This is a genomic window from Centipeda infelix ATCC 43532 (assembly GCF_000234095.1).
In the GTDB taxonomy this organism is placed as follows: Bacteria; Bacillota; Negativicutes; order Selenomonadales; family Selenomonadaceae; genus Centipeda; species Centipeda infelix.
Map to the genome: position 1 here is coordinate 1 of NZ_JH376799.1, position 52,559 is coordinate 52,559.

Below are 52,559 nucleotides of genomic sequence, written 5' to 3' on the forward strand. Positions count from 1 at the left end.
GCTGCCTCCCGTAGAGTCTGGGCCGTGTCTCAGTCCCAATGTGGCCGTTCATCCTCTCAGACCGGCTACTGATCGTCGCCTTGGTGAGCCGTTACCTCACCAACTAGCTAATCAGACGCAGACCCATCGACAGGTGATAGCTTATAAATAGAGGCCATCTTTCACGGAGGAGAGATGCCTCTCCTCCGCTTCATTCGGTATTAGCATTCCTTTCGGAATGTTGTCCCCATCCTGTCGGCAGGTTGTCTACGTGTTACTCACCCGTTTGCCACTAAGCTCATAAAAGCAAGCTTTCATTCGCTCCGTTCGACTTGCATGTGTTAAGCACGCCGCCAGCGTTCGTCCTGAGCCAGGATCAAACTCTCCGCTAAAGTGAAGAGCCTGTTGGCTCAAAAGTTCATTCTTGTAAAAGAATTGTTGTTTCGTTGACCGAAGGTGTTTCCACCTTCACAACGATGTTGCATCTGGCTTGTTAGTTCAATTCTAACATGTTTTGCATTGTGTAGTTTTCAGGGTACATCCTGCACCGCGTAAGGCTTCAAGGTTCGTTCCCGACCCCTGCCGCTCTCATCGGCGCGACTGTCATAATATAACACAGAGCACTTCTCCTCGTCAACCCCCTTTTTTATCTTTTTTGTCACATTTTGTCAAACTTCGCCCTCTCATATGCTGTAAGTAAAATTGAGTTCTGTACGTGCGGAAAGAAGCGGCGCATTTGCATCTTTCTCTGAAAGCACAACAGGCGCAAGAGGCCACGTAACGCCGATCTCAGGGTCGTCCCAACGGATATTGCCGTCACACGCCGGCGCATAGAAATTGTCCGCCTTATACTGCACCTCCACGTTATCGGTTAGCGTAATAAATCCATGGGCAAAACCGCGTGGAATGAAGAGCTGACGCGCATTCTCCGCCGTGAGTTCGACCCCGACCCACTTCGCATACGTCGGAGAGCCGCGGCGAATATCGACGGCAACATCAAAGATCGCACCGTGCGAGACACGCAATAGCTTTGCCTGTGCCATTGGATTCAGTTGATAGTGCAGTCCGCGCAGTGTCCCCTTCTGCGCAGAGAAGGAATGATTGTCCTGCACGAAATCGACGCAGATCCCAGCATCTTCCATTTTCTTTTTGGACCAGCTCTCCATAAACCAGCCTCGTGTATCACCGAACACCTGTGGCTCGAGAATACGAACTCCCGCAAGTGCCGTTTCGATTACATTCATATAACGCTCCTATATGTCCCTGATCAGTCGCTTCAAATAGATGCCATACTCGTTCTTCGCAAGAGGCTCGGCAAGGCGCAGCACCTGCTCCGCGTCAATGTAGCCCATGCGGTAGGCGATTTCCTCGATGCAGGAGATCTTGAGACCCTGCCGTGCCTGTATGGTCTGAACGAAAGTTGCCGCTGAGAGCAACGACTCGTGCGTCCCCGTGTCAAGCCATGCATAGCCGCGCCGCAGCCGTTCCACGTGGAGCTTCCCCGCTGCAAGATACACCTTGTTGACATCCGTGATCTCGAGCTCCCCACGCGCCGAAGGACGAATCTCGCGGGCAATTCCAACAATGTCACTGTCATAGAAGTAAAGTCCCGTAACGGCATAGTTTGACTTCGGCTCTTTGGGCTTTTCCTCAAGCGTAAGTGCATGCCCCGCCGCATCGAAGGAGACAACACCATAGCGCTCGGGGTCGGACACGTAGTACGCAAATACGGTTGCGCCTTCGTCGCGCTGTACGGCACTCTGAAGCACCTGTGCAAAATCCGAACCATAGAAGATGTTATCACCGAGCACGAGCGCACAGCCCTCACCCGCAATGAAGTTCGCGCCAATGATAAACGCCTGTGCAAGACCATCGGGGCTTGGCTGGACAGCGTACGAAATGGACAGCCCAAGCTGGCTGCCGTCGCCGAGCAGTTCGCGATAGAGCGCACTGTCATTCGGCGTGGTAATGATGAGAATGTCTCGAATCCCCGCGAGCATCAGAGCACTCAGCGGATAGTAGATCATCGGCTTGTCGTAGATCGGCATGAGCTGCTTCGACACAACCTTTGTGAGCGGATAGAGACGCGTTCCCGAACCGCCCGCAAGGATAATTCCCTTCGTTATCATCCCGTCACCTCTCTGCAAAATTTTATGTATTTTATTTTATGATGTTTTGCAGGATAAGGCAAGAAAAAACTGCCGCATTTTTACCTGCCCCTCAAAAGTTAGACTTGAGAAATCTAACTTTGGGGGGGCACTACATTTTATGCAGCAGTCTTTTGGTAGAACCCGTTTTTATATCTACTTGAGCATTTCCATGGTATGTGCGACGAGGATGCCGAACGGTGTTCCGATGACGTAGCCCATCAGTGCCATGAGAATGCCGACGGGAACGAGCGAGCCGGAGTACGTCCCCGCAAGCACAGGCGCAGATGCCGTACCGCCGATGTTCGCGAGCGAAGCGACACACGCGGTGAACATGTCAAGCTTGAACAGACGTGCGAGGAAGAACATGAGGGTGAAGTGAACGCCGAGGATGATGAAGCCCGTCAGAATCCAGTACGGGGCATCGCCGAGCTCGAGCAGAGACGCACGCGAGGCGAGCAGAGCAATGACGGAGTAGAGGAGGACGTTCGACATTTCTGCCGACCCCGCCACGCGTCCAAGCGGCGAGACTGCACCGATAAGACCAAGCGCGGTGATAAAGAGGATGGTCCACGTTGCCTTGTCAAAGAACGGTACCACAGCATTGAGCATCTTGCCGACATTCGCGCCAACCGCTGAGACGACAAGTGCTGTACCAAGCAGAAGGATGAGACTCTGGAATGTGATCGCTCCCGTATTCAGCTTTGCATCCTCCTCGAGGCTGCGTGACACGGCATCGAGCTGGGTCGTATCTGCCTTATTCCACTTGTTGAAACGCGGTGCAAGCGTGATGAGCCAGAGCAGGAACATGACCCAGATCGAGTAGTCAATCGAGTCGACTACAAGCGCATAACCCATGTCTGCCTCCGACACACCAAGTGCCGCCTGCACAGCGACCATGTTGCCCGAGCCACCGAGCCACGAGCCACAGAGTGCACCGAGTGCCATCCACGAATCTCCGCCAATAAACGTCTTCATGACGAGAAAGGCGACGACGAATCCGATCATGATGGTGACCGACGCAGAGAAAAAGCCGAGCAGCATCCGGGGGCCAAGCTTCAGCACCTTGCGGATATCGCAGCGGAGCAGCATGGTGAAAACCATGGCATACGTCAGCGAATTTTTCAGTCCTGCATACGCCGGCTTTGTCGCCGCCATATCCCATGTACCGACCGTACAGAGCAGCATGGAGATGAGATAGACAAGCACGACGGCGGGCAGGTAACGGAACAGTGTCCACCCCGTTCCCTTCTCAAGCGTCACCAGTGCACCTGCAAGCAGGATGAGCACGGCAACATAGGTAAATCCGTCCGTAATCATGACAATACACTCCTTCGTTCACAAAATATAATTCCTTGAAGAATTATGATAGTGATTATATAATAAAGCCATAAATGAACACAATGGACTTCTTTCCTAAATCACTCTCATTTATGAAAGAATTCTGTATACAAAAGGAGGACTCCCATGAAAATCACAAAGGTCGAACTCGGTATGCTCTCCGTGCCCCTGCGCGTCCCGTTCAAAACGGCGCGGCGACGCGTGGACAGCGTGGAGGATGTGATCGTCCTCATCCGCACAGATACGGGTGCGACGGGCTACGGCGAAGCACCGCCGACAGGGGTTGTGACGGGTGATACGACAGGCGGCATCATTGACGCGATCCGTACGCATCTCGCGCCGATTCTCGTCGGCCGCGATGTGAACGAGTTCGAGGATCTGATCCAGTCCATGCAGACCGCACTCATCCACAACTCCTCTGCAAAGGCAGCCGTTGACATGGCACTCTACGATCTTTACGGACAGCTGTGGAACATTCCCGTACACAAGCTGCTCGGCGGCGCGAAGGACGGCATTGTCACGGACATTACAATCAGTGTAAATTCCCCCGAGGAAATGGCGCGTGACGCACGCGATGCAATTGCACGCGGCTATGACACCCTCAAAATCAAGGTCGGCGTCGATCCATCACTCGACGTGGCGCGCCTATCTGCCGTGCGTGAGGCAGTGGGGAAGGACATACGCATCCGCATCGACGCAAATCAGGCGTGGAAGCCGCGCGAGGCAGTACGGATTCTCGCGCAGATGGCAGATAAGGGGCTTGATATTGAACTTGTTGAGCAGCCCGTCGCCGCTGCGGACATCGACGGCCTTGCCTACGTCACGCGTGAGAGCGATATCCCCGTGCTGGCAGACGAGGCTGTATTCTCACCTGCCGATGCCCTGCGCATCATGCAGCTGCATGCCGCCGACATGGTGAATATCAAACTTATGAAATGCGGCGGGCTCTATCCCGCGCAGCAGATCATCGCGGCGGCGGAGATCTATGGGATGGAGTGTATGCTCGGCTGTATGCTCGAAGCAAAGATCTCCGTCAACGCCGCTGTGGCGCTTGCCTGCGCGAAGAAGATTGTGACACGCATCGACCTCGACGGTCCCGTACTGTGCAGCGAAGATCCGATCGAGGGCGGCGCGCTCTTCGACGAGAAGAACATTACCGCCTCCACTGCATCGGGGCTTGGCATTCGCGGTGTACAGGGACTTAGGATGCTATGAGGAGGCGTGCATGAGCACATCAATTAACTTCGCCGTCGGTGAACCGTTCCCTCTGCCGATCCTCGCACAGACGGACGGCGGTATGTTTCAGGTCGATCAAAACGGCATGATGTTCCTGCTCCAGCTCTCACGTACAGATGCCATCGCCGTCGAGGCGTTCCGCACAGGTGAGATCGAGCTTGCCGTGACGAAAGTGAACGGCGTTCTCTTCCTCCTCTATCGCATCGACGGCATCTTCAAGGATGGTTGGGGCGACGCACCGCTCTCCCTCTCCCTCGTAAAAGAAGAATTGCTGCCGAACGAACAGAGCCTTGCCGATCCGACCATTCATCTCTATCTGATTGACACAAACCTGAAGATACTCCTCGCGCAGAGAACAGCATCTGTGCCTGAGGAATTTGCAGAGACCATCCGAAAAAATGTGCGCGAACAGATTGCTTCGCCACTCTCAGCGCTTGCATTCCAAAAGAAAGTTGCTGCAATCTGGGCGGAGAAATCCGCCGCCGACCTGCGCACGATAGCAGGAGCATCGCACACACTGCCAATGACAATAGGACACATCATACACTAAGACAGCCGACGTTGACCGCAACAGAGTCAACGTCGGCTGTTTTTATATTGTTCCTTTGAGGCCCTTGACGATGCGCGCGACGAGTGCCGTCCGCGCAAACGGTGTGATGATATAGTAGCCGTCGATGTATGGTGTGATGTCCTTTGCAATCTCAAGGGAGAGCTGCACGGCAAGTTCCTCCGCTTCCTCACGGCTCAGTCCGTGGTAGGCATTGATAATGCGCTCCTCGACGTGGATGCCCGTGATCTCGCTCTCCATAAAACGCGCGTTGCGCTCGCTGACAACGGGCATAATGCCGCCGAGGATGAGGGCCCCCGGTAGGGTGTCGCGTGCCGTCCGCAGATTCTCCTTTGCCCTGCTGCTGAGGACCGGCTGGGTAAAGAAGCCGGTCATACCCGCCTCCAGCTTCTTTTTTGCAAGTCCGAGCTGTGACGGGAAATGCTTTGCATTCACGTTAAGTGCACCGAATACGTGGAACGGTACGACATCGCCGCGCTCGCCGAGACTCTTAATAAATGACATCAGCTTGCGCGAGTTGAACTGGTAGACACTCTTCACCTCGTCGCGTTCCGCCGTGGGGACGGGGTCCCCCGTAATGGCAATCATGTTGTGAATCCCCTCGGCACTCAGGCCGAGGAGCGTGGACTTGATCGCATTGAGGTTGCGGTCGCGGCAGGTCATGTGCGGGATCGGCTCAAGACCGAGACTGCGCTGCACGCGCCCCGCGAGCATCCCTGCATCCATGCGTGCACGCGCGATGGGGTTGTCGGCAATCGTGATTGCGTGAACCCCCGCCTCCATGAGCTCCCGTGCGCCCGCCATAAATTTATCCGCATTTCCGACCTCGGGCGGATCGAGCTCGACGGCAATGGGGGTTCCTCCCGTTTTCAACGCCTCGAAAAACGCGCTGCGCGACGGGCCAAGAGCTGCGTGTTCCGCCTGCTCCACACGATCTTCCGATACGCGTCCGCTGTCTGCGAGAGCACGGGAAAGCGCTCGAATATGCTCCGGCGTCGTACCGCAGCAGCCACCGACAATGGAGATGCCATCATGCACGAGATCGGCGAGCTCCTCACCGAAATAATCCGGCGCACTCTCATAAAAGGTGCGCCCGTCGACGACGATTGGATGCCCCGCATTCGGCATGAGGGAGAACGGCAGCGGACAAGTGCCGAGCAGATGCACAAGCTCCTTCATCGACTGCACGCCGCTAACGCAGTTAAAGCCGACCGCGTCGATGTATCCGCTCTCTGCAACTTGGCGCACGAGCTCCTCGACAAAGAATCCATCCCGCGTATAGCCGCCGGGAAATGCGGAGAATGAGGTCAGGATAAACGCCCCGGGGCATTCCTGCTTGATGTGCGCCGCTGTCTCGACAAGTCCATCCGCAGAGGAATTTGTTTCAAAGAGGAAGTGCCGCGCCCCCGCCGTAAGGAAGGTATCGGAAAGGAAGCGATACTCCTCAATGATATCGGTGGGCGGCAGCCCCGAGACGGGACCGATATCGGCAAAGACATAGGCTCCGAATGGCTCTGCCGCACGCGCGGCAAGCTTCCATCCCGTGCGGATGATGCCCTGCACCAGAGCCTCTTCCCCCTGATACACAATGCGGTTTGCCGCAAAGGTATTGGTCTTGATTGCGTGCGCCCCCGCGTTTAAGTACTCCGTGTGGATGTTCTCTACAACAAGGGGGGTCTCAATGTTCGCGAGTTCCACGCCCTTGCCGCGCGTATGCGTTTTCTGCGCGTAGTATGTGCCCATGCCGCCGTCAAAGACGAGCGGCTCTTTTTTCAAATATTCTCGTATGTCCATGCGCTCCTGCGCCATATGAACAGCCTCCTTGCTGCTTATCCAAGTACCCGCCGCGCGATCTCAACCATGCTGCGTGCATCGCCCGCATAATGATCTGCGCCGATCTCCTTTGCGTAGTCCTCCGTCAGCACTGCCCCGCCGACAATCGTCTCACACGGATGCCCTGCCTCGTGCAGGGCTTCGATGGTCTTTTTCATCGCCGTGACCGTCGTCGTCATCAGTGCCGACAGGCCGATCAGTCCGACCTTCTTTTCGATGGCAACCTCCACAACGCGCTGGATGGGCACATCACGACCAAGGTCGATGATCTGGTAGCCATAGTTCTCAAGGACGACCTTTACGATATTCTTGCCGATGTCGTGGATATCCCCCTCCACCGTCGCAAGAATGATCTTTCCCTTTGAGACTCCCTGTCCCGCCTCGGCAAGACGCACCTTGATGAGTTCAAGTCCCGCCGTCGCCGCATTCGCCGCATTGATAAGCTGCGGGAGGAAGATGATTTCCTGCTCGTAGCGGTCGCCCACGATATCAAGTGCAGGAATGACCTTCTCCTGAATGATGTCCATCGGTGCCATCTCCGTCAGGAGCTTCCGCGTAATGCGCTCAGCATCGTCGGAAAGGCCTCGAATGATGGCATCCATCAGCGGATCGACGGCGTCTGCACTCTCTGCTGCGGAAGTCTGCACCGCCCCCGCCGCCTCATCGCCCGTAATGCCGAGCTCTTTGCGGCGACGCATCTCTGCCTGCTCGGGGGCAAAACGCTCGATGTAGGCAGCGCAGTCCACATCCTCTCCTGACACAGCACGGAAGGACACAACCGCATCCATAACGCCCTTTGTATTCGGATTGATGATCGGGAAATCCAGTCCGACGTGCATCGCCTGTATGAGGAAGTTCTCCGTCATGTGCCCGCGTGCGGGCAGACCGAACGAAATATTGCTGACACCGAGCGCACAGTGCAGTCCGAGACGCTCGTGCACCTCGCGCACGGCACGCAGGGTCTCCATCGCCTGAACCTGCTGTGCCGATACAGTGAGCGTCAGGCAGTCGATGATGATGTCCTCGCGCTCCAGTCCGTACTTCTCCGCCTCCGCCACAATGCGCTCGGCAATATTGACGCGCTGTGCCGCTGTCTCGGGCAGCCCCTTCTCGTCCATCGCAAGTCCGAGTACCGCCGCCCCGTAGTGCTTTGCGAGCGGGAAGATGGCATCCATGCGCTCGCGCTCACCGCTGACCGAGTTGATGATAACACGCCCGTTCGTGACGCGCAGAGCAGCCTCAATCACCTTCGGGTTTGCCGAGTCAATCTGCAGCGGCAGATCGACAACACTCTGCACCGCCTTGACAACGTACGGGATGATCTTCTCCTCGTCCACGCCCTGCGCACCGACGTTGATGTCAAGCACCTGTGCACCCGCCTCCTGCTGAGAGATCGCGAGTTTCTTGATGTAGCCGTAGTCCTCCTCAAGGAGTGCCTGTTGGAGGCGCTTCTTGCCCGTCGGATTGATGCGCTCACCGATGACATTGAGCTTGCCGTACTCCGCGACGCGCCCCGGCGATGCAACGCCCTTGCGTTTTTTTCGTGCGGGGCGATCTGCCGCCCCCTCCGCAACTGCCGCTGTGAGCGCACGGATAAAATCGGGGGTCGTGCCGCAGCAGCCGCCCATGATAAGTGCACCGCGCTGCGCAAACACGGTCATCTCACGGCCGAAATCCTCTGCCGTCATCTCGTACGCACCCGTGCGCGGGTCGGGGAGACCTGCGTTCGGCTTGACGATGATCGGCAGATCCGTCCACTCCATCAGCTCGTCCACAATCGGCACGAGTTCCACGGGACCGAGAGAGCAGTTCACGCCGAGTGCGGCGACACCGAGGGCATCGAGCGTGACCGCGACAGACGGGACAGCCGCACCGAGGAAGGTGCGCCCGTTCTGCTCGAACGTCATCGTCACCCAGATTGGCAGCTTTGTATGTTCCTTCGCTGCGAGCACCGCCGCCTTGACCTCGTAGAGGTCGGTCAGCGTCTCAAAGATGACGAGATCCGCCCCCGCCTCCTCGCCTGCAACCACCATCTCACGAAAGAGTTCGTATGCGGCCTCAAACGAGAGTGTTCCAAGCGGTTCGACCAGCTCTCCGATGGGGCCGATGTCGAGTGCGACACGCACACCGGCAGCCCCTGAATTTTCTGCTGCACGTCGTGCGGTCGCAACGTTTGCGGCGATCACCTCCGCCACCGTCTTGCCCGTCCCCACGAGCTTGTGCCCGTTTGCGCCGAAGGTGTTGCTGTAGATGACACGGCTGCCCGCCGCAATATAGTTTCGATGAACCTCCTCGATCACCTCGGGATGATCCATGCCGAAGAGTTCGGGGCGCTCGCCCGGCGCGAGTCCACGCGCCTGCAGCTCCGTCCCCATCCCCCCGTCCAATATCGTTATTTGATTCATTCTATATCCCCCATCACATACGCAGATAATATGAACCATTCCAACGCGAACACTTAGTTACGCAAGCGATCATGTGCTTGTATGCTTAAATACCGGCGGACTTCTTAAACGCGCTGCGCTTGAACGAAAGAACTCCGCCGGGGCATACCACACATTTTACTCGCTTGCTCCACTAGGATTCGCTTTTGGAAATGCACATATATTGATTGTTTTAGGTCTTAGCCCCTTCGCGGCACCTGCGCCCCGCCTTGCGGAACGGACAGGTGCGGAACATCAGGCAGTGCTCGCAGTCCGGCGGTCGGTGCGGCTGCGGCGTGCGTGCGATCCCCATAATCGCCGTCACCGATTTGCGCGGCACCATGATCGTCGTCGGTGTCAGTGAGACACCGATGCGCCGTGTCATATCGAGCAGGGCAAAGATTTTCGGCTGCTCCGCAATCGGCAGATCACCATAGCCGGGGCTGAAACGATCCGTCAGATAGCGGCCCTCTGCCTCCACGGCGCGGCGCATATCGCTCTCGAAATTGTTGCAGATATTCTCAATCGCCGTACTCGCGCATGCATCCATGATGACGGAATCTGCCGCATTCGTGACCTCATAGCGCATCATCAGGCGCTCCACACCCGGACCGAGGGTCGCACCAAAGAGCACAACCTCCTCACACGGCTCAAGCATCCGAGGGATGTCATTTCCTGCAAACCTCACGCCGAGCACAGCCCCATCTTCCAGAGGAGCGTGACGATACGTCAGACGCGGCGTCGCCGCCGCCAATACCTCATCCGTACAGCGCTTGATCTGCGCTGCGATCTCCTCCGTCAGCTCCTGCCCACGAAAGCCGAGATACTTCAAGATTTCGTTCATATTCAGCGTTGTAAAACGCGGTTCAAACATAGCTTCTCCTACTATAGTACAGTACACAAGATTTAGAGATTATAGCACATTCCTCCTCTCCTCACAAATATACTTTTGTCATGTCATGATATGTGTGCTATAATACTGCCCTATCTCTTTTCTTTTCAAGGGGGAAATCGAATGATAAAAGAAGCGATCAAAAAGGTCGTAGGAAAGGAAGATCTTACCTACGACGAAGCATATACGGTCATGAACGAGATCATGTCGGGTGAAACCTCAGCGGTCGAGAACGCAGCCTACCTCGCCGCTCTCTCCACGAAGAGCAGCGGCATGGAGACGATTGACGAGATCTCGGGCTCTGCGGCAGCAATGCGCGAGCACGCAGAGTGCGTGGAGCACGATATGGAGGTCATCGACATTGTCGGCACAGGCGGCGACCACTCGGGCAGCATCAACGTGTCCACAACCGCCTCGTTTCTCGCAGCGGCGGCGGGGCTCAAAGTCTGCAAGCACGGCAACCGTGCGGCATCCTCGTCCAGCGGTACAGCGGACTGTCTGGAGGCGCTCGGCGTGAACATCGACCAACCGCCCGCAAAAGTACGTACGGAACTTGATGAAATTGGACTTGCATTTCTCTTTGCACAGCGCTATCACCAGTCGATGAAGCACGTCGGGGCAATCCGCCGCGAGCTCGGCATCCGCACAGTGTTCAACATCCTAGGTCCGCTTACCAATCCCGCACGTCCAACCTCCATGCTCCTCGGTGTCTATGGCGAGCACCTCCTGCGCCCACTCGCGCGGGTTCTTCCAAGCCTTGGCGTAAAGCGTGCACTCATCGTCCACGGGATGGACGGCATGGACGAGATCTCCATCGGTGCGCCGACCCGCGTACGCGAGATTGTAGACGGCACAGAGACGGGCTACGAGATCCGCCCCGAGGAATTTGGTATCGCGCCCGCGACCAAGGAAGCGATTCGCGGCGGCAGTCCCGACGAGAATGCCGCCGTCACACGCGGCATCCTCAGCGGCGAGATCACAGACGCACGTGCGGATGTCTGCCTCCTGAACGCGGGGGCCGCCATCTACATCGGTGGTGCTGCTCCCTCCATCGCGGACGGCATTGCAGCGGCACGGCAGACCATCACCGACGGCTCGGCACGCCGAACGCTTGAAGATTTCATCCGAATCTCTCAATAAGTGAAAGGAGTTCGCATCTATGCAAGCACTCGAACAACTCAGCAATTTTGTCTCCCGTTATATGGCATTCTTTGTCATTCTGATCGCGGGCATCTCGCTCTTTCAGCCGTGGACATTCATCTGGACGGTTCCATGGATCACGATCCTGCTCGGCATCGTCATGTTCGGTATGGGCATGACGCTTCGTTTCGAGGACTTTAAGCTTGTTCTGCAGCGCCCGCGCGAAGTTCTTATCGGCACAGTCGCGCAGTTCGGCATCATGCCGCTCCTTGCCTGGGGACTTGCACATGCATTTTCCCTGCCGCCGGAGCTTGCGGCGGGTGTGATCCTCGTCGGCACCTGCCCCGGCGGCACCTCGTCGAACGTCATGACCTACCTTGCACGCGGCGATGTGGCACTCTCCGTCTCCATGACGATGGCATCGACCATCCTCGCCCCCATCATGACCCCGCTCCTCACCCTCTGGTTAGCAGGTCAGTGGATTGACATCCCGGCAGAGAAGATGATGATCTCCATCGCGCAGGTTGTCATCGCGCCGATCTTCCTTGGCATCCTCATAAACCACTTCTTCGAGCGTCCCGTCCAAAAGGCGGTCAAGATCCTCCCACTCATCTCCGTCATTGCCATCGTCCTCATCGTGGGCGGCGTTGTCTCGGCAAACGCAGCCCGTATCATCGAGACAGGCGCACTCATCATGGTTGTCGTCATGTGTCACAACCTGCTCGGCTACACACTCGGCTTTCTCGTTGCAAAGGCACTGCACATGGACATGGCAAAGGTCAAGGCGGTCTCCATCGAGGTGGGTATGCAGAACTCGGGACTTGCGACCTCCCTTGCACTCCTCCACTTCGGCGCGGCAGCAGCAATCCCCGGCGCACTCTTCAGCGTCTGGCACAACATCTCTGGCTCACTTGCCGCAAACTACCTATCCAGTCGTATGAAAAAAACCACCTGATACTATTTTTCATCAAAAAACCTCCAAAATCTTTTAGGACTTTTGGAGGTTTTTTGATTTATATCGAAATTAACCCCAAAAGAAGCGTCCTCGATCCTCCCCCCTTTCTATACGTCCAGTTTACCTCTCTGTTCAAACGAAAAACAGACGCGATCTACGAACTACATTTTACTAGCAGTTCCTTTATTATTTTAGTTGATATTCACTTATTAGAATTTATTTTGTGCTTCATTATAATTCATTAAAGGAGTTTATCCTTTCATATCGAATTCTTTTACGTAAGGATATTTGCAGGAATGGCAGAGAAAGGAGTTTATGCTATGAAGTTACGGTCAAAGATGCTCCTATGGATTGGAGGACCGTTCATCGTAATATTTATTGCGATGGCAGCATTCTCTTACTGGGAAGCAAGCAAAATGATCGAATCGGCGACACAGCGCGAGATGGAAGCACTCGCAAAATATCATGCGGAGGAGATCAACAGTCTTGTACAGGAGCAGTGCGGCATTCTGGAGGGACTGGGACAGGTGTGGTCGACAGAACTGCCGTCCAATGAGAGTTTTATCTCTGCTGCGAGAGATTTTGGTGCTCGCACCGATATTGACGGCATATACATGGGCTTCCCCGACCGTGATTTCCTCTACGGGCACGAAAAGGTTGTGCCGAGAGATGAGTTTGACGCAACCTCACGCCCATGGTACAGAATTGCGAAGGAGAACAACGGTGTACAGATCTCAGAAGTATTCATCAACAAATTTCATCAAAAGAAGGTTTTCGCCCTAAGCCGTGCACTTCATCCGAGCGACGGAACAGAAGCGATTCTTGGAATGGATGTCCCCTTTTCCAGTGTAGAGAAAAAAGTGGCTGCATTCAAAATTCGGGAAACTGGCGCAGCCTTTCTGCTCGATGACAAGGGACGCTTTATCTACCACTCTGCTCTGACGATGGAGAACAACGTGCACGAGCAGGGCGATGAAGCGGCAAAACGTTTTCTCTCGAAGGAGCCGCTCTTCTTTACTTCCAGTTATCAGGACGTCGACTATTTCTACGCCGTTCACCCCGTCGGCAATACAGGCTGGTCACTCGTCCTCTTCGTACCGAAAGCAGAGGTTCTGGCAGACGTGAATGTCCTCAAATGGACAATGATTGCGGGACTCCTCCTCTCCCTCGTCCTCCTCTCCGGCCTGCTCTATGCAATCGCTCGTTCGATCGCAAGTCCACTCGAGAATATGGCGGGAGCAGCGGCCGAGGTCGCAAAAGGAAATCTTGGTATTGTGCCGCCCGAGATGAATCGTGAGGACGAGATCGGACAGCTGCACAACGCCTTCCTTGCGATGGTCAAGGGATTGCGCGATCTCATTCAGAGTGCGGCGCAGACAGCAGAGCAGCTTGCCGCCGCTTCCGAAGAGCTGACCGCCTCTGCCGATCAGTCGGCACAGGGGGCACAGCACGCGGCCGAGGCAATCGTGAAGATCACGGGCAGCACCGTCGAGCAGCGCGAAGTCGTCGATGAGTCCTTCCAAACGGTGGATCGAATCACACAAGCCATCAATGAGATCGCGAATGAAATCACAGATGTCTCTGCAGCGACACAGCGTGCACAGGCAGCTACCGTCGAGGGCCAACAGGGACTTGGCATTGCCGTGAAGGGCATGAATGTCCTCAATCAGAGTGCACAGAATGTCGGTGATGCAGTGACAGCTCTCTATGAGAGTTCCAAGCGCATCTCTGAGATCGTCGAAATGATTACGGAGATCGCAGGACAGACAAATCTCCTCGCCCTCAACGCCGCTATCGAGGCGGCACGCGCGGGCGAACAGGGGCGCGGCTTCGCTGTGGTCGCCGAGGAAGTCCGAAAACTCGCCGAACAGTCCGAAAATGCTGCACAGGAGATCACAGAGCTCATCACAGAGAATGCGAACCGTATTGAGAGCACGTTCAAGGTCATGCAGGAGCAGAAGGAACGGGTCGGTGAGGGCGTCACACAGGTCAATCAGGCGGGCGAACAGTTCGACCGCATTGCAGACGTCGTCAAAGAACTCTCGCATAAGGTTGACACGATTCTGAAGAGCACCGAGGGCATCAAGGCGGGAAGTGAGCAGATGTTCAACTCGGTCGAGTCGGTACAAACAGTATCAAATGCCGTGAGTTCCGAGGCAGAGAACGTCTCCGCCGTCTCCGAACAGCAAGCAGCTTCCATGCAGGAGATTGCAGCTGCGAGCCAGACACTCGCGCAGCTTGCTCAGGATCTGCAAAGACTTGTAGAACGCTTTCAACTCTGAGAATTTCTATAAACAAGCACACAAAAGGGGCTGCCTCATGGGCAGCCCCTTCGTTATGCTTCGATTTCGTGCGTGGAAGCAAATTAGTGATTGAACATATTGCGCAGTGCCTGCTTGTTGACCTCGCGATTGAGCTGTGCAAGATGCTGCGTGAGCTTGATGCTCTTCGGGCAGACACGCTCACAGTTCTGGCTGTTGCCGCAGCTCGTGATGCCGCCCTTTTCCATCAGCGCGTTGAGACGCTTCGGAGCGTCGAACTTTCCGAGCGGATGGAGGTTAAAGAGAAGCGTCTGTGCTGTCGGTGCAGGACCGATAAAGTCGGACTGCGGACCAACATTCGGGCACGCCTCAAGGCAGCAGCCGCACGTCATGCAGTGTGAGAGCTCATAGCATGTCTCCGCCGTGTACGGGTTCTGGATGGGAGCATCTTTGACCCCCCATGTGCCATCCACCTCGACCCAGCCATGGATGCGCTTGAGGCTCTCAAACATGACCGAGCGGTCGATGAGGAGGTCGCGGATCACGGGGAACGTACGCGCCGGCTGCACGCGGATCGGCTGCGTGAGGTTGTCAATCAGCGCACAGCATGCCTGCTGTGCACGGCCGTTAATGACCATCATGCACGCGCCGCAGACCTTCTCGAGGCAGTTGCACTCCCAGACCGGAGGAGGTACACGCTTGCCGTCCACCGTCACGGGGTTTTTCTGGATCTCCATGAGGGATGCAACGACGTTAAGACCGGGACGATAGTCAACCTCGAACTCCTGCGTATAGGGGTTCTCGTTCGGTCCATCCTGACGCTCGATGATAAAACGAACTTTTTTCTGTTCTGCCATGACTTCTATCCTCCCTTACTCCTTCTTGGCAACGGCGTAGTTACGTGCGCGCGCCTTGATGAGTGAATGCTCGAATTCCATGTAGCTGACCTGAGGCTCCTCGGTCTTCGGATCGTAGTCCACGATGGAGGTCTTCATGAAACGCTCATCATCACGGCCATAGAACATGAGCTCGCCAGCATCGTCTGTCATGCGCTCACCCTTGTCATCGAGCAGGATCTTCGCATGTGCGCCACGGCTCTCATCACGGCAGCGGGCAGCCTTCGTAACAGCCATCGCATAGAGAATCATGTTGCGGAGCTGACGAACGAACATGGCTTCCTGATTTGCCCATGTGCCATGGTCGGTCACACCGATATCATCCCAACGCTTGAGAATGTCCTTGAGCTTTTCAAGGCAGATGTCGAGCCCCTTGTTGTCGCGCTCGATCGAGACATAGTCGTACATGATCTCGCCCATCTCCTGATGGAGTTGATGCGCGTTGACAGGACCCGTCATGTTGCGGATCTTATCAAACTCTGCAACTGCTTCCTTGCGTGCCGCCTCGAGTTCATCCTCCGTGAGTGCCGTGCCAAGCTCGCCGCTGCGTGCCCAGCGCAGAGCCTCGGGACCTGCGATAAAGCCGGAGTATGCCGCCGAGAGAAGCGAGTTTGCACCGAGACGGTTTGCACCGTGATACTGATGGTCACACTCGCCCGCTGCCATAAGGCCGGGGATGTTCGTGTGGTGGTTACGATCGACCCAGATGCCGCCCATCGAATAGTGCACGGACGGGAAAATCTCCATCGGAACCTTTCGCGGATCCTGACCAACGAACTCGGAATACATCTCGAGGATGCCGCCGAGTTTGTGCTCGAGGTAGTCCGCAGGGATATGCGAGAGATCGAGGTAGACGCGGCGGTCGTTGTTGACACCGAGCCCCATGTGCACGCAGACCTTGAAGATCGCACGGGAGGCAACGTCACGCGGAACGAGGTTGCCGTATGCAGGGTACATCTCCTCAAGGAAGTACCAGGGCTTGCCATCCTTGTACGTCCAGACGCGTCCGCCCTCGCCGCGGCATGCCTCGGACATGAGACGGTTCTTATCCGAGCCGGGGATCGCAGTCGGATGGATCTGGATGAACTCGGGGTTTCCGATGTGCGCGCCCTGCTGGTATGCGGAAGAGACTGCCGAACCGTTACAGATCGTCGACGCTGTGCAGCGACCGAAGACCTGTCCGGGACCGCCCGTTGCGAGCATAACGACATCCGCAGGGAATGCCTTGATCTCATTCGAGTTCATGTTCTGTGCGACAATGCCACGGACGATGCCGTCCTTGTTCTTGATTGCGCGGATGTATTCCCAGAACTCATACTTTGTAACTTTGCCCTTGGTCTCCCAGCGGCGCACCTGCTCGTCAAGTGCATAGAGGAGCTGCTGCCCTGTCGTAGAACCGGCGAAGACCGTACGCTTATTCTTCTGACCGCCAAAGTTGCGGAGATCGAGCACGCCCTCAGCCGTACGCGTGAACGGAACACCCATGCGGTCGAACATCTTGACGAGCTTCGGAGCTGCCTCAACCATGCCCTTGACGGCAAGCTGGTCAGCGAGGAAGTCGCCGCCGTAAACGGTGTCGTCGAAATGCTCATAGACACTATCATGCTCGCCCTTTGTATCCATGCAGGCATTCATACCGCCCTGTGCGCAGAGCGAGTGCGAACGCTTCACCGGGCAATAGGAAAAGAGGTCGACCGTACCGCCGCCCTCGCAGACCTTCATCGTCGCGAGAAGTCCCGCCAGACCGCCGCCGACGATGATAACCTTATTCTGTGGTACTTTAGCCATTCTTACTCTCCTTTGCTGCGGTTCTTACATGAAATAGCTGCCCATGAAGGCAAGCGTAACAAGACTCATCAGCGTGCAGAGCCCCATCGACAGCGCGTTGATCACAGACTGTGCGCGCGGGCCCTTCGCAATACCCCACGTCATGCAGAACGTCGAAATGCCGTTGCAGAAATGGAAGATCGCTGCGAGCATACCGATTGTATACAGCACCGTGTGGAGGATCGCATAGTCGCCCGTCACAAAGTAGGTGTAGAGCAGGTCATAGTTGATATGCGTTCCCATGACGCCCTTTTCCCATACGCGCATATAGCCGACGTGCCAGATGAGGAACGGGATGAGCAGCCATGCCGTATAGCGCTGCACGGCGAACTGCCAGTTGCGTACGTAACCATAATTGCTCGGGTTGTTCTTCGCCTGTGCCGCAATGTAGATGCCGTAGATTGCATGGAAAAGGATCGGCACGGCGATGGCAAAGATCTCGAGTCCGTAGAACACGGGACGCGGAATGAGATCCATCATGGCCAGCGCATCATTGAACGCCTTCGCTCCGTTGAGTACGGTCGAGTTCGTAAAGACGTGCTCGAAGAGGAACACGCCGATAATGACGAGTCCGACCAATGAATGCAGCCGCCGCATGTAAAAGGTTGTGTGGAACATTTCATACCTCCTGAAATATGTAGACCTTTGGAGCCGCTGCCTCGGAGCATATCCGAGGCAGCGCCCCCGAATGATTTGTCATGCGCCAAACCATCGGCATGAACACGTTGATGAGGATGTGCGTTAGAGTTTCCGATAGGGCTTCTGCCCCATTTCGTAGAAGTTGTTGCCCTCAGAGTCAATCACAACGATGCAGGGGAAATCCTCGACCGTCAACTTTGCAACTGCCTCCGGACCAAGCTCTGGATAACCGACTACTTCGTACTTCTTCACAGATTTTGCGATGAGCGCTGCGGCACCGCCGACTGCGGCAAAATAGGTGACACCGTTCTTCTTCATCGACTCCACAACGGCCGCCGAGCGTGAGCCCTTGCCCACCATGCCCTTGATGCCCTGCTCAAGCATCGTCGGTGTGTAGGCATCCATGCGGCCGGAGGTCGTCGGTCCCGCCGAGCCGATCGGATCCCCCGGCTTCGCCGGTGTCGGTCCGAGGTAGTAGACGATCTGATCGTGCCAGTCGACCGGCAGCGGCTCGCCCTTCGCGAGGGCCTCTGTCATCGCCTTGTGTGCCGCATCGCGCGCGCTGATGATCGTGCCCGTGATGAGAACGCTGTCGCCCGCCTTGAGCTTGCGCGACATTTCCTCCGTGAACGGAGTCGTAATACGGATACTTTCCGCCATGAGTATTCCTCCCTAACGATAATACACAGAAAAGGATGTTACAGGACGCGATGCGCATGCCGGAGGGCATGGCAGCAGATCGTCACCGCAACGGGGAGGCCCGCGATGTGCGTCGCGCCCCATTCAATGTTCACGGCAAGTGCGGTCGTCGTGCCGCCAAGCTGCGGTCCGATGCCCGTCTTGTTGATCATCTCGAGGAGCTCACCCTCGAGCTTTGCATACTCGGGCATCGGATGACGCTGGCCGATCGGACGCGTGAGCGCCTTCTTCGAGAGGAGTGCCGCCTGATCCATCGTGCCGCCGATCCCGACACCGACCACCTCGGGCGGGCACGGATTTGGACCTGCGTGCTGGATGATCTCCATGACCGCCTTCTTCACGCCCTCCACGCCGTCCGCAGGAACAAGCATCTTGACGCCGGACTTGTTTTCGGAACCGAAGCCCTTCGGCGCAATCGTGATGCTGAGCTTGTCGCCCGCAACGATCTTCGTGTAGATGACTCCCGGCGTGTTGTTCTGCGTGTTCTTACGGTTGAAGAGCGGCTCTGCGACAACCGACTTGCGCAGATACCCCTCCGTGTAGCCCTTCGCAATGCCTTCATTGATTGCATCCTCGAGGAGGCCGCCTGTGATATGGAGATCCTGCCCGACCTCCACGAACACAATTGTCATGCCCGTATCCTGGCAATACGGCCGATCCTCTTCGCGCGCGATTTCGGCGTTGCGAATGATCTGATCCAAAACGACCTTTCCTACGGGTGACTCCTCCGTCTCTCGCCCCTTTTTGAGTCCCTCGTAGACATCATTCGGGAGATAGTACGCCGCTTCTTTGCACATCTCGGCGACGTTCTCCGTGATTGCTTGTGCGCTTAGCTCTCGCAAAGTAATCCCTCCTATAAATATAACTTATACACAGGTTAGTTAGACTATATCATATTTTTTTCTTGCTTTCAAGTCTTTCAAATTTGCCGTAAAGCCTTGAAAAAAGTGAATCTCATTCAATTTCAAAGACTGGTGGACAAATTAAAATAATATCGTTCTTTTATTATTTATCTTATTGTTTTATATTTCAATCGAATTATTTCAATGTAAACAATAAATCGTTTACATTGTTTTTATTATTATATATATAAAATCCATATCATAAGATATGGATTTTATATCGTAAATTTTTTTGAAAATTTTTTATATAGAAAAGCCCTTGAATTTGCGGGCTTTCGTACATTTTTTCACAATCAAATGCGAATGAGATTCACCTGAGGGCTCTCTCCTGCGTTCAGATCCACAAGCATAAACGATCCACGCTGCTCATCACGCGGTCGGGCGATGCTGCCTGGGTTGAGCACGGTGACTTCTCCGTGCTCCTCAAGAGCAACGTGCGTATGCCCGTATACGGCAATGTCCGCCCCTGCCTCACGCGCTGCCTCCCGCAGCATCGCCGTATCGAAGCGCACGTTAAAGAGGTGTCCGTGCGTCAGGAAGATGCGGTGTCCCGCCACCTCGACCATCGTTTCGTCATAGACACCATCCACAAAAAGGTCACAGTTTCCAAGCACACGGATAACACGCTTCTCCGAGAGTGCCTCAAGATCGTCCGCATCGGGTGCAAAGTCGCCCGCATGAAGCCACAGCTCTGCATCCGCAGCACCATGTACGGCAAGCATCTTCTCGAATATGCGCGTATCTCCGTGGCTGTCACTGACAATTCCAATTCTCACACGACACCTCTTTCCATCAGCAATTTTTTCATCATGTCGAGCGCCGCACCGCGATGACTGATCTCATGTTTCTCCTCGCGCGAGAGCTCTGCCATCGAGCGTCCGTCCGCACGGTAAAAATGCGGGTCGTAGCCAAAGCCGCCCGACCCTCGTGCCTCAGGGCGGATAAAGCCCGCGCACGTTCCCTCTGCCCCAAGCTCCCGTCCATCCTCAAACACAAGCACAAGCGCACAGTGATAGGCGGCAGCGGCGTTCTCCGTACCGTGCGCCCGAATCTCCGTAATCAGCTTCGCATTGTTCGCCGCGTCGTCACCATGCACTCCCGCATAGCGCGCAGAGTAAACACCCGGTGCGCCGTCCAGCACCTCCACCGAGAGCCCGGAGTCGTCGGCAAGTGCGGCAAGCCCCGTCTTCTCCCTGTAGTAATGTGCCTTAATCCGTGCATTCTCCAGAAAGGTCGCCCCATCCTCAACGGGTTCTTCGATCTCTCCTGCGTTTGGCAGAACTTCGTGAAGGCACGATAAGGGTACAAGACGCACGGGAAGCCCCTCAAATGCCTGCTCCATTTCGCGCACCTTGCCCGCATTTGAGGTCGCAATGAGAATGATCTTTTCGTCCATATTACCCCTCCCGTCCCGGCAACCACGAGAGCGTCGTGCCGAGTGCTTCTTTCTGGTACTCAATCAACGTGCGTATGCCGCGTTCGCCGAGATCGAGGAGGACGTTCATCTCTGCACGGGTGAATGCACGCCCCTCACCCGTTCCCTGCACTTCGACGAACTCTCCCTCGCCCGTCATGACAAGGTTCATGTCGACCATCGCGGTCGAATCCTCCTCATAGCAGATGTCGAGCAGCGGCGTATTCTCCGCATTGATTCCGACGCTGACCGCCGCTACATAGTCGCGCACGGGGAAGACCCCCCTCTTCGTGTAGAAAGTCGCACAAGCCTCCACGAGCGCGACGAACGCCCCCGTGATCGACGCGGTGCGTGTCCCTCCATCCGCCTGCAGCACGTCGCAGTCAATGTGAATCGTGCGCTCCCCGAGTGCCTTCGTATCGACAACAGCGCGCAGAGCACGTCCGATGAGCCGCTGAATCTCCTGCGTACGACCCGTCTGATGCCCGCGCATCGCCTCACGCGCCGTGCGCTCTGTCCCCGCGCCGGGCAGCATGGAGTACTCTGCGGTCACCCATCCCGTCCCTGAGCCTTTCAGAAAGAACGGCACACGCTCTTCCACGGTCGCGGCACACACAACGCGTGTGTGTCCCGTCTCGATGAGCGCAGAGCCCGCAGGGTAACGCTGATAGCCGCGCTCGATCCGTACAGGGCGCAGCTGATCGGCACGCCTCAAATCTCTTCTTGGCATGAATGTTTTTCTCCTTTGAATTATGCAGGGTCCCCTACCAGCTTGCTTTGCTCGGCACTTACCCAACTTCGACGGAGGTGCTAATTTGCCGTAATGCAAAGCCTCCCCCGTCGAAACGGGGGAGGGGGACCATGCGCAGCATGATGGAAGGGGCGCCATGAACTTACGTCCGATTACGCTCCTGATACTGCCGATAGTTCTTGATGATGCAGATCGGCGTTTTCTGCGAGGCGTTGCCGAACGGATTGTCGAGCAGGAGTTGTGCCGCAAGCGCACCGTTCACACCCTCGGATACGCCAACCACACGCGAGCGTTTGAGATCGTTCACATCTGCGATCATCCCGCCGAACGCCCCCACACGGTCACGAATGCGTGCGGCAACCTGCTCCGGCTCCGAAGGGCCGTAGACAATCACCTTGTCAAACGGTGGCATCGTGCCCGTCACATCGTCGATGAGTGCCGCCTCCTTGCCGCCCCACTGATAGAACAGCCCCTTTTTACCGACGAGCTTGCCGAGGAATCCCGCAAAAAGTGCCGCAGTAACGCGCCACTTCCCCTCTACATCCATGAGTGACTGCATCCCATGCGGCGTTGCGAGACTGCCATAGTCTGGGATAAAGCGGCACAGGAATTTTGCCATGCCGGAAATATGAAGCTCCTCAGGGCGGACAAAGCGCCCCTGCGTCACCGCAACCACACTCTCTGCGCAGCAGACGAGATCATCCGCCGTTACCTGCGCACCGGCGTAGTATTCGATGGCATCCACGATGTCGTCCGCATCCGTCAGAATGCGTGTCGGAACGGGGAGAATATTCAGCTCAGCCATTCTTCCTGCCCCCTTCCTGCACGAGTGCAACACCTGCAAGTGCGGCGATCTCCGCCCCCGTGATCTTCAAAATCTGTTTGGAATAATGTGCCGGGATGCGCCCTGTCTCCTGGTAGATGAAATCCATGCGAAAATCAGGCATATGGGCAATCGCCTCTTCGAGCGTATTCCCCTTGCGTCCCTCGATGGAAAGTTTGAGCACCAAATCGATCTGCTCATCCTTTTGAATAACCATCGCCTCGAAATAGTCGTCCTCACGCGGGGCACCCACCAGCTCGACCTTGCCGCGCACCAGTGCACCGTCGTACTGCTCATAGGGCAGCTGCACACGCAGGATCGCATCCATAATGACACCGCATTGTGTCCCCTCATTCTTCACGGGCATCGTCGCACCGATCACAAGTCTCTCCGGTGTACGTTCGACCACGGAAAACGGTGTCATTTCCTCCTTTTTCGGCACGATCTTCTCCGTTCCGAAATAGGCGAAAAATGCCTTTTTTCCAAGCTCAAAAAAAACAAGCAGAGCGAACAGCCAGTATAACCGCTCTATAAATTCAAAATCCAATGTCCCGTCCCTCTTTCTCCGCGATCATCGCCGCCTCGAGCGGCTCATAGAACTCCTTTGGCAGACGCGTGATATGCCCTGTCTCGCGCACGGTAAACACATTCTCCGAAAACCCCGTCACGAGCTCCGTGCCCGCCGCATTCAGAATGCGGTAGGAAAACGCCATCTTCGCTCTGGTGAGTGCGGTTGCCGTCGTCTCAATCACGAGATCGTCGTCAAAATGTCCCGGCGCATGAAACTGTGCACCGACCTTTGTAATTGGAAAGACATAGCCTGCTGCCATCAGTGCACCCAACGTGATGCCGATGCGGCGCAGGTAGGCGACGCGCCCGATTTCGAACCAGCGAATGTAGTTCGCATGATGTACGACCTCCATCGCATCCGTATCGTAAAAATTCACCCGATGTTCCACACGAATCGGCATGAATGCTCCCTTCTTTCAAACAATCTGCTCCATGCGCGCGGCACGCGCAAGGTAACTCTCAATACGAGCCAGTGACTCCGCGCCTGTCACCGCTCTGCCCGACTCAAAGAATCTGCACCATGCCGTCCGCTCCTCCGCCGAAACCGTCGTCAGCCCCGTCCGCCGTGCCAGCTCCTCAACTGTTCCCTCGTTGCCATCGACAAAGCCAACCGTCTTTGGCAGGAGACGACGCAGGGTATCCTTAAAATAGTTGAAATGTGTGCAGCCAAGCACGATTGCAGAGTAGCTCCGCAGATCGTATGGAGTAAGTGCGTTCCACAGGTACTCCTCCACGCATTGGGAGACGAACTCGCGACGCTCCGCGAACTCTACGAGGCGCGGCAGCGCGAGAAGATCGACAAGATTCTTCTCATCATGCGCTGAGACAAGACGATGCAGCTTCTCACCGTTTATGGTAATGGGGGTCGCCGTCACGAGCACACGTCGCTCGGCATCCTGCTCAAGAGCCTTTTTCACCGCCGGCTCCATGCCGATAATTGGCACATCATAGAGCCGCCGCATCTCATCCACGGCAACCGATGTTGCTGTATTGCACGCGACGACGACGGCATCCGCCTTCTGCTGTTCGACGAGAAATCGAAATGCTGCGCGAACGTAGCCGCGCACTGCGGGAACAGACTTCGTTCCATAGGGTACATGATCACGATCGGCAAAGAACAGGAACTCCTCGGACGGAAGCACACGCCGCGCGTGGCTGAGCACCGTCAGACCACCGATCCCCGAATCAAACAGTGCAATCCGCATACGCCTGCCTCCTCTTCTGCAACGAAGTATAGGAAGCACTGATACATTCTACACCAATCCGACGACTTCATTGGGGCAGCGATTCCTATACCCACCTATTATAGCAACTTCTCCCTGCTTTGACAAATCCACTCCGTTCCTGTTATAATCGCTTCATTGAACTGTTGCAATATTTTACTATTTTAGAGAGAAGCTTTTGCCGATGAAACATCGCCTCAGAAAACAGGAATACATCTTCGTTGCCTCCCTGCTGTTCGGCCTGGTCTTCGGCGCGGGCAATCTCATCTTCCCCGCCGCGATGGGACAGCAGGCGGGCTCTGCAATACTGCCCGCGCTCATCGGCTTCTGCATCACGGGAGTCGGGCTGCCGCTGCTCGGGATCGCAGCGATCAGCATTACCGCAAGCGATAGTCTATTCGACCTCGGACAGAAGATTGACCGCCGCTTCGCCTATGCCTTTACCTGCGCCCTCTACCTCTGCATCGGACCGTTCTTTGCGATTCCGCGTACCGCAACGGTCTCCTTTCAGGTCGGTGCTTCTCCCTTCCTTTCGGAGGATGTGCAGACACTCGGTCTGTTTCTCTTTACGCTGATTTTCTTTGCCGTCGTCCTCTACTTCTCCCTGCGCCCCTCAGGCATTCTGATCTGGGTGGGCAAGGTGCTCAACCCGCTCTTTCTCCTCTTCCTCGGCATCCTCATCGTCACCGCCATCCTCGCTCCGATGGGGACGGTATGGGATGTGCCGCCCGCAGGTGCGTACGCAGAACACGCCTTCTTCACGGGGCTGCTCGAGGGCTATAATACGATGGACGTGCTCGCCGCACTCGCATTCGGCAACATTCTCGTGGGCGCGATCAAACGTCTTGGGCTCTCACAGCCAAAGGATCTCTCCTACAGCACAATTATCTCCGGCACATTCAGCACCGCGCTTATGGCGCTCATCTACCTTGCGCTCACCTATGTCGGTGCACAGAGCCGTGCGATCTACGGTCTTGATGCAAATGGCGGTGACGTGCTCGCACATATCGCAGCGCATTATTTCGGTGCATTCGGAGGTCTCCTGCTCGGCATCACCATCACCTGCGCCTGCCTCAAGACCGCCCTCGGTCTCGTCACCGCATGCAGCACGACCTTCTCCGAACTCTTTCCACATTCCCTGCCCTATGCGAAATACGCCGTCATCTTCTCGCTCTTCTCCTTTGCCGTATCCAATGTCGGTCTGAGCAAGATCATCGCATACGCACTGCCCGTGCTCTACTTCCTCTATCCGCTTGCCATCGCCATCATCGCACTCTGTCTGCTCGAAGGGGTGATCGGTTATCATCGCCCGCTCTACTTATGCACGATCATTGGCACGGGGCTAGCAGCTTCCTTCGACTTCTTGCGAGCCCTCCCGCCCGGCGTGCAGGAGATCATTCCCGCAATGCCACTCCTGCGTGCGGTCGGCGATACCCTTCCGTTTGCCGAGATCGGCATGGGCTGGATTGTGCCCGCACTCGTCGGGCTTGCCGTTGGGGCACTGCTTCTTGCAGGGCAAAGGCTTGACAGCACTCCGTAGTTTCTGATACAATAGCAACGCTCCACACGGAGAGGTGTCCGAGTGGTTTAAGGAGCCGGTCTTGAAAACCGGTGATGCAGCAATGCACCGTGGGTTCGAATCCCACCCTCTCCGCCATAATTTGCAAGCAAAAAGACGACTGCCGACGCAGCCGTCTTTTTTTCTTCTTACAGTGTTCCGAAGATACGGTCACCCGCATCACCAAGTCCTGGAACAATATAGCCGTGTTCGTTGAGACATTTGTCAACAGCAGCAACGTAGATGGGCACATCGGGATGATCCTCAGCTACGCGGCGAATGCCCTCAGGCGCAGACACGAGACACATGAGGATAATGTTTTTCGCTCCCTTCTGCTTGAGTAGTGTAAGTGCCGCAGACGCACTCCCACCCGTCGCGAGCATCGGGTCGGGCACGATGAGTGTGCGATCCTCCACGCCACTCGGGAGTTTGGCGTAGTACTCGACCGGCTCCAACGTCTCGGGGTCACGGTAGAGTCCGATGTGTCCCACACGTGCGGCGGGAACGAGCGTCAGAATACCGTCGAGCATCCCAAGACCTGCACGGAGAATCGGAACGATGCCGAGTTTCTTGCCCTCGAGCACCTTCGCGTGACACGGTGCGACAGGGGTTTCGATCTCCACATCGCGCAGAGGGAACTCGCGCGTGATCTCGTATGCCATAAGCATTGCGATCTCCGAGAGCAGTTCGCGGAACTCCTTTGTCCCCGTCTCCTTCTGTCGCATGATCGTCAGCTTGTGCTGAATGAGCGGATGATTGACAAGATGAAGACTTGGGATATCGGACGGATGAAATGTATCAGCCATGGGAGGGCTTCCTTTCTACCAGAAAATTACGCGTACAGAGGATACTTATCACAGAGCGCAGCAACGCGGCGGCGTGCTTCCTCCTGTCGTACCGTGTCTGTCGGTACGTCGAGGACGTATGCGATGATCCGCGCGACCTCACGCATATCCTCCTCCACAAAGCTGCGCGTCGTGAGTGCGGGCGAGCCGAGACGGATACCGCTCGTGATAAACGGGCTGCGCGGCTCGAACGGGATCGTATTGCGGTTTGCCGTGATGTTGACCTCATCGAGAAGGTTCTGCGCATCCTTGCCCGTAATGTTCTTATTGGTCAAATCTACAAGCATAACATGCGTATCCGTACCACCCGAGACAATGCGGTAACCGTGCCGCATCAGCTCATCTGCAAGTGCCGCCGCGTTCTTCACCACCTGTGCCCCATACTCCTTGAACGAGGGCGCGAGTGCCTCACCGAGCGCGACCGCCTTCGCCGCAATGACGTGCATGAGCGGACCACCCTGAATGCCGGGAAACACCGCCTTGTTGATCTTCTTGCCGAGTTCTTCGTCGCGTCCGAGGATGAGACCGCCGCGCGGACCGCGCAGCGTCTTATGCGTCGTCGAGGTCACGACATCGGCGTAAGGCACGGGGCTCGGGTGCTGCCCTGCGGCGACGAGCCCAGCGATGTGCGCCATATCCACCAGAAAGATCGCGCCGACCGCCTTTGCGATTGCACCGATGCGCTCAAAGTCGATGATGCGCGCATACGCAGACGCACCTGCAATAATCATCTTCGGTTTCTGTTCTTTTGCGAGTACTTCGAGTGCATCGTAGTCAATGCGCTCCGTCTCGCGATCCACGCCGTATGGGATGACCTTGTAATACGTCCCCGAGATGTTGACGGGACTGCCGTGCGTCAGATGTCCGCCATCCGTCAGATTCATGCCGAGGATGGTGTCGCCCGGCTGCAACAGTGCAAAGAACACCGCCATGTTCGCCTGTGCTCCCGAGTGCGGCTGGACATTCGCCCAGTTTGCTCCGAAGAGCTCCTTCGCACGGTCAATCGCGAGCTGCTCCGCGACATCGACATACTCACAGCCGCCATAGTAGCGTTTGCCGGGATAGCCCTCTGCGTACTTGTTCGTCAGGACGCTGCCCTGTGCCTCCATGACGGCACGGCTCACGATGTTCTCCGAGGCGATGAGTTCCAACTTGGTGCGCTGGCGGTTCAGCTCCTGTTGAATTGCTGCACATACTTGCGGGTCGGCCTTGTCCAGTGAATCCATAATACTCATGCAAAACTCTCCTTATTTTTTGTTTTTATCCTGCAGGGCCATCGTCTTTTCGACGCGGCGTGCATGACGCCCCCCCTCGAACGCCGTACGCATCCATGCGCGCACGATCTCGCCCGCAGGACCAACCCCCGTGACGCGTCCGCCGAGCGCAAGCACGTTCGCATCGTTGTGCTTGCGTGACTGTATTGCCGAAAACACATCCGTACAGAGTGCGGCACGTATCCCGTCGATCTTGTTCGCCGCAATCGAGATGCCAATGCCCGTACCGCAAAGGACGATGCCGCGATCCGCCTTGCCCGATACGACATCGGCGCAGACCTTCTCCGCAATATCCGGATAGTCCACAGCCTCCTTGCCGAATGTACCGACATCCTTCACCTTCACATCGCTGAACTCGTGAAGAACCATTTTTACCTCGTCCTTGAGCTCCACCGCTCCATGATCGCTGCCAATCGTAATATTCAAGGAAATACCCTCCTTTTCACACCTATATCTCTGTCATTCTAGCATAAAAAGTAAAAAATAACAGGGCGTACAGCGGGACATTACGTGCGAAAATGTGGACGCACAGCAAGCGAGAGGAAGAACATGACAGCGGCCGCCGCCACAATCGCTGCTCCCGCCGCAATCCCAAAATAGTATGCCGAAAACAGTCCGATCAGACCGGAGCAGAGCGCGGTCGTAACCGATACAACATGATATTCCTTGACGCTGCGGGCGACATTGCGTGCGGCAGCCCCCGGCAGTACAAGCAGTGCGTTGATGATAAGGATGCCGACCCACTGGATGCTCACGGCAACGACGACAGCGAGCAGTGTGGCAAAGAGTGCCTCAACGGCAAAGATGGAAACACCGCGGCTGCGTGCAAGTGAGGCATTAACCGAGAGCAGGAGCAGGCGGTTGAAGAGGAGCACCCATCCGAGGAGGACAATGATATCCACCACCGCCAATCCGCCGAGATCGACAGGAGTGATGCTCAGGATATCACCGATGAGGAGTGGTGAGAATTTCGAGAAGCCTCCGCCATGGCTCATAATCATCAGCCCGACAGCAATCGCCGTCGAGGAGAATACCCCGATCACGGTGTCTGCCGATGCCGCCGTGCGATGCTTGATCCATGTGATGAGGAGCGCGAACGCCACAGAAAAGATGAGCAGCGATGTGAGCGGCGAAAACATTCCGACGAGCGCACCGATGGCAATGCCTGTGAACGCACCATGCCCGAGCGAATCCGAGAAGAACGCCATGCGGCTTGAGACCACCATCGTCGAGAGCAGTCCAAAGAGCGGTGCCATGAGCAGGATCGCAAGAAGGGCATTCTTCATAAACGTGTATTCCGTCCATGCAAACGGAAGCAGCACATCCATCGCGCTGTAGATCATCTCCATACGCGCACCTCCCCTCCCGCATCCATCTCCGCACGCTCTATATGCCGCAGATCTGGCAGAATACCGAAGAGTTGCTCCATCTGCGGGTCGGCAAAGACCTCCGACGGCACGCCCTCCGCCGCAACGCCGTGATTCATGAGTACGACCTTGTCCGCGTGGCGCGCGACCATACCGAGATCGTGTGAGATGAGCAGGATCGTCAAATCCTCCTTTGCACGCAACTCCCCGACAATCTCGTAGAAGATCGCGAGGCCGTTCTGGTCGACGCCCGAGACCGGCTCATCGAGCAGCAGGAGATTTGGCATTGGATCGAGTGCAAGAGCGAGCAGCACACGTTGGAGCTCTCCGCCCGAGAGCGCCCCCAGTCGGCGGTCAATCAGGTGCTCTGCACGCACACGCATGAGATTCAGCGCAACGCGCGCACGAAATGCACGCGCGGGAAAGAGCCAGACGGGACGTGTGGACAGGCACGCCATAAAGAGATCCAGCACCGTCGTCGGTGCGCTCACGTCGAGACGCAGGTACTGAGGCACATAGCCGATGACGGGATGCCCCGTGTGGCGGTCATCCGCATCGACAAAGCGCAGCCTGCCCGTGTGCGGAACCTCCCCGAGAATCGCACGCAGGAGCGTGCTTTTCCCCGCACCGTTCGGTCCGATGATCGCAGTGAGCTCGCCGCAGTGAAAATGAAGATTGACATGGGAAAAGACCTCGAACGTTCCAAAGGAGACGCCGAAGTCCTCGATTTTGGTACAGCAGAAATGCGCACAGCCCTCCGCCGTTCCTCTGTGATGAAAGATATGCCTGAGCATGGTGATCCTTTTGCTATAATATGAAACTCTTGCCGTGTAACCTCCACGCGAACTCAATCCGTCAGCCGTCGGAACTTCCACGTCCCGACAGCGATGCCGAACACTGCGTAGCCCACGACAACTGCGAGCGAGAGCACGGAGAAGTCCCCCGCTCCGCCGAGGCTGCGCAGAAGGTGGCTCGTATGCGTCAGCGGCAGCGCCTCCACAATCCAACGCACGACATCCGGCAGTGCCGCTGTCGCAAAGAACGTCCCGCAGAGGAACGACATCGGCAGCAGCACATAGAGATTGACCTGGCTCATCTCCTCATAGGTGGAAATATACATCGCCGCAAGAAATCCGATCTCCGCGAAGATCATGCAGTTCAGCGTGAGCACGAGGAGAAAGAGCGGCGTAATCGTGAAATGCGCACCGAACAGATAGCTCAGCACCACGATGATCGCCGAGGAGATCAGCCCCCGCACGACCGCCCCCGCCACCTTGCCGATGACAAACGCGTCGGGGCGAATCGGCGCGATCAGATACTCCTCAAGGCTTTTGTGGTAAACGCGCTCCGCATGTACGGAGATGATGCTGTTAAAGCTGATGTTCATCGAGTTCATCGCGAGAAGCCCCGGCACGAGGAAGTCCAGATATGATCCTGTCCCCACATCAATGCTGCGCCCGAGCCCCCAGCCGAACGCAATGAGGAACATGAGCGGCGAGACCATACGGCTCAGAATGTATTTCATCAGACGGCGGCGCAGCACAACCCAGTCGCGCCAGAAGACCGTCCATATATCGCCAAGCATTACAGCCCCTCCTTTCGCCCCGTCAGCTCGATGAACACATCCTCGAGATTCGTCGGGCGCAGGAGGACACGCTGCATACGCTCCTCAACGGCACGCGCATGGCTGCGTGCCTCCTCGCGTGTATGAAAAAAACGATATGCCCGCCCCCCTTCCTCATCCCACTCTACAGCGAATGTACCGAGTGCTTCGCAGAATGTGCGCGGTGTCTGCACATCGACGAGAACGCCCTTGTTGATGATGGACACGCGGTCACAAAGTGCCTCCGCCTCCTCGATGTAGTGCGTCGTCAGAAGCACGGTCACGCCGCTCCTGGCAATCTCGCGCACGAGATCCCAGATATGACGGCGAATCTGTGGGTCAAGCGCCACCGTCGGCTCATCCAAAAAAAGCACCTGCGGATGGTGGATCAGTGCGCGTGCGATGAGCAGGCGCCGCTTCATTCCACCCGAGAGGCGGCGCACATTGTCGTTGCGCACCTCTGTCAGCTCCATCTCCGTAAGCAGTTCCCCGATCCGCTCCGTGCGCTCCGCATGTCCCATGTGATGCAGACGTGCGTGCAGCTCCAGATTGTCCCAGACCGTAAGCTCCTGATCGAAATTGACGTGCTGGGGCACAACACCGATGCGCTTCTTGATGGAACGTGCGGCAACGCTGATATCCTGCCCGTCGATCCGAATCCGACCGCTCGTCGGCTGCGTCTGCATCGTGAGCATACGGATGATCGTTGTCTTTCCCGCACCATTCGGTCCTAAGAGACCGAACACCTCACCACGCCGAACCGAGAGCGAGATGCCTGCGACCGCTGTTTTCCAGTCCTTTTTCTGCGCTGCATTCGTATGCGGAAACTTCTTGACGAGATTCTCCATCTCGATCATCAAGGTCTTCATTTCGCTCAGTCCGCCCGAAACTGGATGCCGGCCACGAGGCGTGCCTTTTCCATCACCGCCATCACCGTCCGCGAAGTCTGAAGCCCCTCCTCCACGCTCATATAGTCCTTGCGCTTAAAGATGTCCCGCATCGTCTCAAACTCGTGCACCATGCGGTGCTCATGACGATTCAAGGCATACGTCTCCACATCTCTGCCACGCAGTGCAACCGTAAAGGAGCGGAGTTCGTTCGGCGTGCCATCGGCACGAATCCATCCTGCCTCCCCTTGAATGAGAAAGAAGGACGGACTCTCACTGTCCTTTGCCGCTGCCGCCGTCGCAACAAAGCCGTCATAGCGCAGTGCCAGAATGCCCGAGGTATCGATCCCGTTGAAGCCGATATTCGCCCCGTAGATCGCGGACTTCGGCCGTCCAAAGAGCGAAACAATGAGTGCCAGATTGTAGACATTCAGATCGTAGAGTGCCCCGCCCGAAAGTGCGGGATCGAACGCAGGAGCAACATCGCGCGCGAGATAACGCTCGTAGCGGCTCGAATACTGCGAGAAATTCGCCTGTACCATGCGAATGAGTCCAAGTCGCGGGAGTGCTTCCAATATTCCGAAATAATTTGGCAAAAAGAGCGGTGTCATTGCCTCGAAGAGATAGCAGTCGGCCGCCCGTGCACGCGCAATCAGCTCCTCCGCCTCTGCGAGCGTCGAGACAAACGGTTTTTCCACAATGACATGCCACCCTGCAGCAATCGCCTGCCGCGCATAGTCAAAATGTGCGCTGTTGACGATGCCGAGATAGACAAAGTCCGCCTCGTGCGCCGCAAGCATCGCACCATAGTCCGTTGCCACCTGCGCGACACCGAACTCCTGCGCCAGTGCCTGTGCTTTCTCACGGCTCTGCGGGCGTGCACATACAGTGACGACCTCGACACCTTTTACCTGGCGCAGGGCAGTAAGCGCTTCCCGCGCAATCATCCCCGTACCAACGACTGCTATCTTCATCTCTCTGTTCTCCTTGTTATGCGGAATCCATTATCTCCGCGCAATAACCAAATCGTTTCTATTATAGCAGGGTACGCATACAAAGAAAAGGGTCTGCTGCAGAAGTGAAACACTTCTGCAGCAGACCCTTCATTGAAATCCGTAGAAAGGAATCGCCGATCTTACTTCATGATTTTGAGATGATCTGCGTCTGCATCCTTGTTCCCCTGCAGAGCATCCCACGCATCATTCGCGCGCTCTACAAATGCAGCCCGAATATTCTTGTTCTCGCCGAGACCGTGCAGATAGGTATTCACCTTAAAGCCCTTGCTCTCAAGAATACTCTTGTGCGAATCCGAATCTTTGCCCGCCATATCGTTGTGTGCATGATCGCCCGCAACCATCATAATCGGCATGAGCGTTACTGTCTTGACATTCGCATTGTTGAGCTTCGGAACGACATCCTCGAGACTCGGCCACCCCTCAACCGTGTAGACGTAGACATTCTTATATCCGAGCGCATCGAGCTTCGCCTGAATCACGGAATAGTAAGCATTGGAAACGTGCGGTGTGCCGTGTGCCATGAGGAGGAGAGCCTCATCCTTGCCAAGCTTCGGGAACTGGCTGGAGACGGCCTTGATGAACTCCGCAACGTCATCCGACTGCTCTTCCTGCCCCTGCCAGTACATAAGCGATGTCCCGCAGGTCATCGTCTTGAACTGTTCTTTATACTCATTGAACACGGCCTTGACATAGGAGTACTCCATTCCCGGAATGACGTCCAGCGAGACCAGTGCAATGCGCGAGTAGCCGTCTGCCTTGAGTTGTGTCAGCGCCTCCTCGGGGGTCGGATACTTCTTTCCCTCATTCTTTTCGATACGGTCGATGATAATGTGGGAGGTGAATGCCGTCACAACCTTCACACCCGGATGGGCCGCCTGAATGTCACGCACGGTTGCCTCAATCGTCTTTTCACGCGTCTCCTTGAACGTCGTGCCGAAGCTCGCCACGACGATGGCATCCTTGTTCGTATAGTTCCGCATCTGCGGGTTCTCATACTTCAGCACACCGATCTCCGATGCCTCCAGGAGAGCCGGCGTTGCCGTCTTCACCTCGGGGTTCAGCTCATACGCCGCCTCTGCAGGGCTGTACGAAAGCCCCAGAACTGCTGAGCAGGCGAGGGACGCAACCAGCATTTTCTTCCAATTCTTCATCCGAATTCCTCCCATGAAATATAAAATAAAGGCTTTCCTGCCAGTACAAGAAAGCCTCGCGAGCACATCGTCACGAATCCCCTTCCTGTCGCTCGCAGGTATGTGCCTCCGGCACACGGCGGATTGTCAAACAGGCAGTTCTCCTGGCTCGGTTCATCACTCCCCTGCGCCTTCCCAAGAGGACATTTCTCTCAGTGACACACTTGCAGGTTTGCTCCCCTCACAGTGGCGGGACCGCGCCGGCTCATCCGGCTTCTCTATTAAGCATACGCAATGCGCTGCACCCGTTTCCCATTGATTCAGTTATAGAAACATATATTACGGCTATTAGAATACACCATTATCCGAAAAATGTCAATCATTTTACGTCTTATTTCAATATATCCCGTCCGGTGTATGCTTTTCATCAAAAAGGGGAGCTGTCGCTCCCCGCCTATTCCTCCGACGTACGCACGCCGCGATTGATCGTGGTGAGTCCGCGGTAGACCGTACCGATGTCGAGATCGTCGCCGCGCGACTCCATGTATTTTTCAAGTTTACGCTTCACACGCTGAAGCGCGTTGTCAATGGACTTCACCTGGCGGTGCAGATCGACGGCGATCTCCTGATAGGACTTGCCGTCGAGGTAGCTCATGAGCACGCGCCACTCGAGATCACTCAGGATCTCCTCCATCTTTTGCTCGATGTCGATGAATTCCTCATGACTGATGACCAGCTCCTCTGGGTCGCTGATGCGTGCGCCCGAGAGCACATCGAGCAACGTACGGTCGGAATCCTCGTCATAGATGGGCTTGTTGAGCGAGACGTATGAGTTCAGCGGGATGTGCTTCTGCCGCGTTGCCGTCTTGATCGCCGTGATGATCTGGCGCGTCACGCAGAGCTCAGCGAACGCACGGAACGACGAGAGCTTATCCTCACGATAGTCACGGATTGCCTTAAAAAATCCGATCATCCCCTCCTGCACGATGTCCTCGCGGTCCGCACCGATGAGAAAGTAGGAGCGCGCTTTGGAGCGCACGAAGTTACGGTATTTGTTGATGAGATAGTCCAGTGCCTCGTCCCCGTCACAGGAGCGGATGTGTGCGAGCAGTTCCTCATCGGTGCAGCCATCGTAGATGCTGCTCTCCGCTGCGGTCTCCTCCGCTTCCTCTGCCTCGAGTTCGGCTGCTTCGAGTTCATCCGATACTGCCTGCTCTTCATCCAACATAGACTTTTGCTTCTCGCCGTAAAAAATCATACGATTGCTCCTACAAACGTCCTATCGTTCTTTAATATTATACCCCTATTCCAAAAGCTGCGTCAAGGGAATCGCTGATAAAATGAAGTCCGTCAGATTGGCGTAGATTTTTTCGTCCGAACAAGGAGGTAAACCGGACGCATAGCAAGGGCTATGTGGAGGATTTACCGACATAGTGCGGGCAAAAAAGATGCGTCAAGATGGCGGTGCTGAATGCATCAGTGCTTCCCACGATACAAAAAGAGAGTGCAGCAAAGAACCGCACTCTCCGACACAACAAGTTCAACGGCGTTCCCGAATGACGACCTTTTCCTCCGCATCAACATCTCTGAGCAGTACGGATACATCCTCGTGTGCGGCGGTTGGAACATTCTTTCCGACGTAGTCCGCACGGATGGGCAGCTCCCTATGTCCACGGTCAATGAGGACGGCGAGCTGGATCATACGCGGGCGACCGATATCGAGGAGTGCGTTCATCGCCGCACGGATCGTGCGCCCCGTATAGAGCACATCGTCGACGAGCACGATGGTCTTTCCCGTAATGTCCAAGGGCATCTCCGTCGGGTGTACAATCGGCTGATAAGAGAGCTCGTTGAGATCGTCACGGTAGAGCGTGATGTCGAGCACCCCGCGCGGCAAATCACGCTGCTCAATGCGTGCGATCTCCGCGGCGATCCGCGCGGCAATCGGCACACCGCGCGTGCGAATACCGACGAGCACCAGATTCTCCGTCCCCTTATTCTTCTCGACGATCTCATGTGCAATCCGCATCAGTGCGCGCCGAATTCCATCCGCATCCATGAGAACGGCCTTTTCTCGAAACTCCGTCATGCTGTCATCTCCTTATCTGTCCCCACGCAGGGTGTGCAGAATTTCCTCCATATCCTGTGGAAGCGGAGCGGTAAACGCCATTTCTTTCCCTGTGCGCGGATGCGTAAGGCTGAGCGACAACGAGTGCAGAGCCTGTCCCACAATCGCAAAGGGGTTCTTCTTCATCGTATACTTCGGGTCACCGACAAGCGGATGCCCGATGCTCATCATATGAACGCGGATCTGATGCGTGCGCCCCGTCTCGAGACGGCAGGAAACATAGGTATAGTCGCCGAATCGCTCCAACACTTCAAAATGTGTGGTCGCGGGCTTGCCATTCTCCCGTACAATCGCCATTTTTTTGCGGTCGGTCGGATGCCGTCCGATATCCCCCGTAATGACACCTGCTCGCGGGACGATGTTGCCGTGCACGATGGCGCGGTACTCCCGCCGCGCGTCCTTGTCCCGAATCTGGCGTGCGAGATAGTGATGCGCCATATCGTTTTTCGCCGCGACCATCACCCCCGAGGTGTCCTTGTCGAGGCGGTGCACAATACCGGGGCGCAGTGCACCGTTGATGCCCGAAAGATCATGGCAGTGCCACAGCAGCGCATTGACCAGCGTCCCCGTATAGATACCGGCGGCAGGATGTACGACCATACCGCGCGCTTTATTGACAACAATGATGTCTGCATCCTCATAGAGAATGTCGAGCGGAATATCTTCCGCGCAGATCTCAATTTCTTCGGCGGGCGGCATTGTGCAGACGATCTCCTCTCCGCCGCGCAGCTTGTAATTCGCCTTGCGTGCCGTGTCGTCCACCGTAACCTGTCCGTCTGCAATGAGACGCTGTGCATAGCTGCGCGAGAGATCCGGAAGCCGGCGCACGAGAAAGAGATCCAAGCGCTCGCCCGCACGGTCGGCGGTGAATACTGTACGCATCATCGGATTTCCCTTCTCTGTACGAAGAGTGCCCAGAGGACGGCCCCCGTCCCAAGAACAATGGCGATGTCCGCAATGTTGAACACGGGCCATATGCGGAAGTCAAAGAAATCCACAACGTGTCCGAGGCGGATGCGGTCGAGCAGATTGCTCACCGCACCTGCCGCGAGGGCGACGCTGCCGTAGTGGATGAGCACACCGCTGCGCCGCAGCCGCTCATAGAACACGAGAAACGCAATGGAAAACACGATTGCCGTCACCAGAAAGAGCCACTGTTGATCCCGGAAAATCCCAAATGCCGCACCCGGATTGAGGACAAAGGTGATATGAAAAAATGGGGCTGCAACGGGAATCGTCTCCCCCGGCAGCATGGTCAGCTCCACATAGAATTTTACCAGCTGGTCAATCAGTAAGATCCCCAAAAAAGAATATGCGGCTTTTATGCGTCCGCTCATCGCCCTCAAACGCCCTCCTGTTCTGCCGTATCCTTTGCGTTCTGCTCTGCGACCATATCAGGCATCGTGGCAATCGCATCATTGATGAGTGCGAGTTCTTCCTGCACATTGCCCTTCATACGGCGCAAAAATTGATGTTTCTCGCGCACAAGTCGCTCATACTCCGCGACAACAGCACGCACCTTGTCCGCCGCATCATCCAGCTGTGCCTTCGCCTGCAGAGCCCCCTCACGGCGCAGATTCTGTGCCTCCTTCGCCGCCGTCTCAATCATGAGATCAGCACTGCGCTTCGCCTGCGTCGTCACGTCCTCAGCAGTCTTCTGTGCAAGGGCAATGCTCTCACGCATACTCTGCTCCATACGGCGAAAATCCTCGATCGTCTTCCGCTCATGCGAAAGTTCCGCACGCAGACGTTCGTTTTCATCAAGCACTGCCGTATAATCCTGCATAACCTCGTTCAGGAAGTCATTGACCTGCGCCTCATCAAACCCGCGAAAGCTCCTGCCAAATTCCTTCGCGTGTATATCCATCGGTGTCAGCATTCCGCTCCCGCCTTTCTTCAAAAGAATCGGTTCAGTACAACGACCGTACGCCCCTTTTTCGTCTGCCCGCGCACCTCTGTCACCTCGACGCGTCCGCGCCCGCGCATGGAGAGCACATCGCCCTCCTTGATCGTCTTCGACGCACTCGCCGCACTCTGCCAGTTGAGCTTCACCTTGTCCGCCGCAATGTCGTCCGCTGCACGGCTGCGCGAGATGCCGAAGCCCGCCGCAACAATGGAGTCGAGGCGGAGCGATGCGACCGTCGCACGGATCTCCTTTGTCCGCTCCTCACGCGGTGGAATTGCCGCGAGATCGGAAAGTGCCGTCTTGACCCCGACCGCACCGATCATTGTCAAATTGCTTACGATAAAATCTGCAATCTTCGCATCGCAGATGATCCTTGCCGTGTCGGACGCAGGGAGGATGTCCCCGACGAGTTCACGCTCAATGCCGAGCCCCATGACGGCACCGAGCACGTCGCGGTGCGTGAGACGTGCGAACTGCCCGTTCCACGCCGCCTCTACACAGGCGATTGCAAAGCCGTCCGGCGTCCCCGCAAAGTCGCGGTGGCACAGCATGGCGCGCTGTCGCTCCGCGCCCGCGTAGCCGCCGTCAAAATCGAGCTGAATGCCCTCATAGCTCGCGCAGATCGTCTCCGCAATCTCCTGCCCGTAGGGGTCGAGAAAGGGACTGATGCGGAATTTTGCCGTCTTCATAACGGCTTCCGCGAGATCGAGGAGACGAATCGCCGTCTCCTCGCCCTCACCGCCACGATAAAAGCGGAGAAGCCGCTCCTTCTGTTCCGCTGCCATTACCCTCTCCCCAATTCTTTTGAACGCTCTGCCGCCGCAAGGACGGCTTCGATGAGTGACGATCGTACGCCCGCGCGCTCAAGCACGCGCAGCCCCGCCGCCGTCGTTCCGGCGGGACTCGTCACCGCTGCCCTCAGATCGGCGGGCGAATGCGCCGACGCAAGTGCCATCTGCGCTGCGCCCAGTATGGTCTGTGCCGCGAGCAGCGATGCCGTCTCGCGTTTCAGCCCTGCCGCCACACCGCCCTCAATCAGTGCCTCGATCATGAGGAACGCATAGGCGGGACCACTGCCCGAGAGCCCTGTCACCGCATCAAGATCGCTCTCATGCACGCGCACAGTACGACCGGATGCGCCGAGCAGCAGTTCCACAATAGCGGATACGTCGTCATCTGCATAGGTACCACACGCATAAGCGGACATCCCCGCACCGACAGCGAGCGGCGTATTCGGCATCGCGCGCACGACAGGATGATTGGGATATCCCTCCTCAAGCGCGGCGATGGGCAGCCCTGCAACGATGGAGAGCACAGCTGCATCCGCACGGAGCAGCTCTCTTGTCTCACGTATCGCCGCTGCAGCTGCCGCCGGCTTTACCGCGAGGATGAGCACAGAAATACGGGGCAGAAAGGATTCTGCCCCGACCTGCGCATGTACGCCATATTTCCGCGTGAGTTTGTCACAACGCATCGCCTTGTGGTCGGATACGCTGATATGGGAGGCCGGAATCGTTCCGCACTCCACAAGGCCTGCAATCAGTGCCTCAGCCATCGCACCACCGCCGATGATGCCAACCTTAATATCATCACGCATGGGCTTTACCTGTTCAGAAAGGACATATCATCCCCGAGACGGTGTTCCTCCTCGGAGTAACTGACATTGACGTTGTTCGGCGCACAGAGGAACACATTGTTGCTGATCTTCTTGATGTCGCCGCTCAGTGCATATGTTGTCCCACTGATGAAGTCAATGATACGGCTTGCTACGCTCTTCTCCGTCTTTTCAAAGTTGAGCACGACGGGCTTTTTTTTCTGAAGATTCACCGCTACCTGCTGTGCGTCATCAAAGCTCTGCGGCTCGATGACAACAACATTCATGCGATATGCCGCGATGACATTGTCAATCGTTGCTCCCGTGCCGCCCGATGCATTTGGAAACTCAGGAAAAGAAGCGACATTCGATCCCGTCTCCGCACGGCGTCCTGCGCGTGAACCAATATTCGTCACAGGGGCAGTTTGCTTGTCCCGTACTTTCTCCTCTTCCAGCCCCTCATTCTCCTCCACGTCATCCTCCGGCGTAATGCCAATGAACTTCGTTGATATCTTCTTAAAAATACTCACTGCTGCCTCACACTCCTAGGGCATATTGACGTGCGCCAAAAATCGCCGTGCCGATGCGTACGAGATTCGCGCCTTCCTCCACTGCAATCTCATAGTCATGGGTCATTCCCATCGAAAGATAGCGGATATCAGCAGTACGCGGCTCGTCCGCCTTTACCTGCTGAAAGATGTCATACATGGTGCGAAAGAGCGGTCTGCACTCCTCCACATCCTCATAATTCGGCGCAATACACATAAAACCCTGCAAACGAATTGCACGCAGGTCGTCAATCCCTGCGAGAATATCGTCCAGTTCCGCGCGGTCGATGCCGGATTTGCTTTCCTCGCGCGCCAGATTGATCTGAACGAGGATGTTCTGCACCTTGCCGAACTTCGCCGCCGCCTTGTCAATCTCGCGTGCCAGGTACAGGGAGTCAACTGAGTGAATCAAATCAAACTGCCGCACGGCGTGTTTCACCTTGTTCGTCTGCAGATGCCCGATCAGATGCCATTTCACCTCGCGCTCCAAGGACTCCGCCTTTCCCAGAGCCTCCTGCACACGGTTCTCTCCGATGTTCATGATCCCTGCATCAATGGCTTCCCTCATCGCCTCGACAGGGTGGTTCTTCGTCACGGCAATCAGCTCCACTGGCGCGTCTTTGCACACATGGACACGCCGTTCACGCGCCGCCATAATCCGTGCATGCACCTCACGAATGTGCTCCGCGATCATCATATCGTCACTCATCTCAGCTCCATCACCGCCGCCAACCGCCCTGTCCTGCCGCCATCGGCACGATAGGAATAAAAGAAACTGCGGTCACATGAGGTACATATGTCCGCCTGATCGATGTTCTGCACCAAAACGCCCGCCTCAACCATCTGCACACGGTTCGCCGCCCAGAGATCGAGGTGGATCGCACCGTCGCGTTCCTGTACAATCTGCTCCGCATGGGCGGGGAACACAGCACAAAATTGTTCTGCAACCTCCGCACCAACGGTATAACAGTCTGCGCCGATGGAGGGACCGATGCCCGCGAGCACATCGGATGCCACCGTGCCGAACTCCTCGCCCATGTGCGCAATGGTCTGCGCCGCAATCCGCGCCACCGTCCCCTTCCAGCCCGCATGAACAACACCCGCCGCGTGATGCACCGGATCGTAGAGCAGGACAGGCACACAGTCCGCAAAGCAGAGCATGAGAGGAACGCCGCTGTCATTTGTGATGAGCGCATCCGCGCCCGCAAGGGCATCTGCATAGTCCCGCGCACCACGTCCCGCATCGCGCCGCAGGGCACGCACAATCTCCGTCCCGTGTACCTGCCGTATCGTACAGATCCGTTCCGCATCCAGTCCAATCGCAGAAAAATACCGCGTACGGTTCTCCCACACATGCGCAGGATCATCGCCGACATGCAGTGCCATGTTGAGCGAATCAAACGGAGCTGTGCTCACGCCGCCCTGCCGCGCTGAAAAGCCGTGTACAAGTCTGTCCTCGGGAAAGATATCCAACTGCCCGCTCCACAAATTTTCGCGTATATGCCGCAGTACAAAACTCATTTGCTCATCCTTCCTCTTCTCGACCCGCAGACCCCGCATCGCGTGCAGCCGTCAAAGCAGCCGACCGTCGCCTTGAGTGCCGCAGCGCGCTCGTACTCCTGCCATAGATAGTGCTTGGGAAATCCCATGTCCAGATGATCCCACGGAAGGGGCGTGGCCGCGCCCCATTCCCGCGTAAGGTAGTCATCAGGGAAAAGATCCTCCGCACGCATCTCAGAAATGAGATCCTTTGCCCCGCGTCCTTCGGACGCACGAATGAGCGGTTCTGCGAGGCGACGGTCACCGCGCGCAAGAATCGCCTGCACAATGGCTTCCTTCGGTGACTCGAAATTCACAACAATCTTTCGGGTGTGGCGCAGCGATTGCGTAAGCTCCTTCATCACCGCATCAAGTCGTTTCTTGTCTGCCATCGGCATCCATTGGAACGGAGTAAACGGTTTTGGCACAAATGGATTGACGCTGAGCGTCAGCGTCCCTCTGCTCCCCTTTTCATCCATATAAGCACGCAGACGCTGTGCGAGATCGACGATCGCCGCGATGTCCGCCGCCTCCTCAAACGGCAGTCCCACCATGATGTAGAGCTTGAAATTCGGGATATGCGCCGCCGCACCGAGATCAATCGCCGTGAACAGGTGATGTTCCTCGATCCCCTTGTTGATGACGGCACGCATGCGTGCACTCCCCGCCTCGGGGGCGAGTGTCAGTGTCTGAAGGCCGCTCGCGGCAAGTGCCTCGACAAGTTCCTGCGTCACCGAGTCCGCGCGGAAGGACGCAACGGACATCGACAGCCCCTCACCGAGAATGGAGCGACAGAGTTCATCGATCTCGGGATAGTCGGAGATTGCCGCGCCCATCAAGCCAATCTTCTTGCCATAGGGCAGCGCCGCACGCACCTCCTCCTCAATGATGCGGAGGGAACGGTTGCGCGGACGGCGGAAACAGTAGCCCGCCATACAGAAACGACAGTGCCGCCCACAGCCGCGTGCTGTCTCGATGAGGTAAAAGTTAAACTCCGTATCCTCCGTCACAACAACCGTATGCGCAGGATATTCGTCGAGATCCTCTACCCATTGACGCACAACAGAGAGCGGCGCATCCTCCGACCGTATGAGCGCAGCAAGATGTCCTGCCGCATCATAGGAGGGCGTATAGAGCGCGGGCACATAGACCCCTGGAACGCACGCCAGACGACGGAGCAGGGCGTCTCGTTCATCCCCTTGACGCATCCCATCATGATACGCCTCCATCAGCGCGGGCATGATTGCCTCTCCCTCGCCAATGACAAAGACATCCACGATCTCCGCAAGCGGTTCTGGATTGAACGTCGCGCACGGACCGCCCGCAATGACGAGAGGGTCACGCGATGTACGTTCTGCAGCACGCAGTCGAACATGACTGAGTGCAAGCATCTTGACAACATTGAAATAATCCATCTCAAAGGAAATGGCAAAGCCGATGACGGCGAAGTCCGCAAGAGGCGTCTGCGTCTCCACGCTCATCATCGGCGTCTGCGTGCGCTCATAGCGCGGAAGTTCCGTGCGGTCGGGCAGGAAGACGCGTTCACACGCCGTATCCTTACGCCTGTTGAGTAGGTCATAGATGATGTGCAGTCCGAGGTTCGACATTCCTACAAAGTAGGTGTTCGGATAGACGAGCGCAAAGCGCGTACGCGCTCCCGCCGAATAGCGAAACGCTCCGCGCTCCCGTGCAAAACGCTCCCGCAAACTGCTCTTCAGCCGATGATCCAAATTCTACCTGTGCCTTTCGTCGCCTTACTCCTTTCCGCGCCGCGCGCGCAGCGTTTCCAGTTCCTCAATAAAGTTCGTGATGTCGTCGAACTTCCGATAGACCGAGGCAAAGCGGATGTAGGCGACCTCATCGAAGTCTTTCAGACGTTCCATAACGATCTCCCCAATCTTCTCGGATGGCACTTCCGGCTCCGTACGGTTGCGAATATCGCGTTCAATCTCCGCAACGAAGTTCGTGATCTGCTCCATCGAGATGTCGCGCTTATCACAGGAGCGGATGATGCCCGTGAGGAGCTTGTCACGGCTGAACGGCTCGCGGCGGTTGTCGCGCTTGACGACCATGAGCGGCAGTTTCTCCACCACCTCATAGGTCGTAAACCGCCGACCGCACTCCCCGCATTCGCGGCGACGACGGATCGTCGCGCCGTCATCCGCGGCACGCGAATCGATCACCCGGCTGTCCGGCTTTTTGCAAAAAGGACATTTCATCGTACTCATCCTTCCTCATGCGCCGTGATAGGAATCAATTCGTTCTTTTTGCCCCTGTCGTTGGCTTTTCATCAGCAGCATCGCCCGCCTTTGCTGCCCGGGGCTGCGCATTGGCATTTTCCTGCACACGCGTGGGCGGCAGAGTATCCTTCAGATCCTTTGTGGTCTTACTAAAGGTACGCTCGAGAACCTCTCCGTTATCGCCGAACTTGCCGAACTTCCTGCCATTGAACGTCACATCCAACGCACCTGCGTTGCCCGCGCGAATCACAACCGATTCCTTGCCCTTCCAGTTCTCGGTCTTTCCCTTCTCGATCATGCCCTCAAAGACAGATTTTCCATCGACTGCGACCTCCGTCCAACAGCGCTCCGTAAGGGTCACACTCACGTTCACACCATCGACACGAGCTGCGCGCGCAGCATCCGACGCATCCGCCTCGACAGCAGCTGCCGGCGCAGCAGATTGCTCCGTCTTGACCGGCGGTGCGGCTGCCGGTGGCTTTGCCGGCGAATTGATCGCAGAGATTGCCGCAACGCCGCCGCCTACAAGCGCAACCAACACAACGATGCCCGCCGCCAACTTGCCAAAGATACCGGCATAGGAGGAACTCTTTCCACCGATGGAAATACTTGAAAGAGATTCATCCCCAACATTGCTCAGTGTGACGCGGCGCGACGTACTCTCCTGTTCTACAGGAACAGGGGAAGGAGCTCCTCCGTTCTCTTCGGCAAACTGCTGCACAAGCGTCTCAGCGTTCAAACGAAGGAAGTTGGCGTAGTTCCGCACAAAGCCTTTCGCGTAGACCAGCCCCGGCAAATCTCCGATATTCCCCCGCTCGATATGCTCGATATAGAGCCTGCGAATGCTCGTACCTTTCTCAATATCAGCAATCGTCAATCCTTGCTTCTCACGCTCTCGTCGCAAGATGTCCCCTACCATGAGACTCCCTCCCAGACTTTTGTCACTTCCGGAATTTATTTTTTAATTATACCATGATGTGCCCTGCAAAGACAAATCTTTTCGGTCGTTCTAGTCATCCCGACAAAAAATCCATATGTTCACTGATTGCAGCCGATACGGCTTTGATGCCGCTGTATAAGGTCAGCAAGCGAGATATTGTTGAGCACGGAGTTGATGCTGTCGCGCACCTCCGCCCAGACCTGTCGTGTCACACAATGCCCTGCACGCACACAGCTTCGTCCCTCTGCGTCCGTTCCCGTCAACAGGCAGTCCACAAGGGCGATCGGCCCCTCGACCGCCGTGATGATGCGTCCGATCGTTACCTCTTCGGGCGGCAGCGCGAGCGTATAGCCCCCCTGCGCCCCGCGCACGCTCTCCACAAGGCCTGCGCGTCGGAGCGGCGACATCAGCTGCTCAAGATAGTTCTCCGAGATCTGCTGCGTCTGTGCAATTGTCTTGAGAGGGACAACCCCCTCCCCATAGTGCAGGGCGAGTTCATAAAGCGCCGTCACACTGTAGCGCCCCTTTGTTGAAAGTTTCATAACATCTCCCAAGCGGATGTAATTGATCGTGATGTAACGCCATTATAAATGAGTTTCGTTTTCCTGTCAAAGATTCCCTGTCGAGCCGAATCCACCCGCACGCACACCTCCGAGCCCCGCCGCATCGCCGTCCACCGTCAGATAATGCGTAAAGATTCCCTGCGCGATCCGCTCCCCCGCCGCAATGTGTACCGACTCCTTGCCGTAGTTGTAGAGGGGGATGTAGATATGCCCCTCGTTCTCCGCATTGCCGTAGTAGTCCGCGTCGATCACACCCACGCTGTTCATCAGCATGAGATGCTTCTTGAGTGCTGCGCTTGAACGGATGTAGATGAGCAGCACCTCATCGTTCTGCATATACGCCTTCACGCCCGTCGGAACAAGCGCACATTCCCCCCGCCCGATCTCCACCGTTTCGGCGGCCGCAAAATCATACCCTGTACTCGCGCCGGTCTTGCGTTCCGGCAGATGGATGCCCCTATGCTCATACACCGAAACAATTTCAAATCCGCGTATTCTCATTGAATCCCCCTCAAAATAAAAAGCTGCCGCGCCGAAGGCGGTGCAGCAGCATTTCAATTTCCGCACATCAGGCTTCTTCCACCGTCGTCTTGATCGGCTGTGCAGGAGTGATGGTCGATATCGCATGCTTGTAGATCATCTGCTGTTTTCCCATTGTATCCACCATGACAACGAAGTTATCGAAGCCACGAACCGCACCTTTGATCTGAAATCCGTTCACCAGGTGAATCGTCACAGGAATGCTGTCCTTACGCACCTGATTGAGAAAATTGTCCTGCAAATTGATAATTTTTGCCGTCACGCCTGAGCGCCCCTTTCATTCTGCCACGCGCACACATCTGCAAGAATAGTGCGCAGTAGTTCATCCTCTGTCTGTGCGTCCACATCGTACCAACGGATATAAGGCATACGTCGATACCATGTCAGCTGGCGCTTCGCAAAATGGCGCGTCGCCGTCTGAATGGCAGTGATCGCCTCCGCTTTGCTCATCTCCCCGGCGAGATATGCTGCCGTCTCCTTGTAGCCGATGCCCTTCATCGCGGGTGCATCCCGTCCGATGCCGCGCGCAAGGAGTCCCGCGACCTCATCTGCCAGTCCCGCCGCAAACATTGCTGTCACACGGGCATTGATACGTTCATAGAGGCGAGCACGCTCACGCATAAGACCGATGACAAAGGCATTGTACGGCGCAGCACCGCCCGCGAGCGCACTTGCCTGTGAGATGCGTTCATCTCCATAGCGCATGACCTCAATCGCACGAATGATACGCCTCAGATTGTTGATATGCAGGCGCTTCGCCGCCTCCGGGTCATAGTGTGCGAGAAAGGAATGCACACGCTCATTTCCACGCCGTGCAGCAACGCTCTCCATCGCTCGTCGAAAAACGACCTGCTCCCGCGTCTCGTTAAAGTCATACCCTTCGATGAGAGCTTTGATGTAGAGCCCCGTCCCACCGACAACAAACGGCAGCCGATCCATACGCTCGTGTTCATGCACAAGGAAAGAGACACGCGTGACAAACTCCGTCACAGAAAACGGCTCATCCGCATCCAGCACGTCGATGAGATGATGTGTGATACGAGCCTGCTCCTCCGCGGTTGGCTTTGCGCTGCCGATGTCAAATCCACGATAGATGCACATGGAGTCACCCGAGATGATATCCGTCTCCAGTGCCTCTGCGAGCTGCAGTGAAAGCTCCGTCTTTCCGACTGCCGTCGGTCCGACAAGGACGAGCAGCGGGCTTTTTGAATGTGCAGTCAAAGCTCGATTGTTTCGCCGGGTGCAACCACATTCACATGAGCACGTGTCATCGCCTCCGTGACCTCCTTGTAGTGGTTCACTTCCTGCGCGATGACCGGCCATGTATTGTAGTGGATGGGAATGACATGACCCGCGTTCAGCCACTGTGCCGCCATCGCTGCATCCTCAAGCCCCATTGTGTAGTTGTCGCCGATGGGAAGCACGGCGTAGTCAATCGCATCCTTACGCCCGATCAGCTGCATATCGCTGAAGAGTGCCGTGTCGCCTGAATAGTAGACGACCTTGTCGCCAATATAGATGACGAAGCCGCATGCAATCCCGCCTGCGACACCCGCACTGTGCTGGGCAATCGTCATGCGCACCTTGCCAAACGGCAGGTCAAGCGAGCCGCCGATGTTCATCGGATATGACTTGATCTCAGCACACGCCTGACTCTCACAGACAGAGATGACCTCGGGGATGGCGACAATCGCAGCTCCCGTGCGCGCCGCAATTGATGGTGCATCGCCGAGATGATCCCCATGCGCGTGCGTGAGCAGAATGAAATCGCAGTCCACCTCATTTGCTGCGATGCTCGCCGTCGGATTTCCCGTCAGGAACGGATCCACGAGTACCCGATGCTCCCCATCGTCAAGCAAAAAAGCCGCATGACCATAGTAGCTGAATTTTACCATTGCGACCACTCTCCTAATTTCACAGATATTATTATTGTTATTATACGATATGTCAAAACAATGTCAATAGAAAAGCCGCCTCATTCGGGCAGTTCCCGAACGAAGCGGCTTGCAGCTAAACTCTTACTTGATGCTGAGCGTCAGCTTCTCTCCGTTGATGTTCCACTCCTTACTCGTGCCCGCAGGCGCATCGTAGGAAATGGAATCGGCGAGCGTAATCTCTCGAATAAACGCCTCATTCTTCGCGGCGATCGCCGTGAGCTTCGCGTTGCCCGAGAGATCAAGCATGATATGATCTGTGACCTCAAGCCCGCATTCCTTGCGCATGGTCTGCACCTTACTGATGATCTCGCGTACGAAGCCCTCCTCAAGGAGCTCCTCCGTAAGCGTCGTCTCAAGTGCAACCGTAACAGCGCCGTAGCTCTGGCAGTTGTAGCCGTCCTGCTGTGCGACCGTCACCTCGACATCCTCCGACGTGACCGTGACATCACCGTCTGCGAGATGCAGCGTATAGCTTCCGCCGCCCGCAAGCGCGTCCTTCACCGCCGCTCCGTCACTCCCCTCAAGAGCCTTCTTCACCGCGTTCATCTGCTTGCCGACCTTCGCGCCGAGCACGCGGAAATTCGGCTTCACATGGTAAGAGAGGAAGTCCGACATATCGTCGCGGAACGTGACCGCCTTGACATTCAGCTCGTCCTCGATGATCTCAACGAAGAACGCCGGCAGCGTATGCTCCGCCTTGATGAACATACGCGCGACCGGCTGACGGTTCTTGATGTTCGCCGCATTGCGCGCCGCACGTCCGAGGGTGACAACCTCAAGGACGATCTCCATATTCTCCTCGAGCTGGGTGTCAATGAGTGCCTCGTTCACCGTCGGGAAGTCCGCAAGGTGCACGGAGATCGGCGCCGTCTTGTCCACCGAGCAGACGAGATTGCGGTAAATGCTCTCCGTGATAAACGGCACCATCGGCGCCGCAGCCTTTACCGTTGTCACAAGCGCGGTATAGAGCGTTAGATAGGCATCGACCTTGTCCTGCTCCATACCCTTTGCCCAGAAGCGGCTGCGGCTGCGGCGCACGTACCAGTTGGACAGCTCCTCGACAAAGGACTGCACCGCCTTCGCCGCCTCGGTCACACGGTAGTTTCCAAGGCAGTCATCCACCGTGCGCACCATCGTATTCAGACGCGAGAAGACCCAGCGATCCATGACCGAAAGGCGGTTATAGTCAAGCGTGTGCGCCGTTGGGTCGAATTCATCAATGTTCGCATAGAGGACATAGAACGCATACGTGTTCCAGAGCGTCCCCATGAACTTGCGCGCTCCCTCCTGCACCGCATCGTCGGAGAAGCGGTTCGGCAGCCACGGCGCACTGTTCTCGTAGAAGTACCAACGAATCGCATCCGCCCCATGACGGCGCAGCGCGTCCATCGGCTCGACCGCATTCCCCTTCGACTTGCTCATCTTCTGCCCGTTCTCGTCCTGCACATGACCGAGGACAATGACGTTCTTATACGGACTCTTGTCAAAGAGCAGAGTTGAAATCGCAATCAGCGAGTAGAACCAGCCGCGCGTCTGATCGACTGCCTCGGAGATGAAGTCTGCGGGGAAATATTTCTCGAAGATCACCTTGTTCTCAAACGGATAGTGCCACTGCGCAAACGGCATCGCACCCGAGTCGAACCAGCAGTCGATGACCTCGGGCACGCGGTGCATCTCCTCACCGCACTTCTCACACGGGAACGTGATTGCGTCGATGTACGGACGATGCAGTTCGATATCGGCGGGGCAGTTCGGCTGAAGCTCACGCAGCTCCGCAATCGAACCGACGGAGTGCTCGTGCCCGCAGGAACATTTCCAGATATTGAGCGGTGTACCCCAGTAGCGGTCGCGGCTGATGCCCCAATCCTGCACATGCTCAATCCAGTTGCCGAAACGTCCGTCGCCGATCGTCTTCGGAATCCAGTTGACCGTATTGTTGTTCGCCACGAGCGCGTCGCGCACCGCCGTCATGCGGATGAACCACGAGGCACGCGCATAGTAGATCAGCGGCGTGTCGCACCGCCAGCAATGCGGATAGCTGTGCGTAAACTCGGGGGCTTTGAAGAGCTTACCGCTCTTTTCGAGATCCGCGAGGATCAACGGGTCGGCATCCTTAACGAAGACCCCCGGCCAATCCGTCTCCTCCGTCATCTCACCCTTGTCGTTGACGAACTGAACAAACGGCATACCGTACTTGCGGCAGACACGGTTATCATCCTCACCGAAGGCGGGCGCGATGTGAACAATGCCCGTGCCGTCCTCTGTCGTGACATAGTCATCGCAGGTGACAAAGAATGCCTTATCCTGCACATCCTTGTCCGCAAACGGATAGAGCGGCTCATACTTGCGGTGCTCAAGGTCTTTGCCCTTCATCGTCGCAAGGATCTCACGGTCGCCCCACGAGTCCGCGAACACGCTGTCCATCAGTGCCTCGGCGAGATAGTAGACCTTGTCGTAGACGCGCACCTTTACATAGGTTACGTTCGGGTTCACGCAGAGACCGAGGTTCGACGGGAGCGTCCACGGTGTCGTCGTCCACGCAAGGAAATAGGCATCCTCGTCCACTGCCTTGAAGCGCACGATCGCCGAACGCTCCGTCACATCCTTATACCCCTGCGCCACCTCGTGCGAGGAAAGCGGCGTGCCGCAGCGCGGGCAGTACGGGACGATCTTGTGTCCCTGATAGAGCAGTCCCTTTTTCCAGATCTCCTTCAGAGCCCACCACTCGGACTCGATAAAGTTGTTCTCGTACGTGATGTAGGGGTGCTCCATATCCGCCCAGAACCCAACGACATCGGAGAACTCCTCCCACATCGCCTTGTACTTCCAGACGGACTCGCGGCATTTCTTGATGAACGGCTCGATGCCGTAGTCCTCGATCTGCTCCTTGCCGTTGATGCCGATCGCCTTCTCGACCTCCAGCTCCACGGGCAGACCATGCGTATCCCAGCCCGCCTTGCGGAGCACCTTGCACCCCTTCATCGACTGATAGCGCGGCAGCATATCCTTGATGACGCGCGTCAGGACGTGCCCGATGTGCGGGCGACCGTTCGCCGTCGGCGGACCGTCGTAGAACGTGAACGTCTCGCAGCCCTCGCGCTGGTCCACCGCCTGCTGTGCAATATGATTCTCGCGCCAAAAATCCGCAACGGCTTTCTCGCGCGCGGCAAAATTCAGATTGGTATCTACTTTCTCGTACAAAGAAACCCCTCCCGTAGCATAGTCACGTCATTCTAGCACACGGAAGGGGATTTTTCAAGGAACAGACGGAATCTGCCCAAGATTTCCCTTGCACCTTGATGCAAAGAGTGCTATAACCAACGATGGATATAGAAAGCACAGATAAAATCCACGCCAATTCGAGCAAAGGTTTTATCAGCGATTCCGAAAGGATCGTCGGTTTACACAGTGGAGGGATCTCATGCACGCATTCAAACATTTACTCACTGCCCTGCTATTATGCACGCTATGCATCATCCCATACACCGCCTCTGCCGCCGATACGAACGCAGACTACCGAGGCTATGTCTGGCGCATCGACATGGCGGCGGGCAATGCGGCGGAGCTGCCGCACAATTTCCGCACGGCGGGATCGCCGTTCCAAACGCGGACAGACGCATCGAAGTTCGGTGTCGACCCGAACTACAGTCCCTCTCGTGAGGGATTGGATGCCCTGCCGCTCTCTGGAAGCGCGGAGTTCTCCGTCCCTGCCTTTCACGCGCTGCTGAAAGACCTGCACACACGCGCACAGGGCTCGATCTGTGTCATCGATCTGCGGCAGGAGTCGCACGGCTTCATGAATGGATACGCCGTCAGTTGGTACGGCAAGCACGACTGGGGCAACATCGGCAGGACGAAGCACGAGGCACTGCGTGACGAGAACATGCGCATTCGCAGTGCACAGGGCAAGGATGTCGTACTCGCGCACCTCGACAAGAAAAAGCAGCCAAAAAATCAGCAGACCGTCCGCGTCACGGCGGCGATGACGGAGCGCGAGCTGGTCGAGAATGCGGGCGTGCGCTACGTCCGTCTCGCCGTCACCGACCACAAATGGGCAGACCCGCAGACCATCGACGAATTTGTCGATCTCGTAAAAAAAATGCCCGCGGACACATGGATGCACTTTCACTGTCAGGCAGGTAAAGGGCGCACGACCAGCTTTATGGCAATGTACGATATGATGAAAAATCCCGCCGTCTCGCTGAAGGACATCCTCTATCGTCAGTACCTGCTCGGCGGAGCATACCTCGCCTACGACCCGACCACGCAGCATGCACCGAAGGGATGGGAGGATGCAGACTACCACCACAAGTCAGAGATGATCGCAAAGTTCTACGACTACGTTCAGCAGAATCACGAGGACAACTATGCCGTGCCGTGGAGTATGTGGCTGAAAAAGAATCCATAAGAGTATAAGAAAGCCNC

Annotated in this window: 53 protein-coding genes, 1 tRNA gene, 1 rRNA gene, 1 pseudogene and 1 riboswitch; of the genes and pseudogenes, 9 read left to right on the top strand and 47 right to left on the bottom strand. The window is 56.4% G+C overall.

Going from position 1 to position 52,559, the window contains the following annotated elements; genetic code table 11:
• From HMPREF9334_RS06070 to HMPREF9334_RS06085, 4 genes are all read right to left on the bottom strand, one after another.
• Positions 1 to 371, bottom strand: a 16S ribosomal RNA gene (locus HMPREF9334_RS06070); the annotation flags it as partial.
• 291 nt (positions 372 to 662) lie between these two features.
• On the bottom strand, positions 663 to 1,223 hold the full coding sequence (gene rfbC / locus HMPREF9334_RS06075; protein ID WP_006692601.1) for a dTDP-4-dehydrorhamnose 3,5-epimerase: 561 nt from the start codon (positions 1,221 to 1,223) through the stop codon (positions 663 to 665).
• 9 nt (positions 1,224 to 1,232) lie between these two features.
• The gene (gene rfbA / locus HMPREF9334_RS06080) at positions 1,233 to 2,108 is read right to left on the bottom strand and encodes a glucose-1-phosphate thymidylyltransferase RfbA (RefSeq protein WP_006692602.1); all 876 of its coding nucleotides are present in this window, start codon (positions 2,106 to 2,108) and stop codon (positions 1,233 to 1,235) included.
• Between the two features lie 174 nt (positions 2,109 to 2,282).
• Positions 2,283 to 3,446 carry a DUF819 family protein gene (locus HMPREF9334_RS06085; protein ID WP_006692603.1) on the bottom strand — a complete coding sequence of 388 codons (1,164 nt, stop codon included), beginning with the start codon at positions 3,444 to 3,446 and terminating at the stop codon, positions 2,283 to 2,285.
• Positions 3,447 to 3,593: 147 nt separating this feature from the next.
• Between HMPREF9334_RS06085 and HMPREF9334_RS06090 the strand changes: the two genes are divergently transcribed.
• Both HMPREF9334_RS06090 and HMPREF9334_RS06095 read left to right on the top strand, forming a co-directional pair.
• Positions 3,594 to 4,682, top strand: coding sequence for a dipeptide epimerase (locus HMPREF9334_RS06090; protein WP_006692604.1), 1,089 nt, complete (start codon positions 3,594 to 3,596; stop codon positions 4,680 to 4,682).
• A gap of 10 nt (positions 4,683 to 4,692) precedes the next feature.
• Positions 4,693 to 5,253 carry a hypothetical protein gene (locus HMPREF9334_RS06095; protein WP_006692605.1) on the top strand — a complete coding sequence of 187 codons (561 nt, stop codon included), beginning with the start codon at positions 4,693 to 4,695 and terminating at the stop codon, positions 5,251 to 5,253.
• 42 nt (positions 5,254 to 5,295) lie between these two features.
• Here the strand turns inward: HMPREF9334_RS06095 and HMPREF9334_RS06100 are convergent, their stop codons facing one another.
• The 3 genes from HMPREF9334_RS06100 to HMPREF9334_RS06110 all read right to left on the bottom strand — a co-directional run bounded on the left by HMPREF9334_RS06100 (position 5,296) and on the right by HMPREF9334_RS06110 (position 10,401).
• Positions 5,296 to 7,080 (bottom strand): bifunctional homocysteine S-methyltransferase/methylenetetrahydrofolate reductase, encoded by a 1,785-nt coding sequence (locus tag HMPREF9334_RS06100; RefSeq protein WP_006692606.1) that lies wholly within the window; start codon positions 7,078 to 7,080, stop codon positions 5,296 to 5,298.
• 20 nt (positions 7,081 to 7,100) lie between these two features.
• The gene (locus tag HMPREF9334_RS06105) at positions 7,101 to 9,509 is read right to left on the bottom strand and encodes a homocysteine S-methyltransferase family protein (protein WP_006692607.1); all 2,409 of its coding nucleotides are present in this window, start codon (positions 9,507 to 9,509) and stop codon (positions 7,101 to 7,103) included.
• Between the two features lie 211 nt (positions 9,510 to 9,720).
• Positions 9,721 to 10,401, bottom strand: coding sequence for a vitamin B12 dependent-methionine synthase activation domain-containing protein (locus tag HMPREF9334_RS06110; protein ID WP_006692608.1), 681 nt, complete (start codon positions 10,399 to 10,401; stop codon positions 9,721 to 9,723).
• Positions 10,402 to 10,542: 141 nt separating this feature from the next.
• Here HMPREF9334_RS06110 and trpD point away from each other — a divergent pair, with 141 nt between their 5' ends.
• The 3 genes from trpD (at position 10,543) to HMPREF9334_RS06130 (ending at position 14,796) form a co-directional block, all read left to right on the top strand.
• Positions 10,543 to 11,559, top strand: a complete 1,017-nt coding sequence (trpD, locus tag HMPREF9334_RS06115) for an anthranilate phosphoribosyltransferase (protein WP_006692609.1) — start codon at positions 10,543 to 10,545, stop codon at positions 11,557 to 11,559.
• Positions 11,560 to 11,578: 19 nt separating this feature from the next.
• A complete protein-coding gene (locus HMPREF9334_RS06120; protein ID WP_006692610.1) occupies positions 11,579 to 12,514 on the top strand; it encodes a bile acid:sodium symporter family protein in 936 nt (311 codons plus the stop codon).
• Between the two features lie 320 nt (positions 12,515 to 12,834).
• Positions 12,835 to 14,796 carry a methyl-accepting chemotaxis protein gene (locus tag HMPREF9334_RS06130; RefSeq protein ID WP_039957395.1) on the top strand — a complete coding sequence of 654 codons (1,962 nt, stop codon included), beginning with the start codon at positions 12,835 to 12,837 and terminating at the stop codon, positions 14,794 to 14,796.
• Between the two features lie 83 nt (positions 14,797 to 14,879).
• On the opposite strand, the gene sdhB is transcribed toward HMPREF9334_RS06130, so the two are convergent.
• From sdhB to murI, 12 genes are all read right to left on the bottom strand, one after another.
• The gene (gene sdhB, locus HMPREF9334_RS06135) at positions 14,880 to 15,632 is read right to left on the bottom strand and encodes a succinate dehydrogenase iron-sulfur subunit (protein WP_006692612.1); all 753 of its coding nucleotides are present in this window, start codon (positions 15,630 to 15,632) and stop codon (positions 14,880 to 14,882) included.
• A gap of 15 nt (positions 15,633 to 15,647) precedes the next feature.
• The gene (gene sdhA / locus HMPREF9334_RS06140) at positions 15,648 to 17,459 is read right to left on the bottom strand and encodes a succinate dehydrogenase flavoprotein subunit (protein WP_006692613.1); all 1,812 of its coding nucleotides are present in this window, start codon (positions 17,457 to 17,459) and stop codon (positions 15,648 to 15,650) included.
• A gap of 24 nt (positions 17,460 to 17,483) precedes the next feature.
• Complete coding sequence (locus tag HMPREF9334_RS06145) at positions 17,484 to 18,116, bottom strand: succinate dehydrogenase/fumarate reductase transmembrane subunit (protein ID WP_006692614.1); 633 nt, start codon at positions 18,114 to 18,116, stop codon at positions 17,484 to 17,486.
• Positions 18,117 to 18,239: 123 nt separating this feature from the next.
• Positions 18,240 to 18,797 (bottom strand): Fe-S-containing hydro-lyase, encoded by a 558-nt coding sequence (locus tag HMPREF9334_RS06150; RefSeq protein ID WP_006692615.1) that lies wholly within the window; start codon positions 18,795 to 18,797, stop codon positions 18,240 to 18,242.
• A 38-nt stretch (positions 18,798 to 18,835) separates the two neighbouring features.
• Positions 18,836 to 19,678: a fumarate hydratase gene (locus tag HMPREF9334_RS06155; protein WP_006692616.1), complete on the bottom strand. Its 843-nt coding sequence runs from the start codon at positions 19,676 to 19,678 to the stop codon at positions 18,836 to 18,838.
• Positions 19,679 to 20,031: 353 nt separating this feature from the next.
• Positions 20,032 to 20,514 (bottom strand): metallophosphoesterase, encoded by a 483-nt coding sequence (locus HMPREF9334_RS06160; RefSeq protein WP_006692617.1) that lies wholly within the window; start codon positions 20,512 to 20,514, stop codon positions 20,032 to 20,034.
• Positions 20,511 to 21,134 carry an RdgB/HAM1 family non-canonical purine NTP pyrophosphatase gene (gene rdgB / locus HMPREF9334_RS06165; RefSeq protein WP_006692618.1) on the bottom strand — a complete coding sequence of 208 codons (624 nt, stop codon included), beginning with the start codon at positions 21,132 to 21,134 and terminating at the stop codon, positions 20,511 to 20,513. The genes HMPREF9334_RS06160 and rdgB overlap by 4 nt, the downstream gene beginning before the upstream one ends.
• 1 nt (position 21,135) lies before the next feature.
• Positions 21,136 to 21,882, bottom strand: coding sequence for a ribonuclease PH (gene rph, locus HMPREF9334_RS06170; RefSeq protein WP_006692619.1), 747 nt, complete (start codon positions 21,880 to 21,882; stop codon positions 21,136 to 21,138).
• Positions 21,883 to 22,045: 163 nt separating this feature from the next.
• Positions 22,046 to 22,708 (bottom strand): hypothetical protein, encoded by a 663-nt coding sequence (locus HMPREF9334_RS06175; RefSeq protein WP_006692620.1) that lies wholly within the window; start codon positions 22,706 to 22,708, stop codon positions 22,046 to 22,048.
• The gene (locus tag HMPREF9334_RS06180) at positions 22,701 to 23,273 is read right to left on the bottom strand and encodes a hypothetical protein (RefSeq protein WP_006692621.1); all 573 of its coding nucleotides are present in this window, start codon (positions 23,271 to 23,273) and stop codon (positions 22,701 to 22,703) included. The genes HMPREF9334_RS06175 and HMPREF9334_RS06180 overlap by 8 nt, the downstream gene beginning before the upstream one ends.
• Entirely contained in the window at positions 23,263 to 23,697 is a 435-nt protein-coding gene (locus tag HMPREF9334_RS06185) for an acyl-CoA thioesterase (RefSeq protein WP_006692622.1), read from the bottom strand. Before HMPREF9334_RS06185 ends, HMPREF9334_RS06180 begins: the two co-directional genes overlap by 11 nt.
• A gap of 15 nt (positions 23,698 to 23,712) precedes the next feature.
• Positions 23,713 to 24,501, bottom strand: coding sequence for a glutamate racemase (gene murI / locus HMPREF9334_RS06190; protein WP_006692623.1), 789 nt, complete (start codon positions 24,499 to 24,501; stop codon positions 23,713 to 23,715).
• Between the two features lie 202 nt (positions 24,502 to 24,703).
• On the opposite strand from murI, the gene brnQ reads away from it, so the two are divergent.
• Complete coding sequence (brnQ, locus tag HMPREF9334_RS06195) at positions 24,704 to 26,059, top strand: branched-chain amino acid transport system II carrier protein (RefSeq protein WP_006692624.1); 1,356 nt, start codon at positions 24,704 to 24,706, stop codon at positions 26,057 to 26,059.
• A 28-nt stretch (positions 26,060 to 26,087) separates the two neighbouring features.
• Positions 26,088 to 26,176: transfer RNA gene (locus HMPREF9334_RS06200), tRNA-Ser, on the top strand.
• A gap of 50 nt (positions 26,177 to 26,226) precedes the next feature.
• Here the strand turns inward: HMPREF9334_RS06200 and upp are convergent.
• From upp to sigH, 10 genes are all read right to left on the bottom strand, one after another.
• Entirely contained in the window at positions 26,227 to 26,883 is a 657-nt protein-coding gene (gene upp, locus HMPREF9334_RS06205; RefSeq protein ID WP_006692625.1) for a uracil phosphoribosyltransferase, read from the bottom strand.
• 26 nt (positions 26,884 to 26,909) lie between these two features.
• Entirely contained in the window at positions 26,910 to 28,157 is a 1,248-nt protein-coding gene (glyA, locus tag HMPREF9334_RS06210) for a serine hydroxymethyltransferase (RefSeq protein WP_006692626.1), read from the bottom strand.
• A 12-nt stretch (positions 28,158 to 28,169) separates the two neighbouring features.
• A complete protein-coding gene (gene rpiB, locus HMPREF9334_RS06215) occupies positions 28,170 to 28,622 on the bottom strand; it encodes a ribose 5-phosphate isomerase B (protein WP_006692627.1) in 453 nt (150 codons plus the stop codon).
• Positions 28,623 to 28,702: 80 nt separating this feature from the next.
• A complete protein-coding gene (locus HMPREF9334_RS06220) occupies positions 28,703 to 29,545 on the bottom strand; it encodes a metal ABC transporter permease (protein WP_006692628.1) in 843 nt (280 codons plus the stop codon).
• Positions 29,536 to 30,357 (bottom strand): metal ABC transporter ATP-binding protein, encoded by an 822-nt coding sequence (locus tag HMPREF9334_RS06225; RefSeq protein WP_006692629.1) that lies wholly within the window; start codon positions 30,355 to 30,357, stop codon positions 29,536 to 29,538. Before HMPREF9334_RS06225 ends, HMPREF9334_RS06220 begins: the two co-directional genes overlap by 10 nt.
• A 53-nt stretch (positions 30,358 to 30,410) precedes the next feature.
• Complete coding sequence (locus tag HMPREF9334_RS06230; RefSeq protein ID WP_006692630.1) at positions 30,411 to 31,148, bottom strand: ABC transporter permease; 738 nt, start codon at positions 31,146 to 31,148, stop codon at positions 30,411 to 30,413.
• Positions 31,148 to 32,035, bottom strand: coding sequence for an ABC transporter ATP-binding protein (locus HMPREF9334_RS06235; RefSeq protein ID WP_006692631.1), 888 nt, complete (start codon positions 32,033 to 32,035; stop codon positions 31,148 to 31,150). The genes HMPREF9334_RS06230 and HMPREF9334_RS06235 overlap by 1 nt, the downstream gene beginning before the upstream one ends.
• Before the next feature lie 5 nt (positions 32,036 to 32,040).
• On the bottom strand, positions 32,041 to 33,027 hold the full coding sequence (locus tag HMPREF9334_RS06240; RefSeq protein ID WP_006692632.1) for a Gfo/Idh/MocA family protein: 987 nt from the start codon (positions 33,025 to 33,027) through the stop codon (positions 32,041 to 32,043).
• Positions 33,028 to 33,188: 161 nt separating this feature from the next.
• Positions 33,189 to 34,220 (bottom strand): sirohydrochlorin cobaltochelatase, encoded by a 1,032-nt coding sequence (locus HMPREF9334_RS06245; protein WP_006692633.1) that lies wholly within the window; start codon positions 34,218 to 34,220, stop codon positions 33,189 to 33,191.
• A 116-nt stretch (positions 34,221 to 34,336) separates the two neighbouring features.
• Positions 34,337 to 34,523: riboswitch (cobalamin riboswitch) on the bottom strand.
• Between the two features lie 130 nt (positions 34,524 to 34,653).
• The gene (gene sigH, locus HMPREF9334_RS06250; RefSeq protein ID WP_006692634.1) at positions 34,654 to 35,457 is read right to left on the bottom strand and encodes an RNA polymerase sporulation sigma factor SigH; all 804 of its coding nucleotides are present in this window, start codon (positions 35,455 to 35,457) and stop codon (positions 34,654 to 34,656) included.
• 104 nt (positions 35,458 to 35,561) lie between these two features.
• Here sigH and HMPREF9334_RS12570 point away from each other — a divergent pair.
• Positions 35,562 to 35,630 (top strand): annotated as a pseudogene (locus HMPREF9334_RS12570) (secretion protein HlyD); the annotation flags it as partial.
• Between the two features lie 109 nt (positions 35,631 to 35,739).
• Here HMPREF9334_RS12570 and pyrR read toward each other — a convergent pair.
• From pyrR to ileS, 18 genes are all read right to left on the bottom strand, one after another.
• Complete coding sequence (pyrR, locus tag HMPREF9334_RS06255; RefSeq protein ID WP_006692635.1) at positions 35,740 to 36,288, bottom strand: bifunctional pyr operon transcriptional regulator/uracil phosphoribosyltransferase PyrR; 549 nt, start codon at positions 36,286 to 36,288, stop codon at positions 35,740 to 35,742.
• A 12-nt stretch (positions 36,289 to 36,300) separates the two neighbouring features.
• Positions 36,301 to 37,209 carry an RluA family pseudouridine synthase gene (locus HMPREF9334_RS06260; protein WP_039957449.1) on the bottom strand — a complete coding sequence of 303 codons (909 nt, stop codon included), beginning with the start codon at positions 37,207 to 37,209 and terminating at the stop codon, positions 36,301 to 36,303.
• Entirely contained in the window at positions 37,209 to 37,664 is a 456-nt protein-coding gene (gene lspA, locus HMPREF9334_RS06265; protein WP_006692637.1) for a signal peptidase II, read from the bottom strand. The genes HMPREF9334_RS06260 and lspA overlap by 1 nt, the downstream gene beginning before the upstream one ends.
• A gap of 5 nt (positions 37,665 to 37,669) precedes the next feature.
• The gene (locus HMPREF9334_RS06270; protein ID WP_006692638.1) at positions 37,670 to 38,206 is read right to left on the bottom strand and encodes a DivIVA domain-containing protein; all 537 of its coding nucleotides are present in this window, start codon (positions 38,204 to 38,206) and stop codon (positions 37,670 to 37,672) included.
• Positions 38,207 to 38,223: 17 nt separating this feature from the next.
• Entirely contained in the window at positions 38,224 to 39,018 is a 795-nt protein-coding gene (locus HMPREF9334_RS06275) for a YlmH family RNA-binding protein (RefSeq protein WP_006692639.1), read from the bottom strand.
• On the bottom strand, positions 39,018 to 39,830 hold the full coding sequence (gene proC / locus HMPREF9334_RS06280) for a pyrroline-5-carboxylate reductase (protein ID WP_006692640.1): 813 nt from the start codon (positions 39,828 to 39,830) through the stop codon (positions 39,018 to 39,020). The genes HMPREF9334_RS06275 and proC overlap by 1 nt, the downstream gene beginning before the upstream one ends.
• A gap of 5 nt (positions 39,831 to 39,835) precedes the next feature.
• Positions 39,836 to 40,357, bottom strand: coding sequence for a cell division protein SepF (locus HMPREF9334_RS06285; RefSeq protein ID WP_006692641.1), 522 nt, complete (start codon positions 40,355 to 40,357; stop codon positions 39,836 to 39,838).
• Between the two features lie 7 nt (positions 40,358 to 40,364).
• Positions 40,365 to 41,084: a YggS family pyridoxal phosphate-dependent enzyme gene (locus HMPREF9334_RS06290; protein WP_006692642.1), complete on the bottom strand. Its 720-nt coding sequence runs from the start codon at positions 41,082 to 41,084 to the stop codon at positions 40,365 to 40,367.
• On the bottom strand, positions 41,081 to 41,896 hold the full coding sequence (gene pgeF, locus HMPREF9334_RS06295) for a peptidoglycan editing factor PgeF (protein WP_006692643.1): 816 nt from the start codon (positions 41,894 to 41,896) through the stop codon (positions 41,081 to 41,083). Before pgeF ends, HMPREF9334_RS06290 begins: the two co-directional genes overlap by 4 nt.
• Positions 41,893 to 43,644, bottom strand: a complete 1,752-nt coding sequence (locus HMPREF9334_RS06300) for a radical SAM protein (protein ID WP_006692644.1) — start codon at positions 43,642 to 43,644, stop codon at positions 41,893 to 41,895. The genes pgeF and HMPREF9334_RS06300 overlap by 4 nt, the downstream gene beginning before the upstream one ends.
• A gap of 24 nt (positions 43,645 to 43,668) precedes the next feature.
• Positions 43,669 to 44,133 carry a transcriptional regulator NrdR gene (nrdR, locus tag HMPREF9334_RS06305; protein ID WP_006692645.1) on the bottom strand — a complete coding sequence of 155 codons (465 nt, stop codon included), beginning with the start codon at positions 44,131 to 44,133 and terminating at the stop codon, positions 43,669 to 43,671.
• 34 nt (positions 44,134 to 44,167) lie between these two features.
• Positions 44,168 to 45,073, bottom strand: coding sequence for a helix-turn-helix domain-containing protein (locus HMPREF9334_RS06310; protein WP_006692646.1), 906 nt, complete (start codon positions 45,071 to 45,073; stop codon positions 44,168 to 44,170).
• A gap of 119 nt (positions 45,074 to 45,192) precedes the next feature.
• Positions 45,193 to 45,636 (bottom strand): RrF2 family transcriptional regulator, encoded by a 444-nt coding sequence (locus HMPREF9334_RS06315; protein WP_006692647.1) that lies wholly within the window; start codon positions 45,634 to 45,636, stop codon positions 45,193 to 45,195.
• 66 nt (positions 45,637 to 45,702) lie between these two features.
• On the bottom strand, positions 45,703 to 46,158 hold the full coding sequence (locus HMPREF9334_RS06320) for a dCTP deaminase/dUTPase family protein (protein WP_006692648.1): 456 nt from the start codon (positions 46,156 to 46,158) through the stop codon (positions 45,703 to 45,705).
• Positions 46,159 to 46,225: 67 nt separating this feature from the next.
• Positions 46,226 to 46,459, bottom strand: coding sequence for an RNA chaperone Hfq (hfq, locus tag HMPREF9334_RS06325; protein ID WP_006692649.1), 234 nt, complete (start codon positions 46,457 to 46,459; stop codon positions 46,226 to 46,228).
• Complete coding sequence (gene miaA / locus HMPREF9334_RS06330) at positions 46,456 to 47,418, bottom strand: tRNA (adenosine(37)-N6)-dimethylallyltransferase MiaA (RefSeq protein WP_006692650.1); 963 nt, start codon at positions 47,416 to 47,418, stop codon at positions 46,456 to 46,458. The genes hfq and miaA overlap by 4 nt, the downstream gene beginning before the upstream one ends.
• Positions 47,415 to 48,092 carry a metal-dependent hydrolase gene (locus HMPREF9334_RS06335; RefSeq protein WP_006692651.1) on the bottom strand — a complete coding sequence of 226 codons (678 nt, stop codon included), beginning with the start codon at positions 48,090 to 48,092 and terminating at the stop codon, positions 47,415 to 47,417. Before HMPREF9334_RS06335 ends, miaA begins: the two co-directional genes overlap by 4 nt.
• A 123-nt stretch (positions 48,093 to 48,215) precedes the next feature.
• The gene (ileS, locus tag HMPREF9334_RS06340) at positions 48,216 to 51,335 is read right to left on the bottom strand and encodes an isoleucine--tRNA ligase (protein WP_006692652.1); all 3,120 of its coding nucleotides are present in this window, start codon (positions 51,333 to 51,335) and stop codon (positions 48,216 to 48,218) included.
• A 220-nt stretch (positions 51,336 to 51,555) separates the two neighbouring features.
• On the opposite strand from ileS, the gene HMPREF9334_RS06345 reads away from it, so the two are divergent.
• On the top strand, positions 51,556 to 52,542 hold the full coding sequence (locus HMPREF9334_RS06345) for a phosphatase domain-containing putative toxin (RefSeq protein WP_006692653.1): 987 nt from the start codon (positions 51,556 to 51,558) through the stop codon (positions 52,540 to 52,542).
• The last annotated feature ends 17 nt before the right edge of the window (positions 52,543 to 52,559 follow it).

Excerpts from the sequence above, each read along its gene's own strand:
- rfbC (WP_006692601.1), bottom strand. The coding sequence starts at position 1,223 with ATGAATGTAATCGAAACGGCACTTGCGGGAGTTCGTATTCTCGAGCCA.
- rfbA (WP_006692602.1), bottom strand. The coding sequence starts at position 2,108 with ATGATAACGAAGGGAATTATCCTTGCGGGCGGTTCGGGAACGCGTCTC.
- HMPREF9334_RS06085 (WP_006692603.1), bottom strand. The coding sequence starts at position 3,446 with ATGATTACGGACGGATTTACCTATGTTGCCGTGCTCATCCTGCTTGCA.
- HMPREF9334_RS06090 (WP_006692604.1), top strand. The coding sequence starts at position 3,594 with ATGAAAATCACAAAGGTCGAACTCGGTATGCTCTCCGTGCCCCTGCGC.
- HMPREF9334_RS06095 (WP_006692605.1), top strand. The coding sequence starts at position 4,693 with ATGAGCACATCAATTAACTTCGCCGTCGGTGAACCGTTCCCTCTGCCG.
- HMPREF9334_RS06100 (WP_006692606.1), bottom strand. The coding sequence starts at position 7,080 with ATGGCGCAGGAGCGCATGGACATACGAGAATATTTGAAAAAAGAGCCG.
- HMPREF9334_RS06105 (WP_006692607.1), bottom strand. The coding sequence starts at position 9,509 with ATGAATCAAATAACGATATTGGACGGGGGGATGGGGACGGAGCTGCAG.
- HMPREF9334_RS06110 (WP_006692608.1), bottom strand. The coding sequence starts at position 10,401 with ATGTTTGAACCGCGTTTTACAACGCTGAATATGAACGAAATCTTGAAG.
- trpD (WP_006692609.1), top strand. The coding sequence starts at position 10,543 with ATGATAAAAGAAGCGATCAAAAAGGTCGTAGGAAAGGAAGATCTTACC.
- HMPREF9334_RS06120 (WP_006692610.1), top strand. The coding sequence starts at position 11,579 with ATGCAAGCACTCGAACAACTCAGCAATTTTGTCTCCCGTTATATGGCA.
- HMPREF9334_RS06130 (WP_039957395.1), top strand. The coding sequence starts at position 12,835 with ATGAAGTTACGGTCAAAGATGCTCCTATGGATTGGAGGACCGTTCATC.
- sdhB (WP_006692612.1), bottom strand. The coding sequence starts at position 15,632 with ATGGCAGAACAGAAAAAAGTTCGTTTTATCATCGAGCGTCAGGATGGA.
- sdhA (WP_006692613.1), bottom strand. The coding sequence starts at position 17,459 with ATGGCTAAAGTACCACAGAATAAGGTTATCATCGTCGGCGGCGGTCTG.
- HMPREF9334_RS06145 (WP_006692614.1), bottom strand. The coding sequence starts at position 18,116 with ATGTTCCACACAACCTTTTACATGCGGCGGCTGCATTCATTGGTCGGA.
- HMPREF9334_RS06150 (WP_006692615.1), bottom strand. The coding sequence starts at position 18,797 with ATGGCGGAAAGTATCCGTATTACGACTCCGTTCACGGAGGAAATGTCG.
- rdgB (WP_006692618.1), bottom strand. The coding sequence starts at position 21,134 with ATGGACGAAAAGATCATTCTCATTGCGACCTCAAATGCGGGCAAGGTG.
- rph (WP_006692619.1), bottom strand. The coding sequence starts at position 21,882 with ATGCCAAGAAGAGATTTGAGGCGTGCCGATCAGCTGCGCCCTGTACGG.
- HMPREF9334_RS06175 (WP_006692620.1), bottom strand. The coding sequence starts at position 22,708 with ATGGCTGAGCTGAATATTCTCCCCGTTCCGACACGCATTCTGACGGAT.
- HMPREF9334_RS06185 (WP_006692622.1), bottom strand. The coding sequence starts at position 23,697 with ATGCCGATTCGTGTGGAACATCGGGTGAATTTTTACGATACGGATGCG.
- murI (WP_006692623.1), bottom strand. The coding sequence starts at position 24,501 with ATGCGGATTGCACTGTTTGATTCGGGGATCGGTGGTCTGACGGTGCTC.
- brnQ (WP_006692624.1), top strand. The coding sequence starts at position 24,704 with ATGAAACATCGCCTCAGAAAACAGGAATACATCTTCGTTGCCTCCCTG.
- upp (WP_006692625.1), bottom strand. The coding sequence starts at position 26,883 with ATGGCTGATACATTTCATCCGTCCGATATCCCAAGTCTTCATCTTGTC.
- glyA (WP_006692626.1), bottom strand. The coding sequence starts at position 28,157 with ATGAGTATTATGGATTCACTGGACAAGGCCGACCCGCAAGTATGTGCA.
- HMPREF9334_RS06220 (WP_006692628.1), bottom strand. The coding sequence starts at position 29,545 with ATGGAGATGATCTACAGCGCGATGGATGTGCTGCTTCCGTTTGCATGG.
- HMPREF9334_RS06225 (WP_006692629.1), bottom strand. The coding sequence starts at position 30,357 with ATGCTCAGGCATATCTTTCATCACAGAGGAACGGCGGAGGGCTGTGCG.
- HMPREF9334_RS06230 (WP_006692630.1), bottom strand. The coding sequence starts at position 31,148 with ATGCTTGGCGATATATGGACGGTCTTCTGGCGCGACTGGGTTGTGCTG.
- HMPREF9334_RS06235 (WP_006692631.1), bottom strand. The coding sequence starts at position 32,035 with ATGAAGACCTTGATGATCGAGATGGAGAATCTCGTCAAGAAGTTTCCG.
- HMPREF9334_RS06240 (WP_006692632.1), bottom strand. The coding sequence starts at position 33,027 with ATGAAGATAGCAGTCGTTGGTACGGGGATGATTGCGCGGGAAGCGCTT.
- HMPREF9334_RS06245 (WP_006692633.1), bottom strand. The coding sequence starts at position 34,220 with ATGAAGAATTGGAAGAAAATGCTGGTTGCGTCCCTCGCCTGCTCAGCA.
- sigH (WP_006692634.1), bottom strand. The coding sequence starts at position 35,457 with ATGATTTTTTACGGCGAGAAGCAAAAGTCTATGTTGGATGAAGAGCAG.
- pyrR (WP_006692635.1), bottom strand. The coding sequence starts at position 36,288 with ATGACGGAGTTTCGAGAAAAGGCCGTTCTCATGGATGCGGATGGAATT.
- HMPREF9334_RS06260 (WP_039957449.1), bottom strand. The coding sequence starts at position 37,209 with ATGCGTACAGTATTCACCGCCGACCGTGCGGGCGAGCGCTTGGATCTC.
- lspA (WP_006692637.1), bottom strand. The coding sequence starts at position 37,664 with ATGAGCGGACGCATAAAAGCCGCATATTCTTTTTTGGGGATCTTACTG.
- HMPREF9334_RS06270 (WP_006692638.1), bottom strand. The coding sequence starts at position 38,206 with ATGCTGACACCGATGGATATACACGCGAAGGAATTTGGCAGGAGCTTT.
- HMPREF9334_RS06275 (WP_006692639.1), bottom strand. The coding sequence starts at position 39,018 with ATGGCAGCGGAACAGAAGGAGCGGCTTCTCCGCTTTTATCGTGGCGGT.
- proC (WP_006692640.1), bottom strand. The coding sequence starts at position 39,830 with ATGCGTGATGATATTAAGGTTGGCATCATCGGCGGTGGTGCGATGGCT.
- HMPREF9334_RS06290 (WP_006692642.1), bottom strand. The coding sequence starts at position 41,084 with ATGAGTGACGATATGATGATCGCGGAGCACATTCGTGAGGTGCATGCA.
- pgeF (WP_006692643.1), bottom strand. The coding sequence starts at position 41,896 with ATGAGTTTTGTACTGCGGCATATACGCGAAAATTTGTGGAGCGGGCAG.
- nrdR (WP_006692645.1), bottom strand. The coding sequence starts at position 44,133 with ATGAAATGTCCTTTTTGCAAAAAGCCGGACAGCCGGGTGATCGATTCG.
- HMPREF9334_RS06310 (WP_006692646.1), bottom strand. The coding sequence starts at position 45,073 with ATGGTAGGGGACATCTTGCGACGAGAGCGTGAGAAGCAAGGATTGACG.
- HMPREF9334_RS06315 (WP_006692647.1), bottom strand. The coding sequence starts at position 45,636 with ATGAAACTTTCAACAAAGGGGCGCTACAGTGTGACGGCGCTTTATGAA.
- HMPREF9334_RS06320 (WP_006692648.1), bottom strand. The coding sequence starts at position 46,158 with ATGAGAATACGCGGATTTGAAATTGTTTCGGTGTATGAGCATAGGGGC.
- HMPREF9334_RS06335 (WP_006692651.1), bottom strand. The coding sequence starts at position 48,092 with ATGGTAAAATTCAGCTACTATGGTCATGCGGCTTTTTTGCTTGACGAT.
- HMPREF9334_RS06345 (WP_006692653.1), top strand. The coding sequence starts at position 51,556 with ATGCACGCATTCAAACATTTACTCACTGCCCTGCTATTATGCACGCTA.